General features: G+C 38.2%; 47 protein-coding genes (2 of these 47 cut by a window edge). 32 read left to right on the top strand and 15 right to left on the bottom strand.

Annotated features, from left to right (window positions below; translation table 11 throughout):
- On the top strand, positions 1–247 hold the 3' end of the coding sequence (locus FRZ67_RS07190; RefSeq protein WP_147188890.1) for an FkbM family methyltransferase. 512 nt of this gene lie to the left of the window's left edge; only the last 247 of its 759 coding nucleotides appear in the window; the start codon falls outside the window, past its left edge; it ends in the stop codon at positions 245–247.
- Positions 248–394: 147 nt separating this feature from the next.
- Here FRZ67_RS07190 and FRZ67_RS07185 read toward each other — a convergent pair whose 3' ends face one another.
- The 3 genes from FRZ67_RS07185 to FRZ67_RS07175 form a co-directional block, all read right to left on the bottom strand.
- Complete coding sequence (locus tag FRZ67_RS07185) at positions 395–1,945, bottom strand: Rne/Rng family ribonuclease (protein ID WP_147188889.1); 1,551 nt, start codon at positions 1,943–1,945, stop codon at positions 395–397.
- 326 nt (positions 1,946–2,271) lie between these two features.
- Positions 2,272–3,123 (bottom strand): tetratricopeptide repeat protein, encoded by an 852-nt coding sequence (locus FRZ67_RS07180; protein ID WP_147188888.1) that lies wholly within the window; start codon positions 3,121–3,123, stop codon positions 2,272–2,274.
- Positions 3,124–3,147: 24 nt separating this feature from the next.
- Positions 3,148–3,438, bottom strand: coding sequence for an HU family DNA-binding protein (locus tag FRZ67_RS07175; RefSeq protein WP_147188887.1), 291 nt, complete (start codon positions 3,436–3,438; stop codon positions 3,148–3,150).
- A gap of 462 nt (positions 3,439–3,900) precedes the next feature.
- Here FRZ67_RS07175 and mutY point away from each other — a divergent pair, with 462 nt between their 5' ends.
- The 7 genes from mutY to FRZ67_RS07140 all read left to right on the top strand — a co-directional run bounded on the left by mutY (position 3,901) and on the right by FRZ67_RS07140 (position 11,162).
- The gene (mutY, locus tag FRZ67_RS07170; protein WP_147188886.1) at positions 3,901–4,983 is read left to right on the top strand and encodes an A/G-specific adenine glycosylase; all 1,083 of its coding nucleotides are present in this window, start codon (positions 3,901–3,903) and stop codon (positions 4,981–4,983) included.
- Between the two features lie 87 nt (positions 4,984–5,070).
- Entirely contained in the window at positions 5,071–5,517 is a 447-nt protein-coding gene (locus FRZ67_RS07165) for a single-stranded DNA-binding protein (RefSeq protein ID WP_147188884.1), read from the top strand.
- An 89-nt stretch (positions 5,518–5,606) separates the two neighbouring features.
- Positions 5,607–6,947, top strand: a complete 1,341-nt coding sequence (gene gldE, locus FRZ67_RS07160) for a gliding motility-associated protein GldE (protein ID WP_147188883.1) — start codon at positions 5,607–5,609, stop codon at positions 6,945–6,947.
- 10 nt (positions 6,948–6,957) lie between these two features.
- Entirely contained in the window at positions 6,958–7,575 is a 618-nt protein-coding gene (gene gldD, locus FRZ67_RS07155) for a gliding motility lipoprotein GldD (protein WP_225975539.1), read from the top strand.
- Positions 7,576–7,707: 132 nt separating this feature from the next.
- On the top strand, positions 7,708–8,292 hold the full coding sequence (locus FRZ67_RS07150; RefSeq protein ID WP_147188881.1) for a DUF3109 family protein: 585 nt from the start codon (positions 7,708–7,710) through the stop codon (positions 8,290–8,292).
- 99 nt (positions 8,293–8,391) lie between these two features.
- Positions 8,392–9,771, top strand: a complete 1,380-nt coding sequence (locus FRZ67_RS07145) for a LutB/LldF family L-lactate oxidation iron-sulfur protein (protein WP_147188880.1) — start codon at positions 8,392–8,394, stop codon at positions 9,769–9,771.
- Between the two features lie 86 nt (positions 9,772–9,857).
- A complete protein-coding gene (locus FRZ67_RS07140) occupies positions 9,858–11,162 on the top strand; it encodes a polysaccharide deacetylase family protein (RefSeq protein WP_147188878.1) in 1,305 nt (434 codons plus the stop codon).
- Positions 11,163–11,247: 85 nt separating this feature from the next.
- Here the strand turns inward: FRZ67_RS07140 and FRZ67_RS07135 are convergent, their stop codons facing one another.
- From FRZ67_RS07135 to FRZ67_RS07125, 3 genes are all read right to left on the bottom strand, one after another.
- Positions 11,248–12,141 carry a DMT family transporter gene (locus FRZ67_RS07135; RefSeq protein WP_147188877.1) on the bottom strand — a complete coding sequence of 298 codons (894 nt, stop codon included), beginning with the start codon at positions 12,139–12,141 and terminating at the stop codon, positions 11,248–11,250.
- 18 nt (positions 12,142–12,159) lie between these two features.
- Positions 12,160–13,662: a bifunctional phosphoribosylaminoimidazolecarboxamide formyltransferase/IMP cyclohydrolase gene (gene purH / locus FRZ67_RS07130; RefSeq protein ID WP_147188876.1), complete on the bottom strand. Its 1,503-nt coding sequence runs from the start codon at positions 13,660–13,662 to the stop codon at positions 12,160–12,162.
- Between the two features lie 169 nt (positions 13,663–13,831).
- A complete protein-coding gene (locus tag FRZ67_RS07125; protein WP_147188875.1) occupies positions 13,832–15,913 on the bottom strand; it encodes a ComEC/Rec2 family competence protein in 2,082 nt (693 codons plus the stop codon).
- A gap of 220 nt (positions 15,914–16,133) precedes the next feature.
- Between FRZ67_RS07125 and FRZ67_RS07120 the strand changes: the two genes are divergently transcribed.
- From FRZ67_RS07120 to lipB, 6 genes are all read left to right on the top strand, one after another.
- Complete coding sequence (locus FRZ67_RS07120) at positions 16,134–17,120, top strand: PDZ domain-containing protein (RefSeq protein WP_147188873.1); 987 nt, start codon at positions 16,134–16,136, stop codon at positions 17,118–17,120.
- Positions 17,121–17,302: 182 nt separating this feature from the next.
- Entirely contained in the window at positions 17,303–17,887 is a 585-nt protein-coding gene (locus FRZ67_RS07115) for a bifunctional nuclease family protein (RefSeq protein WP_147188872.1), read from the top strand.
- Between the two features lie 213 nt (positions 17,888–18,100).
- Positions 18,101–18,931: a 4-(cytidine 5'-diphospho)-2-C-methyl-D-erythritol kinase gene (gene ispE / locus FRZ67_RS07110; RefSeq protein WP_147188871.1), complete on the top strand. Its 831-nt coding sequence runs from the start codon at positions 18,101–18,103 to the stop codon at positions 18,929–18,931.
- Between the two features lie 325 nt (positions 18,932–19,256).
- Complete coding sequence (gene gltB / locus FRZ67_RS07105; RefSeq protein WP_225975538.1) at positions 19,257–23,765, top strand: glutamate synthase large subunit; 4,509 nt, start codon at positions 19,257–19,259, stop codon at positions 23,763–23,765.
- Positions 23,766–23,919: 154 nt separating this feature from the next.
- Entirely contained in the window at positions 23,920–25,443 is a 1,524-nt protein-coding gene (locus tag FRZ67_RS07100) for a glutamate synthase subunit beta (protein ID WP_147188868.1), read from the top strand.
- 226 nt (positions 25,444–25,669) lie between these two features.
- Positions 25,670–26,350 carry a lipoyl(octanoyl) transferase LipB gene (lipB, locus tag FRZ67_RS07095; protein ID WP_147188867.1) on the top strand — a complete coding sequence of 227 codons (681 nt, stop codon included), beginning with the start codon at positions 25,670–25,672 and terminating at the stop codon, positions 26,348–26,350.
- A gap of 101 nt (positions 26,351–26,451) precedes the next feature.
- Here lipB and FRZ67_RS07090 read toward each other — a convergent pair whose 3' ends face one another.
- Positions 26,452–27,270 carry a hypothetical protein gene (locus tag FRZ67_RS07090; protein WP_147188865.1) on the bottom strand — a complete coding sequence of 273 codons (819 nt, stop codon included), beginning with the start codon at positions 27,268–27,270 and terminating at the stop codon, positions 26,452–26,454.
- Positions 27,271–27,307: 37 nt separating this feature from the next.
- Positions 27,308–28,210, bottom strand: a complete 903-nt coding sequence (locus FRZ67_RS07085) for a 1-aminocyclopropane-1-carboxylate deaminase/D-cysteine desulfhydrase (RefSeq protein ID WP_225975537.1) — start codon at positions 28,208–28,210, stop codon at positions 27,308–27,310.
- Positions 28,211–28,281: 71 nt separating this feature from the next.
- Between FRZ67_RS07085 and FRZ67_RS07080 the strand changes: the two genes are divergently transcribed.
- Entirely contained in the window at positions 28,282–29,181 is a 900-nt protein-coding gene (locus tag FRZ67_RS07080; RefSeq protein ID WP_147188863.1) for a sugar phosphate nucleotidyltransferase, read from the top strand.
- 230 nt (positions 29,182–29,411) lie between these two features.
- Here the strand turns inward: FRZ67_RS07080 and FRZ67_RS07075 are convergent, their stop codons facing one another.
- The gene (locus tag FRZ67_RS07075; RefSeq protein ID WP_192903903.1) at positions 29,412–30,521 is read right to left on the bottom strand and encodes a S1C family serine protease; all 1,110 of its coding nucleotides are present in this window, start codon (positions 30,519–30,521) and stop codon (positions 29,412–29,414) included.
- On the bottom strand, positions 30,521–31,087 hold the full coding sequence (locus FRZ67_RS07070) for an RNA polymerase sigma factor (protein WP_147188860.1): 567 nt from the start codon (positions 31,085–31,087) through the stop codon (positions 30,521–30,523). The genes FRZ67_RS07075 and FRZ67_RS07070 overlap by 1 nt, the downstream gene beginning before the upstream one ends.
- Before the next feature lie 143 nt (positions 31,088–31,230).
- Here FRZ67_RS07070 and FRZ67_RS07065 point away from each other — a divergent pair, with 143 nt between their 5' ends.
- From FRZ67_RS07065 to FRZ67_RS06990, 15 genes are all read left to right on the top strand, one after another.
- Positions 31,231–31,446: a hypothetical protein gene (locus tag FRZ67_RS07065; protein WP_147188859.1), complete on the top strand. Its 216-nt coding sequence runs from the start codon at positions 31,231–31,233 to the stop codon at positions 31,444–31,446.
- A gap of 589 nt (positions 31,447–32,035) precedes the next feature.
- Positions 32,036–32,923 carry a prephenate dehydratase gene (locus tag FRZ67_RS07060; RefSeq protein WP_147188858.1) on the top strand — a complete coding sequence of 296 codons (888 nt, stop codon included), beginning with the start codon at positions 32,036–32,038 and terminating at the stop codon, positions 32,921–32,923.
- A gap of 12 nt (positions 32,924–32,935) precedes the next feature.
- Entirely contained in the window at positions 32,936–34,090 is a 1,155-nt protein-coding gene (locus FRZ67_RS07055; RefSeq protein WP_147188857.1) for a pyridoxal phosphate-dependent aminotransferase, read from the top strand.
- Between the two features lie 25 nt (positions 34,091–34,115).
- The gene (locus FRZ67_RS07050) at positions 34,116–34,964 is read left to right on the top strand and encodes a prephenate dehydrogenase (RefSeq protein WP_147188856.1); all 849 of its coding nucleotides are present in this window, start codon (positions 34,116–34,118) and stop codon (positions 34,962–34,964) included.
- A gap of 334 nt (positions 34,965–35,298) precedes the next feature.
- Positions 35,299–37,017 carry a DEAD/DEAH box helicase gene (locus tag FRZ67_RS07045; RefSeq protein WP_147188855.1) on the top strand — a complete coding sequence of 573 codons (1,719 nt, stop codon included), beginning with the start codon at positions 35,299–35,301 and terminating at the stop codon, positions 37,015–37,017.
- A gap of 109 nt (positions 37,018–37,126) precedes the next feature.
- On the top strand, positions 37,127–37,597 hold the full coding sequence (locus FRZ67_RS07040; protein ID WP_147188854.1) for a M23 family metallopeptidase: 471 nt from the start codon (positions 37,127–37,129) through the stop codon (positions 37,595–37,597).
- A gap of 101 nt (positions 37,598–37,698) precedes the next feature.
- Entirely contained in the window at positions 37,699–38,790 is a 1,092-nt protein-coding gene (locus tag FRZ67_RS07035) for a chorismate mutase (protein ID WP_225975536.1), read from the top strand.
- Between the two features lie 172 nt (positions 38,791–38,962).
- The gene (gene aroB / locus FRZ67_RS07030) at positions 38,963–39,994 is read left to right on the top strand and encodes a 3-dehydroquinate synthase (RefSeq protein ID WP_147188853.1); all 1,032 of its coding nucleotides are present in this window, start codon (positions 38,963–38,965) and stop codon (positions 39,992–39,994) included.
- A gap of 8 nt (positions 39,995–40,002) precedes the next feature.
- Positions 40,003–41,301: a 3-phosphoshikimate 1-carboxyvinyltransferase gene (gene aroA / locus FRZ67_RS07025; RefSeq protein ID WP_147188852.1), complete on the top strand. Its 1,299-nt coding sequence runs from the start codon at positions 40,003–40,005 to the stop codon at positions 41,299–41,301.
- The gene (locus FRZ67_RS23600; RefSeq protein ID WP_225975535.1) at positions 41,294–42,775 is read left to right on the top strand and encodes a chorismate synthase; all 1,482 of its coding nucleotides are present in this window, start codon (positions 41,294–41,296) and stop codon (positions 42,773–42,775) included. The genes aroA and FRZ67_RS23600 overlap by 8 nt, the downstream gene beginning before the upstream one ends.
- 304 nt (positions 42,776–43,079) lie before the next feature.
- Complete coding sequence (locus FRZ67_RS07010) at positions 43,080–43,511, top strand: hypothetical protein (RefSeq protein ID WP_147188851.1); 432 nt, start codon at positions 43,080–43,082, stop codon at positions 43,509–43,511.
- 119 nt (positions 43,512–43,630) lie between these two features.
- Positions 43,631–43,933, top strand: coding sequence for a DUF952 domain-containing protein (locus FRZ67_RS07005; RefSeq protein ID WP_147188850.1), 303 nt, complete (start codon positions 43,631–43,633; stop codon positions 43,931–43,933).
- Between the two features lie 86 nt (positions 43,934–44,019).
- Positions 44,020–44,526, top strand: coding sequence for a YybH family protein (locus FRZ67_RS07000; RefSeq protein WP_147188849.1), 507 nt, complete (start codon positions 44,020–44,022; stop codon positions 44,524–44,526).
- 144 nt (positions 44,527–44,670) lie between these two features.
- Entirely contained in the window at positions 44,671–44,967 is a 297-nt protein-coding gene (locus FRZ67_RS06995) for a thiamine-binding protein (protein ID WP_147188848.1), read from the top strand.
- Complete coding sequence (locus FRZ67_RS06990) at positions 44,967–45,485, top strand: HEAT-like fold family protein (protein ID WP_147188847.1); 519 nt, start codon at positions 44,967–44,969, stop codon at positions 45,483–45,485. The genes FRZ67_RS06995 and FRZ67_RS06990 overlap by 1 nt, the downstream gene beginning before the upstream one ends.
- A gap of 93 nt (positions 45,486–45,578) precedes the next feature.
- On the opposite strand, the gene FRZ67_RS06985 is transcribed toward FRZ67_RS06990, so the two are convergent.
- The 5 genes from FRZ67_RS06985 to FRZ67_RS06965 form a co-directional block, all read right to left on the bottom strand.
- Positions 45,579–48,335 (bottom strand): pre-peptidase C-terminal domain-containing protein, encoded by a 2,757-nt coding sequence (locus tag FRZ67_RS06985; protein WP_147188846.1) that lies wholly within the window; start codon positions 48,333–48,335, stop codon positions 45,579–45,581.
- Positions 48,336–49,028: 693 nt separating this feature from the next.
- A complete protein-coding gene (locus FRZ67_RS06980; RefSeq protein WP_225975586.1) occupies positions 49,029–49,649 on the bottom strand; it encodes a response regulator in 621 nt (206 codons plus the stop codon).
- 52 nt (positions 49,650–49,701) lie between these two features.
- On the bottom strand, positions 49,702–51,675 hold the full coding sequence (locus FRZ67_RS06975; protein ID WP_147188844.1) for a tetratricopeptide repeat-containing sensor histidine kinase: 1,974 nt from the start codon (positions 51,673–51,675) through the stop codon (positions 49,702–49,704).
- A 229-nt stretch (positions 51,676–51,904) separates the two neighbouring features.
- Positions 51,905–52,888, bottom strand: coding sequence for an NAD-dependent epimerase/dehydratase family protein (locus FRZ67_RS06970; RefSeq protein ID WP_147188843.1), 984 nt, complete (start codon positions 52,886–52,888; stop codon positions 51,905–51,907).
- A gap of 242 nt (positions 52,889–53,130) precedes the next feature.
- Positions 53,131–55,578, bottom strand: a complete 2,448-nt coding sequence (locus FRZ67_RS06965) for a M1 family metallopeptidase (RefSeq protein WP_147188842.1) — start codon at positions 55,576–55,578, stop codon at positions 53,131–53,133.
- Between the two features lie 402 nt (positions 55,579–55,980).
- Here FRZ67_RS06965 and FRZ67_RS06960 point away from each other — a divergent pair, with 402 nt between their 5' ends.
- Complete coding sequence (locus FRZ67_RS06960; protein WP_147188841.1) at positions 55,981–57,306, top strand: proline and serine-rich protein 1 family protein; 1,326 nt, start codon at positions 55,981–55,983, stop codon at positions 57,304–57,306.
- A 5-nt stretch (positions 57,307–57,311) separates the two neighbouring features.
- Positions 57,312–57,671: the 5' end (the start) of a tRNA pseudouridine(38-40) synthase TruA gene (gene truA / locus FRZ67_RS06955; RefSeq protein ID WP_147188840.1), read on the top strand. It continues 399 nt past the right edge of the window; 360 of the gene's 759 nt are visible here — the first part of the coding sequence; the start codon lies at positions 57,312–57,314; its stop codon lies off the right edge, out of view.

The following is a 57,671-nucleotide window of genomic DNA, read 5'->3' as shown; positions in this document are numbered from 1 at the left end:
GCAACATATAGACAGGATTGATGTATTGAAAATAGATATTGAGACAAGTGAAAGAGAATTGTTCCTACAAAACTATGAGGAATGGTTACCAAAGGTCAGACTAATAATTATTGAATTGCATGATTGGATGAAAGATGGCTGTTCTAAACCTTTTTTTGAAGCAATAAATAAATCGTTCAATAAGTACAGCTATGCTATATGCGGTGCAAATACAATTATAGAAAACAAAGATTTAAATTGTCAATAATGGCAATTGTAATTTGTTCCTATGAAAACAGAACGTACAAGAGTGCGACGCAACACGTGATGACATAAAAACATATAGCCGGCAACATATATAAAAACAAAAAGCATCATTGTACATGATGCTTTGTTTTACAAATATGTTTTGTTATCAGAATTTTATTTCTTCATCATTTGCATCAAAGAAATGAAACTCTGTAAAGTAATAATCTGAATTGGGCTTTACTGTAATCTTACACTTGCATTTACGTTTCCATTTACGGGCAATAGAGAACAACCAACCTTTTGTAAGATGCGAATAAAGGATGGGATGCACGAAAATAGTTAGATTGCTGTGTTGGTGCGTAACAAGATAGAGTAATCTTTTTTCTATTTCATCCTCGAGCAATAAGGTGCTGGTTACTTTTCCGGTGCCATTGCAACTTGGGCAGATCTCAGATGTATTGATACTCATTTCGGGCCGCATACGCTGGCGGGTGATCTGCATTAGGCCAAACTTGGAAATGGCAAGCACCGCATGCTTTGCCCTGTCTGTACGCATGAATTCTTCCATGGCTTCCTGAACCTTTCTTTTGTTATCAGGAAGTTTCATATCGATAAAGTCAACAACGATAATGCCGCCAATATCTCGTAAGCGTAATTGCCTTGCTATTTCTTCTGCGGCTTCCATGTTTGTCTCCAATGCATTCTCTTCCTGGTTATTACTTACACTTTTGTAACCACTGTTTACATCAATTACATGAAGCGCTTCTGTATGCTCGATGATAAGGTAAGCGCCGCTGGGCAGGTTAACTGTTTTACCAAAAGAAGATTTTACCTGCTTGGTTACACCATACTGGTCGAATATAGGAATGCCGTTGTGGTAATGAGTAACAATATCTTGTTTATCAGGTGCGATCTTATTAACGTAAGAGAGGGTGTCGTTATAAATATTCTTGTCGTTGATCACAACACGGTTGAAATCTTCGCTCAGCAGATCACGGAGAATGGAAGTTGTTTTATCCTGCTCGCTTAATATTTTAGAAGGGGAAACACTGTTCTTTAAATTACGCTGAATATTTTTCCAGGTTTCTACGAGGTTTAGCAAGTCTTCATGCAGCTCTGCTGTATTCTTGCCTTCTGCTGCTGTGCGCACAATTACGCCAAAGTTCTTTGGTTTAATGTTCTCAACGATCTTTTGTAATCTCTTTCTTTCTTCGCCTGAATGGATCTTTTTGGAAACGGCAACAATATCATTGAAAGGGGTAATAACAACAAACCTGCCCGGTAATGAGATCTCGCAACTAAGGCGCGGGCCTTTTGCAGCAATAGGTTCTTTTAAGATCTGCACCAATATATCGGGCTTGCCGTTAAGTACTTCATTTATTTTGCCCGTTTTTATGATCTCAGGCTCTACCTGGAATTTGGAGAAATCAGGTATCTGATCAGATTTTTCTGTAACACATAGCTGGGTAAATTTGAGCAAGGAACGGGCATACGGACTAAGATCTGTATAATGCAGAAATGCATCTTTCTCAAACCCAACATCTACGAAAGCAGCATTTAAACCGGGTATCAGTTTTTTTACTTTACCAAGATAAAGGTCGCCCACAGCAAAACTTGCATCTGTTTTTTCATGATGCAGTTCTACCAGCTTTTTGTTTTCAAGCAAGGCAATTTCAACACCGGTTGGTGCTGCGTTTATAATTAGTTCTTTATTCACAAATGCAACTTTTTAGGTCAGGTAGATATTAATAATATTAGCCTGACAATTCACAGTACTTCCATCAAAACACCATGCTGCCAGAATTACAAGGAAAGGATAGGTAAAAGTTGCGGTGGAAAAATATGGCAGTTCGTGTAAGCGGTCAATGCCGGCAACAAAATTGCAACCGGCATTGATCTCAATAAAAAAGAGAAATTATTTATTTTTCTTTTTATGACGGTTCTTTCTAAGCCTTTTTTTGCGTTTGTGTGTTGCTATTTTATGACGTTTTCTTTTCTTGCCACAAGGCATAATCCAATAATTTTAAGGTTAAATAATAAATTTTATTTCAATGAATTGATCCTGTTTTCAATTTCCTGTTTTGCAGCAGGAACATCAATATGACCTTCCACCTCTCGATACCATTTAATGGCATTTTCTTTATCACCTTTACGTTCATACGTCTCAGCAAGATTGAAAAGTGCCTGCAGGTTATTCGGTTCTTTTTGCACAACTTTTTCCAGTCGCTCAACAGCTTTGTCATATTGCTGGCTTCTGATATCTCCCAAACCAAGCATCAGTTGAGCATACATATTTGTTGTATCCCTGTCTGCTACTTCACGAATCTTCTGGATGCCTTCCATTGGCATTGCAGATATATTTCCAAAAAGATAGCATGCCCCTAATTCGATCTTTGCAGAATCATTGGCAGGATTGATCTTTAAAACCTGTTCATAAAGAGCTTTTGCGTTTAAGGCAAGCCAGGATGTTTTATCTGGTTCACTTCCGGCCATAATCTGGTTTAACATCAAACGGGCTGCGAAATTGAGGTTTTTTTCCGAATTCTCCAATTTTGCAGCTTCCCCCATGTAATAGGCACCAATATCAGGTCTATGTAAAGTATCCCGCCAATAATGTGCTATCTGGTTATACACCAAAATCTTTTGATCTTTTACATCACCGCGCACTACACTGTTTTCTAATTGTGTAAGTTTTTCAGACTGAGCCGGGGCAAGGCTTTTCCTGGCTATAGCAAGAACATCTGTGGATACGCTGTTGTTGTTAGTAGCAGACTGTCCCTGTTCTGACTGCATTTGTGGAGACGCAGATGCAGGGGGCGTTGTATTACCAAAAAAATACAATAGCACCAGTAATACGAGGCCACCGGAGATAAGAATAAGTTGTTGTTTTTTCACAAATGATTTAATTGAACCGCAAATCTATTGCGGAATCTTCATTTGCTTTACTTCATTCACAAATTCTTTGGAAGGTTTAAATGCCGGGATGTGATGCTCGGGGATATGAACAGCAATATTTTTCTTGATGTTGCGGCCAATCTTTGCCGCTCTTTTTTTGGTAATAAAGCTTCCAAAGCCGCGTATGTAAATGTTCTCGCCTTTGGAAATGTTTTCTTTTATTTCTTTTATAAGTGTTTCCACCGTAACAAGTACATCCACTTTTGGGATGCCTGTTTTTTCAGAAATGTTGTTAATCAGGTCTGATTTTCTCATACAGAGTATGTTTAAGATGTTTAAGCAATCGTAAGGCTAAAATTATAACAAAACATTAGGTTTTGAAAATAAATTGTTTTTTCGTGAAATTGTTTTTGTCTGAATAGCAATGCTTTGTAAAGATATAAATATTTATGTGCCCGGCTTTAAATCGTCAGTCAAATCCTGTTGCGTCGCACACTTTAGCTGTAGCAATGTTATTCAGCACCTGGCAACACCGATTAATATTTTTTGACTTTTTTGTTTTAGTTTTTTTAGAAAAGAAGTATATAAAATGTAAAATAATACTCAAACCAGCTTTCTAATTATCAGCTTAACTTTCATCTTTGCTGCATTAAGTACAGAGGGTACAAGAGTGCGACGCAAGAGACGATGAGTGTAGAATAAAATGCCCGGTTCAATATGACTAAAATAGTCTTTTAATTTGATAATTAACATAATAGCAATTAATTTTTCTGATTTATGCAAGATGCAGGATTTGAAAGGCTTTTGATGCAATGGAATAAGGAACAGAATGACAGGCCTATGCCATGGAAAGGTGAAAAGAATCCTTACAAAGTTTGGTTAAGCGAAATAATTTTACAGCAAACACGTGTGGAACAAGGCTGGGCATATTATGAACGTTTCGTAAAAAAATACCCTGATATAAGACTTTTAGCCAAAGCAAAAGATGAAGAAGTATTTAAATTGTGGGAAGGCTTGGGCTATTATACACGTTGCAAAAATTTATTGCATACTGCCCGTTTTATCAATAAAAATTATAAAGGAAAATTTCCATCCACATACGAAAAGATCGTAGCATTGAAAGGGGTTGGCCCATATACAGCTGCTGCAATTGCTTCTTTTTGTTTTGACCTGCCTTATGCTGTAGTGGATGGCAATGTATTCAGAATACTTTCAAGAGTTTTTGGGATTGCAACACCCATTGATACCACAGAAGGTAAAAAACAATTTAAAGAGCTTGCAGATAAAATGCTCGATAAAAAAAGTCCAGGCCTTTATAATCAGGCTATCATGGATTTTGGAGCAACCGTTTGCAAACCAATGCTGCCATTGTGTGCAGGATGTATGCTTAACAAAATATGTAAAGCATATCAAGCTGCAACAGTAAATAAATTACCGGTAAAAGAAAAGGTACTTAGTAAAAAACAGCGCTGGTTTTCTTACTTTATTTTCGAGGCCGGAGAAAAAACATTTGTACGTAAAAGGACTGAAAAAGATATATGGCAAAATCTTTTTGAGTTCTATTTGATAGAATCTGCATCACACCGGGAATGGGATAAAAAGATGATCGCTGACTTTCTTAAACAGCAGTTGGGAATTGACAGCCATGAAGTAAAACTGATTACAACCGCCGCGTCACAGCAACTAACACATCAGCATATAAAAGGGCATTTTATTGTGGTTAAATTAAATAACATTCCCCCAAAATTGAAAACAAAAGATAGCTTATGGCTATCTGCACAGGAGATGGCACATTTACCATTTCCGGCTTTTATTAACCAGCATCTTGAAACTAAAAATGTACAGCCTGCTCTTTTTTAGCACTTTAACTTATTTGTTTAGCTGGTTTTTTTATAATTTTAGAGTGACAAGGGTTATATTATCACCGGCGAATAAAAAATAAGTTGTATGAGAGGAGTAAACAGAGTAATGTTGATTGGCAACCTTGGTAAAGACCCGGATGTTCAGTACCTCGAGGGAAACATTGCAGTTGCCAAATTTCCATTAGCCACTACAGAAACTTACAAAGACAGGGCTGGAAAACTGATCTCACAAACAGAGTGGCACACAGTAGTATTGTGGCGGGGTCTTGCAGAACTGGCGCAAAAATATTTGCATAAAGGGAGTTTGATTTATGTGGAAGGAAGATTGCGAACCCGCAGTTGGGACGATAGGGAAGGCAATAAAAAATTTGCTACAGAAATTGTAGGTGATAACCTGATAATGCTTGATAAACGTAATGATGGCAGTGGCGGATATCATCCGGCGCCCGGTGTTACTGACGGCGCAGAACCTTTCCCCGGCGGAGATATTCCGCCGATAGCAGACGAACCGGCCGAAGGTCTGCCGTTTTAAACTGCCCTCTTTTAATAATATTTCTTAATATTGGCACGCTGATAATGGCGTGCCATTATAATTTAGCTTTGTAATCAAAATCGAATCGTTTGGAAACTGTTGCAGTGTCCCATTTTCAATATATACATCCAGCTTATCTTGCATCTATTGACCCGCGAAGTACCACGGCGCTTATTATTTTGCTGCTTATCCTGATATTCTTCTCATTCGTGGTATCAGGTGCAGAAGTTGCTTTCTTTTCTCTCACTAATAAAGATATCAACCTGCTCAAAACAAAGCAACAGCCACCTTACAACAGGGTTATAGATCTGCTGGAACAACCTAAAGAACTTTTCGCTTCTTTTATTCTTGCGAACAGTTTTTTCAATATTGGTATCATCATTATCCTTAATATTCTTTTAGATGATATTACCAAAGCTGAATATCAGTGGTTAGAATTTGTAATTAAAGTAGTGGTGGTCGCTGTTATATTGGTATTGTTTTGCGAAATAATGCCGAAGATACTGGCACGTCAGAATAATATCAGGTACGCAAAAGATTTTGGGGTGATCGCAGAAGGTGTTTTTTACATCTTTAAGAGACCTGGTGCATGGTTTATGCGGCATTCAGATGCTGTAGAAAGAAGGTTCTCCCGTAATTCAGGCCGGGCAAAGAGGATGGAAGAAATCTATGATGCTATTGATACTACTACGCCCGGTGATGATGAGAATACAACCAAAGAGAAAGACATCTTAAAAGGTATTGCAAAGTTCAGTAACATTTTTGTAAAGCAGATCATGCGCACAAGGCTTGATGTGAGTGGCATCGATCACAAAGCTTCTTTTAAAGAACTGGTAAAAAGGATAGAAGAATTACATTATAGCAGGCTTCCTGTGTATAAAGATGATCTTGACGAAGTGGTTGGCATTATTAACACAAAAGATATATTGCCTTATCTTGATAATGATGATGATTTTGACTGGCATTTTCTTATGCGTCAGCCTTATTTTGTACACGAAAATAAATTGATAGATGACTTGCTGCAGGAGTTCCAGGCTAAGCGTGTTCATTTTGCAGTGGTGGTAGATGAGTTTGGCGGAACCAGCGGTATCGTTACATTGGAAGATATTTTAGAAGAGGTTATTGGTGAAATTAAAGATGAATTTGATGATGAAGAAAGCGGCTTTAAAAAACTTGACGATTATAACTACATTTTCGATGGCCGCACTTCTGTAAGTGATGTTTGTAAATTTATGCAGCTTCCGATGGATACCTTTAATGGGGTTAAGGGAGAAAGTGATTCACTCGCCGGTCTTGTGCTTGAGATAGCAGGAGAATTTCCAAGAATTAATGCTGTAGTAAATGTTGGAGACTTTGATTTTACAGTACTTGAAATTGCAAGAAACCGTCTGCAAAAAATAAAAATTACTATAAGGCCTAAAACGATCTAAAAATTTATTTGTGACTTATATATCATACAGGCGGAGCAAACATTCATTACGTTATTTCATCTGCAGTTTATCCGTTTTGTTATTATCTGCCTGCAACAGCCCGTATGTTCCAAAGCCAACTGGTTACTTCAATATAGATTTTCCAAAAAAATCTTATCAAACTTTTAATGAGCCCGGCTTTCCTTACACATTTGAATATCCAACTTATGCAAAGATTGTAAGAGACAGCAGCTTCTTTGGAGATGCTCCTGAAAACCCCTGGTGGATCAATGTTGAGTTCCCTCAGTTCAACGGGCGTGTGTACGTAAGCTACAAAAAAATTGGTGCAAACAAGCTCGATAAATTATTGAACGACGCTTATAATCTCACCAACAAACAATCTGTGAAAGCCAGCGCCATCAACGATTCGCTTATATCAACAGAAAACGGTATTCATGGAACATACTTCAAAGTAAGCGGAGATGTAGCTACCGCCAATCAATTTTTTCTTACTGATTCGTCGCAACATTTTCTACGCGGCGCATTATATTTCGACACAACACCGAACCAGGATTCATTAAAACCGGTAAATGATTTTTTGGTGCAGGACCTTATGCATCTTATCAGCACATTTAAGTGGACGAAATAGCTTTTTGTTTATAAGCTTTAGAATAAATAGCATCGCCTGTTGTGTCACTCTCTTCATCGTTCAGTTCTTTCTTCAACATAGCGTATCTTCGCTATTAAAATTTAAACTCCTCTTTAGGGGGATGGGGGCAACATGATAGCAATAGATAATAAACTAATCAGCGACCACATTATAGAAGAACAATTCGTTTGCGATCTCAGCAAATGCAAAGGCGGTTGTTGCGAAGATGGAGATGCAGGTGCACCGCTTGAACTTAATGAACTTGATGAACTCATTAGTAATTACAACATCATAGAACCATATCTTACCGAAGCAGGAAAAACGGCAATAGAAAAACTTGGGAAATATACCTACGATACCACTTATGGCTGGGTTACACCAACTATAAGAGGAGAAATGTGTGCTTATGGTTTTCGAGATGACAAAGGCATTTTAAAATGTAGCATTGAACAGGCTTACAACGATGGAAAACTTAGTTGGAAAAAACCCATCAGTTGCCATCTCTTTCCTATTCGTATAAAGAAAAGCAGGCAGGACCCTGATCTCGAATATGTAAACTACGAGCCTCGTGAAGATCTTTGCAAAGCAGCATGTAACCTTGGCAAGAAATTGAAAGTGCCGGTGTATATTTTCCTGAAAGAATCCATTATACGCAAATACGGTGAAGAATTTTATGAAGCATTAGCAGCAACGGCAGAACATATCGGTAAAGATTAATTCCGGGTGCGGAATGAAGTTCTAAGCGTACAAGAGTGCGACGCAACGAAAGCTTAATTGAATTCTAAAGTTTGGCTCAAAAAAATATTTAATAATTGCATGACCGAAACAGCATCATCTTTTATTGCAAAGAGTACGATCAAAGCAACTGATTTAGATCATCGGCGCAAGATCAATTTCAACATTGGTAAATACAATGCTGTCGTGCCCATTGGCAAGCAACAATTTGCTGATGTTGCTACTGCGCGGGAAAGAGCGAAGAATGCAAAGTGGCGTGCCATTGAAAATTTAGATACGTATCTGGAGGAATTTGAAAATAAAATTTCTGCACGTGGCGCAAAAGTAATCTGGGCCGATACTTCAGAGGAAGCGCTTCAGGAAATAGAAAATATCTGCAAAGCAAAAAATTGCAAAACATTGGTGAAGAGCAAGAGCATGGTTACTGAAGAAATTCATCTTAATCATCATCTTGAATCTTTGGGAATTGAAAGTGTAGAAACTGATCTTGGCGAATACATTCAGCAACTGGATGGCGAGCCACCTTATCACATAGTTACGCCTGCTATGCACAAAAGCAAAGAAGATGTGGCAAAATTATTTGCAGAAAAGTTAGGCACTAATCCATCTTTATCGCCTGAACAATTAACGCTTGTCGCTCGTCAAAAGCTGCGTGAAAAATATGTGCAGGCGGAAGTTGGTGTTACTGGCGCAAACTTTATCATTGCTGATATTGGTGGCATCGCTGTAACAGAAAATGAAGGTAACGCAAGATTGAGTTGCGCATTTCCTAAAACGCATATTGTAATTGTTGGCATTGAAAAAGTAATTCCTTCTATAAATGATCTTGCATTGTTCTGGCCATTGCTTGCAACGTATGGAACTGGGCAACGCGTTACGGTTTATAACACGATAGTTACCGGCCCAAAACAAGCAAATGAAGTGGATGGACCGGAAGAAATGTATGTGATCCTGTTAGATAATGGACGCACAAATTTGCTGGCAAATGCAAAGACACGCGAAGCATTGTATTGCATTCGTTGTGGCGCCTGTTTGAACGCATGCCCTGTTTATAAAAATATTGGTGGTCATGCTTATGAAACAACTTACAGCGGTCCCATAGGGAGCGTTATAACGCCACATCTTAAAGGCATTGATGAATATAAACATCTTAGTTATGCTTCCTCGTTGTGTGGTAATTGCACAGAAGTTTGCGCGGTAAAAATTAATCTTCATGAGTTATTGTTAGAGAACCGTCACGAAGCGGTTGAAGAAGGTGATAGTTCTTTTGCAGAGCGCATTGCGTGGAAAGTATGGAAACAGGCAAGTCTAAATCGCGGTATGATGAATATGGGAAACGGTAACTTAAAAAACTGGGTTGTAAATAAAGTTTTCAAAGGGTGGACTACACATAGAAGTGATCTTAATTTTAGTAAGAAGACTTTTAATGAAATGTGGAAAGAACAGGAAGAGACGAAATAGTTTTTATTTACCGGCTTTTGTTTTTCATAGCATCTTCGTTGTGTCACTCACTTGTACTTTCTTATCTTTATTCATCACGAGACTGAATGAAAATACTTCTTTACTCCACACAAATAAGTACAAGGCTTTCTTACATCATTGATTTTTTCAGCAAACAGATCAATGATGAAATTATTATTACAAATGATGCCGACCTGTTTCAGCAAACCGATGCTATAAAGATAAATTATTCATCTTCTTCTGTAACTCAACGGGAGCTTTGGATTCAACCTCATGCGTTGTTATTTGAAAATAATATTCAACAACAGAAAGCTGAATGTTTTCAATGGAATGATCTGAAATTTTTTTTTAAATCTGGTGGTGATATTCCATTCGATATTTTTTCTGCTTCATTTTATTTGCTGGCACGCTACGAAGAATATCTGCCGCATGAAAAAGATATGTATAGCAGGTATGCGCATCCAAATAGCTTAGCTTTTAAAGAAGATTTTTTGCATTTGCCTTTGATCAATTTATGGATTGAAGAATTTAAAAAAATGCTGAAGCAAAAATTTTCTACATTCAAGATTTATCATTCATCATTCACCTTTCTGCCAACTTATGACATTGATATAGCTTATGCATTCAGAAATCATCCCTTCTTAAAAAATACGCTTGGACTTTCAAAAGATCTTGGAACAGCAAACTTCAAAAGTTATTTTCAGCGTTTTTTTGCAATGATTGGGTTAGGTGGAGATCCCTTTGATACTTATCAATGGCTTGATGAATTGCATGTAAAATATAATCTACAACCATATTACTTTTTCCTGCTTGCAGAAAATAGAAAAGGCTATGATAAAAATCTTTCTCCATACACAAATGCAATGCAGGGTTTAATCAAAACTCATAATGCAAAATATAGTGTTGGCATTCACCCATCATGGCAAAGTGGTGACGATGAAAATATTTTGAAGAAAGAGATTTCTATTTTTAAAAATATCACGGGCAAAGCTGTTACAATGAGCCGTCAACATTATATAAGAATGACCTTGCCTCAAACTTATCGTTTGCTTATTGATAACCAAATCAAAAATGATTTTTCTATGGGATATGGCAGCATTAATGGTTTCAGGGCCTCTGTTGCATCTTCCTTTTGTTGGTATGACTTAGAAAAAGAAGAGCAAACACCTTTATTAGTTCATCCTTTCTGCTTCATGGAAGCCAACTCATATTTTGAACAACACTATACTGCGAAGCAAGCAGCGGCAGAATTACAGCAATATCATGATGTAATAAAATCTGTTGACGGTGATTTGATCACCATCTTTCACAATCACTTTGTAACGGAACAAAAAGAATGGCTTCCCTGGAGAAATATGTATGCAGATTTTTTAAAAAGAAATTTTGGCTGATCATTATTGAGTATTGATTTGAACGTACAAGAGTGCGACGCAAGAAAAGCTTAATGCTTATTCTGTGGTTGGTTTCACAAAAAAATTATGTCTTCTTTACACTGTAGTTTACAATATACACACCAACCAATGTAACGATTGCGCCAAGTAATAAATTTATTGTGAGTGGCTCATCCAGAATTAACGTGCCGAATAACATGGCAACGATTGGATTAATGTAAGCATAGAGCGATGCGATGGCAGTTGGCAAATATTTTATGGAATAAATAAATGCAGCAAACGCGAATATAGAACCCATGATAATAAGGTATGCAATGGCGCCCCATGTTTTCAGCGAAACTTCATTTATAGGAATATTCTGATTGGTAATTTTTGCAAGCGCAAAGATCATAAAAGAACTGAGAAACATTTGCCAACCCATTGCGTAATACGGATTGATATTGTATTTGTTTCTTGTAATAAAAATGGTTCCGATACTCCAGCCGATCATTGCAATAAAACCATAGATGATACCGAGTGCATAACCTTCCGGTTGTTCGTGAAAAGCATTTTCATAAAACACAATTGCAACACCCGCAAAGCCGATAAACAAACCAATAAACGTTAACGGTGTATTTTTAAATTGCTTGAAAAAAACAAGATCGATAAGCACTACACAAATTGGCGCAAGCGCACTAATGAGTGAAGCCAAGCCACTCGGAATATATTTTACACTCCATGTACTGAAACCATTTGCAAGCACAAACATGAAAATGGAAAGAATGAATAACCAACGAAACTGTTGCCATGTTGGTAATTTTTCTCCTCGTGCAAAAAAGAATACAAGTAAAAGGCAGCCCGCAATGAACTGCCTTAAATAAGATACCTGTAGACCCGGCACATCTTCTACGCCAATTCTGCTGGCAACCCATGTGGTGCCCCAGATGATACTGGTAGCAGTTAGTGCGAAATAGGCTTTATTTTTAATTCCTGTATCCAATAAAATGGAATGCTGTCGTTAATGTTTAAAATGTCTCAACCCGGTCATCACCATTGCAAGATTATTTTGTACACAATATTCAATGCTGTCTTTATCGCGTACTGATCCGCCGGGTTGAATGAAAGCTTCAATACCTTCTGCATGTGCTATCTGCACGCAGTCATTGAACGGAAAGAATGCATCGCTTGCAAGTACCGCACCATGCAGATCAAAATTAAATTGTTTTGCTTTGGTAATACTTTGACGCAATGAATCAACACGACTTGTTTGCCCGCAACCTTTGCCAACGAGTTGTTTATCTTTTATCAATGCAATTGCGTTGCTCTTAAGATGTTTGCAAACAATGTTTGCAAAAGCAAGGTTATCTTTCTCAGTTGCAGTTGTTTCTCTGCCACCAACTTCTTTCCATTCTGCATAGTTGCCTTCATCGTTGTCTTGCACCAATGTGCCATTAAGAACCGACTTGAACTGTGTTTTGACTTTTGACTTTTGATCTTTTAATTCGAGCAATATTCTGTTCTTCTTGCTTTTTAAAATAGCTAATGCATCTCCGTCAAATCCCGGTGCGATCAATACTTCAAAGAATATTTCATTGATGGCTTCAGCAGTTGCTTTGTCAATTGTTCCGTTACAAACAAGTACGCCACCAAATGCACTTTCGGGATCGCCTGCTAATGCTGCATCCCAGCTTTCTTTTACGGTTGGTCTTGCAGCAACGCCGCAAACATTGGTGTGTTTTATAATGGCAAAAGTTGTATCTGTAAATTCTTGTATTATCTGAACGGCTGCATCAACATCTACAAGATTATTGTAAGAAAGTTCTTTACCATTTAACTGCGTAAACACTTCTGTAAGATCACCAAAGAAAGATGCTTTTTGATGAGGGTTCTCACCATAACGCATCGATTGTTTATGCGTTAATGGTTTTAAAATGGTTCCGTTGAAATAATTGTTGATTGCAATATCATAATTCATCACTACGTCAAAAGCCTTTGCCGCATAGGATTTACGTTGTTCAATGGAAGTTGCGCCATTTTGATTTTGCAACAATTCAACCAAGCCTGCATAATCATCTTTTGCTGCGATCACAACAAGGTCACGGAAATTTTTTGCTGCGGCACGAATCATAGACGGTCCGCCGATATCTATTTTTTCAATGATCAGTTTTTCTTCAGTTGTATTACGCAATGTTTCTTCGAACGGATAAAGATCAACGATTACCAAATCAATTTCAGGTATTTTATATTCCTGCATTTCTTTTAGATCCTGCTCTACATCGCGTCTGCCAAGAATACCGCCAAACACCGCCGGGTGCAGGGTTTTTACACGACCACCCAATATCGATGGATATGTTGTAAGATTTTCAACAGGTACACAACTAATGCCAAGGTCCTCGATAAATTTTTGCGTACCACCTGTTGAGTAAATAGTAACTCCCAAACGGTTTAATTCTTTTACCAGTGGTTCAAGACCATCTTTGTAAAAAACAGAGATCAATGCTGACTGAATTTTCTTTTGCATGATGCGAAGGTTTATAAGAAGTTTTTGTTGCTGGCTTAAGTATTTTATGGCATCGCCTGTTGTGTCACTCACTGCATCGTTCAAATCAATATTGAACAAAGCGTACAAGAGTGCGACGCAACGAAAGCTAAATCTGTGTTACAAAAGCCGGGCTCAAAAAAATAAATAACTAAAGATCCATTACAAATGCACCATCATCTGGTGTTGAATGGAAGCGCAAATGTAGGCTGTCGCAATCTTTTTTCCATAGCTGTATTTTCCACAGCGGATTGCTGCTGTCGAAAACGATCAGTTTGCAATCAAATGCCTGCTGTAACTGGTTTATGTAGATGCGTGGATTATGTGCGATGATGAGGATATCAACAGGTATTTTAGTTTGATACTTTTGGCGTGGCATGCTTTGGGTAAGAAGCAAAATTTTTTTGCCATCCATATTAGTCACCTGATTTTCTTTCAAAGCATTTGTTGTTGCGGGCTCCGTTCTGTAAAGAACACGTGCAGGTTTAAGATGAAAATTGCGAAGAAAACCATCTTGTAATAAAATGCTATCACCGGTAAATGAATAATGATTTCCCTGGATTACATCTATAGCACATTGCTTAGGAACATTATAGACAATCAGTTTTTCTTGTTGATTTCGTTCGGTGTAATTAAAGCTTAACGATATAAAAAACATACACGCAAAAGCAATTGATGTTATGAATGCTTTCGAAGATTTCAACATGAGCCATATGCAAACACAAATGAATATTCCAAAAAGCATCCATGTTTGAAATACGCTTAACTGAAGATTATTCCATACAGCAATGGGTAGTGTATTGATGTTTTCGATAAAACTGTTCAGCCAGTATATCATATAGTCAACAAGAGTTCCTATTAGGTTGGCTAATGATGTTATAAAAGAAAGAGCAAGTAAGATCACTTCACCACATAAAATAAAACCGGACAATGGAACCGCTATGAAATTTGTAATTAGAAAAAAGTTTGGAAATTGATGAAAATAAAATATTACAATAGGGATAGTAAGTATTTGCGCAGATAATGTTACTGAGGCTAATCCCCAAACTTTATCAAGCAGTTTGTTTTGATAATAAAGCCAGTTATAAATAGGCTTCTGAAAGGTGATAATACTTATAACAGCGGCATACGATAATAAGAAACCAACATCCCATAAAGTGAACGGATCATATACCAACATGCAAAAAGCAGAAGCTGCAAGTGCATTGTACATATTGGATCGTTTGCTCAACAGATCACCAATTACAATAAAAGTAAACATGACTGCCGAGCGCATTATAGAAGGCACGGCACCTGCAATTAATGTAAAAGTCCACAAGACAAAAAGAATAATAATAGCTTTAAATATCCTACTTGTTCTATTTTGTTTAAAGAAAGAAAATATCCAGACCATTGCGGCATATATCATTCCTAAATGCAACCCACTAATTGCAATAATGTGTACAACTCCTGTGTTGCTATAAGCCTGTACCAGGTCTTTATCGAGATCTTCCCTGTAGCCTATTAGTAATGCTTCTGCAACACCTTGTTCTTTTTCATCGGGAATATTTTGTTGTAACGCATTTATGGTTACATCTCTTAAAGTAAACAGCGTTTTATCTAACCAGTTAATATTTTTTGTTGGTAAAACAGCATACTCATTTTCTTTTAAGAATACCTGTGCCGTAATATCATGGAAGAGGCAATAACGTTTATAATCAAATCCACCAGGGTTACCACTATTGGTTATTTCCTGTAATGGTTTTTGAATCACAATTTGCGTTCCATAATCAATTTGAGGATGTATCTCTTCTTTCTTTAAATAAACAAGAATTTTTCCGTTGGTCTGCTGCCATCTTCCATTATTGTAAACTGCATTTACTGTTGCTAAAGCTTTGTACGAATTGGTTTTGACAACAAGGGGTTCTTCTATGGTAACAAGTACAGGACTTGTACTTGTATAATTGTTATTGTACCAGTCCGGTTGATGCCTTATATCTTTTACATACATGATAGTGGCACCAAATGTCATTACCAATATTAATATTGCTAACCCATGTAGCCAGCGCAAAATAAATCTCTGGGAAAGGGAAAGAAACGTATAGAATAAAAGTAAGGCGCAAGCAAAAATGAATACAAATAAAATTGTCTTCAGATAAATCTGCAGGTACCATTCTATAAGGATGCCTGTAATGAGCGAGAACAGTAACCTGGTAAAAGGAAATTTTTTATAGCCTACAAGGTTTGGGGTCATGAACTAAATTTAATAATCTATTTTAAAAGATGCAAGCTGTTTGCAAGCTTTTTTTTGATGCTTTACAATCAGAAAGTACAAGTGTGCGATGCAACAAAAGCTTCACAGATATTCATTTGTCGGCTCATAAGTGATTTAACATTTCCGAAACTTTTCGTATTTGAAAATTATCTCTACATTTGATCTACTAAAAACTTCGTAGGAATATAAAAAAGTAAATATGAAAGCCTTAATCAAACCACTATTATTTTCATTGAGCTTAGGTATTGCGACAGGTATCCTGGCACAGGATGAAAAAGAAAAAACCACAGAAAAAAAAGATGGTGATGTAATTATCAGAAAAAAAGGGGACTCTAAAGAAAAAATGACCATTGTTATTGATGGGGATAAAGTAACCATCAATGGCAAGCCTGTTGAAGATTATAAAAATGATGATATTGAAATATTGCATGATCGCGACATGTTTATGCCACCGATGGCCATGGCAGGAACACTGGCTCCCGGGGCAGGTTTCAATATTATGAATGATGACTTTATGCGTGAGATACGCAGCAACAAAGCATTCCTGGGCGTAATGACGAAAAAAGTAGCTGATGGTGCATTGATAACAGAAATTACCAAAGAAAGTGCTGCAGAAAAAGCAGGATTGAAAGAAGATGATGTGATAACAAAAGTGAATGATGATAAGATTGCAGATGCAGATGACCTTTATAAAGCCATAGGTAAATACAAACCGGAAGATAAGGTATCGATTACCTACAAACGCGGAGGCAAAGAAAATAAAGTGGACGTAAAACTTGGTGAGAATAAACAAGTGAAGGTCTTTTCATGGAATAATGGTGATGGAAATATGAATCATAATTTTAAATTTGACATGGCGCCACGTGTGCAGGGCTTGGGCGATGGTTTTTCAGGCAGATGGGACAGAAAGCCAAGACTTGGCCTGCAAGTGCAGGAAACCGAAGACAGCAAAGGCGTAAAAGTGCTTGATGTGGATGAAGATGAACCAGCCGGTAAAGCAGGTATTGAACAAGATGATATTATTACAACCATAAATGGCAAAGCAATTTCGTCTTTGGAAACATTAAAAGACGCCATGAAAGAAGTGAAGGATGGCGATACCTTGAAATTTGATATTCTAAGAGATGGAAAGTCTCAAACGATCAATGTAAAATTCCCCAAAGAATTAAAGACAACAGACCTGTAATATTATTCTCAATATTATCTCATGTGTATAAGCCGCTGTTACCGAACAGCGGCTTTTTCTTAGATTTCAAAAGATATTTTCCCCACACATTTATGCAGGTTAAAGCTTCCTGTTTTCCAAAATATATTTTAATGACTTAAATCTTTACTTTTGCCAGCATAAGAAACATTCCTGTACGGATTATGAAGAAGATAGAACTGGAAATCGTGGCGCTTTCACATAGTATCACCCAAACACATTCCTATGCAGTTGTGTTGGGCGAGGTTAATGGTTTGCGTCGTCTGCCCATTGTAATCGGTGGCTTTGAAGCACAGGCTATTGCTGTTGCATTAGAAAGAATGCAACCCAGCCGTCCGCTTACACATGACCTGATGAAAAATTTTATGAATGCCTTTAATGTAGAGTTGATGGAAATAGTCATCAATGATCTGCAGGAAGGTATTTTTTATTCCAAGCTTGTATGTGTAAGCGAGCACGACACAGTAGAAATAGACAGTCGCACCAGCGACGCTTTGGCTCTTGCAGTACGCTTTGGTTGTCCTATTTACACCTTTGATCATATTCTTGAAAGCGCCGGCATTCTTATGGAAGACAATAACAAAAAGAAATCTTCTGATATACCCGTAGATGAAGTTTCCGAAGCTTCCCGTGAAGAGCTTGCCAAAATGAGCATTGAAGAATTGAACACACTGTTAAACGATGTGCTGGAGCAGGAAGATTATATACGGGCAATTGCCATTCGCGACGAGATCAATAAAAGAAAGTAAATGAATTTTTTGAGCCCGGCTGTTGAATAAGCATTTAACTTTTGTTGCGTCGCACGCTTGTACATTCAGATTCTGTATTCTTCAAACGATAAATATAAGTTTGGCTAAAGCCAATAAAATAAAATTAACATTGCCACGTGTTTAAAGACGTGGCAATGTTGTATATCTGAATGGCTTAAGCCAAATGTGTATTCAACATAAACAATCGTAAAAGTGGTAAATTTTCCTAACTGTAAGATAAATCTTGGCCTTAATATCATCGGCAAAAGAGCAGACGGCTACCACGATCTTGAAACTGTTTTCTATCCTGTTAATCTCAATGATGCTTTAGAAATAATTCCTGTAGAAAAGTCAACTGCAAAAGATCAAATTGAATTTTCATCTTCCGGGTTAAATATTGATGGCGTTGAAGAAGATAATCTTTGCATACAGGCATACCGGCTTTTAAAGAAGAACTTCCCTGAGTTACCGGCCATTAAAATGCATTTGCACAAAACAATTCCGATGGGTGCAGGGCTTGGAGGCGGAAGTGCTGACGCTGCTTTTACCCTGACCTTATTAAATAATAAATTCAATCTTGGCTTATCAACAAATCAACTGATCAGTTATGCACTGCAGCTTGGCAGTGATTGTCCTTTTTTCATTATCAATAAGCCATGTTTTGCAACAGGAAGGGGAGAAGTGCTCGAAGAAATAAACCTTGATCTTTCAAAATATAAACTTGCAATAGTAAATCCGGGTATTCATATTAATACGGGCCGGGCATTCTCGCAAATAAAACCTGCAATAGCGGCATACTCTGTAAAAGAAATTATTAAAAAACCTGTTGAACAGTGGAAAGATAAATTGGTAAATGATTTTGAAGAGCTTGTCGTTACCACATACGCGCAAATGAAAGACTTAAAGGAAACACTATATAACAGTGGTGCTATTTATGCATCTATGAGTGGAAGCGGAAGCACTTTCTATGGAATATTTGATAAAGAAAAAAAGGTAGATACTTCAGTATTTCCTGCAGATTATTTTATAGAAATTATAGAGTGAGTTTTATCGTCAATTGTTCATTTGTGCATTTGCATATTTGCTGATCAAAGATCCGGCCGTACAAGGGAGTGACACAACGAAAGACGCTCAAAGCTTTAATGCCTGTCCCCAATAAATAACCCCGAAATTTGAATAGGGGTCATCCTAACTATTGTTAGCAGAAATTTTTGCAAAAAAACGGCTATCTTTACATGATTTCGTAATAGTTTTATAGATTGTTTGAAAATTGTCAATTAAAATTGCGATTTCATTCGTAATTTTATAGCGATTGCCTGCCTTGATTTGTTAATAATTAAGTGAACCGTGTATGACTGAACAAAAGCGTATGGCAGGACTTTATGATCCTTCCTTTGAACATGATGCGTGTGGTATTGGTTTCGTTGCTAATATCAAAGGAAACAAAAGCCATAAGAATATTTCTGATGCATTGACTGTATTGGAAAATATGGAACACCGCGGAGCATGCGGTTGTGAAAATAATACTGGTGATGGCGCCGGTATTATGATCCAGACTCCTCACGAATTTTTTTTTGATGAATGCAGTAAATTAGGTGTGCACCTTCCACCATTTGGCAAATATGGTGTGGGCGTAATTTTCTTCCCAAGAGAAATTCGCCTGCGTGAAGAATGCCGTGAAATTTTTAGTCGCTGCGCAGAAAAGCTGGGGCTTGAAATACTTACATACAGGAAAGTCCCTGTTAATCCAACCAATATAGGCCTTACTGCACTTTCCGTAGAACCCGAAATTGAGCAGGTATTCATCATCTGTCCGGATCATATTAGTAACCCCTTAGATTTTGAGCGCAAACTTTATGTATTGCGTAACTATGCTACGCATACTATTAACAGTACTGTTCGCAAAGATGAAATAGGCTTTTATATGGCTTCCTTATCTTATAAAACAGTAATCTATAAAGGCCAGCTTATCAGCAGCCAGGTGAGAGATTATTTTCCTGACCTTTCCAATAAAAGAGTGGTTTCTGCTTTTGGCCTTGTGCATTCTCGTTTTGCAACAAATACATTTCCTTCCTGGAAGCTGGCACAACCATTCCGCTATATAGCGCATAATGGAGAGATCAATACAGTGCAGGGAAATATTAACTGGCTCAAAACGAGTGAGCATGGTTTTGTGTCTCCGTTCTTCACGAAAGAAGAAATGGATATGTTATTGCCAATTGTAACAGGCGGTCAGAGTGATTCAGCCTGTTTGGATAATATGATAGAACTGCTTACGCTTACGGGCCGTTCGTTGCCACATGTAATGATGATGCTAATACCAGAAGCATGGGATGGTAATGATATGATGGACCCGGTGAAGAAAGCATTTTATGAATACCATGCTTCCATGATGGAACCATGGGATGGCCCGGCTTCCATTTCTTTTACAGATGGAAAGATTATTGGTGCTACACTTGATAGAAATGGATTGCGCCCATCACGTTATTGCGTTACATCAGATGACCGTGTTATCATGGCATCAGAAACAGGTGCATTACCAATACATCCTTCGTTGATAAAAGAAAAAGGAAGACTTCAACCAGGCAAAATGTTCGTGGTTGATATGGAACAAGGTCGTATCATAAGCGATGAGGAATTGAAGCAAACAATCTGTTCACAAAAACCTTATGGTGAATGGTTGAATAAATACAAGATCCGGTTAGAAGAATTACCTGAGCCAAGGGTGATGTTCACGCATCTGGAAAGCGACCAGATTTTTAAATATCATAAAGCATTTGGGTATACAACCGAAGACCTGGAAACACTTATAACACCAATGGCATTGGATGGTAAGGAGCCTATCGGTTCTATGGGAACAGATGTGCCTTTGGCCATTTTGAGTGATCAGCCACAACATCTGTCTTCTTATTTTAAACAATTATTTGCGCAGGTTACCAATCCGCCGATAGATCCTATCCGCGAAAGAATGGTAATGTCTCTTGCTGCATTTGTTGGTAATAATGATAACCTGCTTACTGAAGATCCTTTATCATGTCATACAGTTGCATTGAAACATCCTGTTTTGAACAATCATGAACTGGAACAAATAAGAAGTATTGATACAGGCATTTTCCAGGCAAAAACTTTACAGACTTATTTCCGTGCAGATGGTAATACCGGATCTTTAAAAAGGGGACTTGATCGTCTTTGCCGCTATGCAGAAGATGCTGTACACGACGGTTTCGAAGTATTGGTACTTTGCGATCGTGCAGTCGATAGTGATCATGCTGCAATGCCTTCTTTGCTTGCAACAGCCGCTGTTCACCATCACCTTATAAGAAAAGGATTACGTGGCAAAGTTGGGATCATTGTAGAAGCCGGTGATGTATGGGAAGTGCATCATTTTGCATGCTTACTAGCTTTTGGTGCAACAGCAATTAATCCTTACCTCGCTTTATCGACTATCAGAGACCTGAAGCTTTCCGGAAAAATGCAAACAGAACTTGATGTAGAATATCTTAAGAAGAATTATGTGAAAGCCGTTTGTGATGGCTTGCTGAAAGTATTTTCCAAAATGGGTATCTCCACTTTGCAATCATACCAGGGTGCACAAATATTTGAGATCATTGGGCTGAACAGGGAAGTGGTTGATAAATATTTTACAGGTGCAACTTCACGTATTGAAGGTATGGGGCTGGATGAGATCAGTAGCGAAACACTGACCAAACATTATCTTGCTTTCAGCCGCAAAGAAATACCTGTAGAAAGGTTGAATATTGGTGGGCTATATCAATGGAAACGCAAAGGTGAATTCCATTTATTTAATCCACAAACTATTCATCTGTTGCAATATGCTACCCGCATGAATGATTACAATACTTTCAAGAAGTATTCAAAACTGGTAAATGATCAGAGCGAAAAAGCATGCACACTTCGCAGTTTATTTAAATTCAATCCCAACAGACCATCCATTTCAATTGAAGAAGTAGAACCCGCTGAAAATATCTATAAGCGTTTTGCAACGGGCGCTATGAGCTTTGGTTCTATTTCGTGGGAAGCTCATACAACACTGGCAATTGCAATGAACCGTCTTGGTGGGAAGAGTAATACAGGTGAAGGAGGTGAAGATGATATTCGCTATACACCTTTACCAAATGGTGATAGTATGCGTTCCGCTATCAAACAGGTGGCGTCTGCACGTTTTGGTGTTACCAGCTATTATCTTACTGAAGCTGATGAATTGCAAATAAAAATGGCGCAGGGCGCAAAACCAGGCGAAGGTGGTCAGTTGCCTGGCCACAAAGTTGATGACTGGATTGGAAGAACCCGTCACGCTACACCCGGTGTTGGTTTGATTTCTCCGCCACCCCATCATGATATTTATTCTATTGAAGATCTTGCTCAATTAATATTCGATCTAAAGAATGCAAACCGTTCAGCTCGTATCAATGTTAAGCTAGTTTCCAAAGCAGGTGTTGGTACCATTGCTGCTGGTGTTGCAAAAGCAAAAGCTGATGTGATATTGATCTCAGGCCACGATGGTGGTACCGGTGCATCACCGATCAGCTCAATCAAGCATGCAGGTTTACCATGGGAACTTGGTCTTGCTGAAACACATCAAACGCTGGTAAAAAATAAATTGCGCAGTCGTGTTACAGTGCAAACTGATGGCCAGTTAAAGACTGGTCGTGATATTGCCATTGCAGCTTTACTTGGTGCTGAAGAATGGGGCGTTGCGACTGCTGCACTTGTAACAGAGGGTTGCATAATGATGCGCAAGTGCCATTTGAACACATGCCCTGTGGGTGTGGCAACACAAGATCCTGAATTGCGTAAGAGATTTACCGGAGATCCGGAGCATGTAATTAATTTATTCAAATTCCTTGTACAGGAATTCAGGGAGATCATGGCTGAGCTTGGTTTCAGAACGGTAAATGAAATGATCGGCCAGGCAGATGTTTTAGGAATGAGAGAAAATATTCATCACTGGAAATACAGCAAGCTTGACCTTTCTCCAATCCTTTACAAAGAACCCGCAAATGAATATGTGGGCCTTTACAAGCAGGAAGAACAGGATCATGGATTAGCTGGTGTGCTTGACTGGAAATTGCTCGAAACTGCTAAGCCTGCATTAGCATCCAAACAAAAAGTTACGGCGACATTCGATATAAAAAATACCGACAGAACTACCGGAACAATTCTCTGCAACGAGATCACTAAAATATATAAGGCAGAAGGCTTGCCTGAAGATACCATCCGTTACAAATTCAATGGTACTGCGGGTCAGAGCTTTGCTGCATTCAATACCAAAGGTGTAACCTTCGAAGTAGAAGGTGATGCGAATGATTATTTTGGTAAAGGGCTAAGTGGTGCTAAGCTTATCATTTATCCTTCCAAGCAATCATCATTTGTGCCGGAAGAAAACATTGTGATTGGTAACGTAGCCTTCTACGGTGCAACTGCCGGAGAAGCATACATTCGTGGTAAAGCTGGTGAACGTTTCTGTGTGCGCAATTCCGGTGCTCGTGTGGTTGTTGAAGGCGTCGGCGATCATGGCTGCGAATACATGACCGGCGGCCTTGCAGTTATTCTCGGAGATACCGGCCGCAACTTTGCTGCAGGCATGAGCGGCGGCATTGCTTATGTGTATGACGTGCAGGGCAAGTTTGCTTCAATGTGCAACACGGAAATGGTGGAGCTTGATCCACTCGAAGAAAGCGATGCAAAAGAATTACACAGCATGGTGCAGAAGCATTTTGATTACACCGGCAGCACCGTTGCACAATTTGTATTAAAAGATTTCGAGAACCAATTGCAGCATTTTGTAAAAGTGTTCCCTACGGATTACAAGAAAGTATTGTTACAAAAGAAATCTTCTGTGGAGGTCAACAAATAATTCTTTGAGCATCGCCTGTTGCGTCACTCACTTCAACGTTCAGATCAATATTGAACAGAAAGCACAAGAGTGCGACGCAACGATAGCTTAATGGAATTACAAAAGCCGGGTTCAAGAAAATAATAAACTGTAAACTTCAAACTATATACTGAAGATGGGTAAGCCAACAGGTTTTTTAGAATTTACAAGAGAGTTGCCTGCAAAGCGAGCGGTGCAGGAACGTGTGCATGATTACAAAGAATTTATTGAACGTTTTAGCGATCAAATGCTGAACCAGCAGGCAGCACGCTGCATGAACTGCGGCGTTCCATTTTGTCATAGCGGTTGCCCGCTTGGAAATGTGATTCCTGAATTTAATGATGCAGTGTATGATAAGAACTGGAAAGAAGCTTATGATATTCTTACATCAACAAATAACTTTCCTGAATTTACTGGTCGCATTTGTCCTGCACCTTGCGAGAGTGCTTGTGTGCTTGGTATTAATCAGCCGCCGGTAGCGATTGAAGAAATTGAAAGGCATATTATTGAAATAGCTTTCGAACAAAAACTGGTTAAGGCACGCAAACCTAATTTACGTACCGGTAAAAAGGTTGCTGTGGTTGGTTCGGGCCCTGCGGGGTTGGCTGCTGCTGCGCAATTGAATTATGCCGGCCACCTGGTTACAGTTTACGAAAGAGATGATGCGCCGGGTGGTTTGTTGCGTTATGGTATTCCGGATTTTAAATTAGAAAAATGGGTAATCGACAGACGTATTACATTAATGGAAGAAGAAGGTGTAGTGTTTAAATGCAATGCAAATGTGGGTGTAAATGTAAGTGTTAATGATTTACTTCGGGAGTATAATGCAATTGTGTTGGCTGGTGGCTCAACATCTCCAAGAGATTTAAATATTGCCGGCCGTAACTTAAAAGGTATTTATCCTGCAATGGAATTTCTGAAGCAGCAAAATAAACGTGTTGCCGGTAAAGATCCGCTTGCAAATGCCGATATTGAAAGCAACATCATTTCAGAAGAGTTAAAAGCTACCGGAAAAAATGTTGTGGTAATAGGTGGTGGTGATACGGGGAGTGATTGCGTTGGAACTTCCAACCGTCAAGGTGCTATATCTGTAACACAATTTGAATTATTACCAAAGCCTTCTGCTACAAGAACATCATTTATGCCGTGGCCAACTTACCCTATGACTTTGAAAACTTCTTCTTCGCATGAAGAAGGAGCTGAAAGGCACTGGGCTATAGCCACGAAAGCCTTTGTTGGTGATGAAAATGGAAACCTGAAAGCATTAAGGATCGTGGATCTTGAATGGAAGATAACTGAAGATGGCAGGCCTGCAAACTTCGTGGAAAGGGAAGGCAGTGAAAGAGAAATGCCTTGTGAACTGGCTTTATTAGCTATGGGTTTTATACACCCACAACATGAAGGAATGCTGGAAGAAATTGGTGTAGAGCTGGATGAAAAGGGCAATGTAAAAGCTACAGAAAAGGAATACCAATCTAATATTTCTAAAATATTTGCCTGTGGGGATATGCGCCGTGGACAAAGCCTGGTGGTTTGGGCAATCAGCGAAGGTCGTGAATGCGCAAGACAGGTTGATGAGTTTCTAACCGGCCACTCACTGCTGGAAAGTAAAGATGAGGCTGTAACTTTATTACAACAATACCAACCTTTGGTGTTTTAGTTACGTATTGTTTATATAGTTTGTTTGTTTCCCGATCTCACAAAAAAATAAATGCAGCTATCCGGCTGCATTTGTTTTTTGATACCAGCTGCATTTTTTATGGCATCGCCGGTTGCGTCGCAAGCAATTCATCGTTCAGGGCAATGATTAAACAAAGGCACCTCAACATTTCTAAAACGCTATTACATTTTAAAACATTTGGTAAAGGCAGCTAACTTTGCAGCTTATGCCTAAAAAAGTTGTACTGCAGGATATTGGTGAAAGACACTATAAAGAAGTATGGGATTACCAGGAAAACCTTCTTAAGCAAAGTGTGCTGCTAAAGCAACAGCAAATAATACCCGATAATTATCTCTTGTTTACCGAGCACTTTCCTGTTTATACTTTAGGAAAAAATGGAAAAGCCGAAAATATTTTGATCAATGAAACCGACCGGAAAGAGAAAGGTGTTGAATATTTTCATATAAACAGGGGAGGAGATATAACTTTTCATGGCAAAGGGCAATTGGTTGGTTATCCGGTTTTTGATCTTGATCAATTTAAAACTGATCTTGGCTGGTATTTAAGAAGTCTTGAAGAAATTATTATACTTACCATGGCAGAATATGGACTACATGGTGAGAGAAGTGCTGGCGAAACAGGTGTTTGGATTGAACCACAGACAAAAGGAAAAGAAAGAAAAATATGTGCAATGGGCATACGTTGCAGCAGGTGGGTTACCATGCACGGTTTTGCGTTTAATGTAAATACAGATCTTTCTTATTTTGATCACATTATTCCATGTGGAATACATGATAAAAAAGTTACTTCGCTGGAAAAAGAATTGGGCTACGCTGTTTCAATGGAAGAAGTAAAAGAAAAAGTAAGAAAGAATTTTGAGAAAGTATTTGATGCAGAGTTTGTTTAACTGTATTTCTGCTGAATATATGAATGGAAGTACACGAGTGCGACGCAACGAAGTCTAATCTTATTCTTCAGCCGGGCTCAAAAAAATTCTTACCAACTAAATCAAAAATCTCTTTGCAATAATATTTTGTTCTTCTCCTTTAGTTTATTGTCTTCATACAATTCGAATTTGAACCATCCTGCATGTATGAAATTTGTTTTATCAATAACAAGTTCCGTGTCAGCAATGTGGTTAATGGTAAACAGCTTTTCATTCTCCATGGTTAAGAAAACAATCTTATAATTTTTATGCATTGCTTCTGGTAATTTAACTGTAACAAAGCCATCTTTGTTTGTTACCACATAGATCGAGGGGTGAAAATAATTTTCCGGGTTAAATGGTTTTATCAATACCTGGTCTCCTGATAAAACAAACAATGTATCTTTTGTGTTCCTGTTTACAGAGTCTTTAAATTTCCAGTAATCTGCATAACCCATCTGCGCAACTACAGAATCTTTTGCCCTGATTGTAATAATACGGATGGGATCTATTTTCTGCTCGGCTACTTTAGTTTCAGTTCCGGGCTCATTATAAATGGCTAGTATAGGACGTTCTGCTTTTGTAAAATAATAAGCGTTGCCATAGAGAATATAAAATACCCTGAAATATAGTTTGGCTGTGGGATAAGGTAATGTATACACAAATCCATTCTGTGGCAGTTGCGGAGATTCGGTTGAAAAGATAGTTTTGAAATTTTTCACACTGTCGTAGGATGATTGGACCATCAGTTGTATACAATTATCGCCAAAAGAATTCACCCATGAAATGCGAACTTTACTACTGCCCAGATCTTCAGCAGAAAAATCGGGCAAGGGATTCTGGGCATGTCCGGTTACAAAGAAAGTGATAGTTATAAGTAGTGATAAGGAGATCCGATTCATTGTTTTGCTGAATTGGTTGCAAATATAGCGGCGTTGATTAAAACAGAAGTGTATTGTCAGGCAAAGACCTGTTGCCCTGTAAGCCACCGCTGTGAATCATTAAAACGTTACTGCCCTTGGGTATAGTATTTTCTAAGATCATTTGCTTAGTCGCATAAAAAGCTTTTGCCGTATACACAATATCAGTGGGTAATTGCTGATGTTGCCATGTTTCGTTCATGAATTGCAATAGTTGGGAAGGGTGTTTTGCATAACCACCGAAATGATATTCATGCATAATTTTATACTTATTGTTTTGGTTTTTGTCGTCAAGCAGGTTCTTTACTTTTTCATGTAGAGCAAAATTTCCTTTCATGGTACTTATGCCAATAATAGTTTGATGCGATTGTGCAGATTGTATAATGCCGGCCATCATTGTTCCGGTTCCCACAGCACAAATAATATGTGAATAGTTTTGGCTGTTTTTTGCGAATGCTAATATTTCAGCCGCCCCTTTTACCCCTTCTGTACCATAACCACCTTCTTCTATCCAGTAAGTATCCTCAAAATGTTGTTTTATAATTTCGGTATCTCTATAGGCTGCACGGTTTACAAAATGCAACTTCATTCCATAATGTTTCGCATCCAGTAAAGTATCAGATAAAACAGACGGCTCTTCGCCTCTTATAATGCCAATGCTGTTTATGCCTGAGGTTTTACAGGCATAGGCAACTGCAACAATATGATTGGAATAAGCACCTCCAAAAGTGCCTATTGACGCTGATTTGTTTGCTAAGGCAGTTGCCAAATAATATTTCAGTTTAAACCATTTATTGCCGCTTATTACAGGATGTATTAAGTCAAGTCTTAATACATTAAGCTTTGTATTATTACTGTGCAGCCAATTAACCTCAATCGGTTGAGTAATAATTTTTTCTAAATGAATACTAACTTCCATCATGAATAATTTACTTTATAATTATTCGTTTCTAAGCTGAAACATTTAGTTTCGCAAAATTCTAAATTATTAATATGCAACCAACTTTAGTTATTCTAGCTGCGGGAATGGCAAGCCGCTATGGCAGTATGAAACAAATCCAGGGATTTGGCCCTTCCGGCGAGACTATTATGGAGTATTCTATTTATGACGCCATAGCAGCGGGATTTACAAAAGTTGTTTTTATTATACGCAAAGACTTTGCCGACGATTTTAAAGCTATTTTTGAACCTAAGCTAAAAGGAAAAATACAAACGGCTTATGTTTACCAGCAGCTCGATTCATTTACAGGTAATCATGTGATACCGGCAGACCGCGTAAAACCATGGGGTACTGCGCATGCTGTATTATGCTGCAAAGATGAAGTGAAAGAACCATTTGCAGTTATTAATGCCGATGATTTTTATGGTAAAGACTCATTTGTAAAAGCATATGATTTTATTACAAGCAAATGCACTGATAAACATTTTGCTGTTATAGGTTATGAGTTGGTAAACACGCTCAGCGATCATGGCAGTGTAAGCCGTGGTGTTATTTCTATAAACAGTAAAAATGAAATGCAGGGTATTGATGAACGCCTTACCATTTACAAAAAGGAAGATAAGATCGTTTATGAAGAGAATGGCGAACTAACTGAATTGGCTCCGGAAACCAAGGTTAGTATGAACATCTTTTGCTATACTCCTGAATATATCAAAATGTGTGAAGAAGAGTTTGATAAGTTTCTTAAAGCAAACCTGCAAAATCTTAAAGCAGAATTTCTTATACCACGTATGGCAGATCATTATATAAAATCGGGCCGTGGCATTATAGAAATTGTTCCTACCAGCGCCAAATGGTTTGGCGTTACCTACAAAGAAGACGCGCCAATTGTACAGGCAAGTATCGATGCACTTGTTGCGTCCGGTGAGTATCCTTCTAATCTTTGGGCTTAGTTTTTTTGGTAACCTGCATTTGTATTTCATAGCATCAACTGTTGTGTCACTCGCTTGTGCGTTTGGAAAAGCTGTCGACAGTCGACTGTCTAATGTTGACAGGAATTCAACAGTACAAGAGTGCGACGCAACAAAAGCTTAATTGAAATACAAGAACTATGGTTCATAAAATAAAAAGACCCCGCTAACCAGGCGGGGCCATTGTGTATGTTCACCTAAACCAACTGTGACTATTTTTGTGTGTATGCCTTTACAAGATAAACGCAATCTGCTACTTCTTTGATTTGTTCTACTCTTGTTTTATTTTTTATAGACGAATTAACCGGCATTTTTATTCGCTGAACAGCTGTATCAGATTCTCTTAATTCATCAACCAACTTATAAATACCTTGTGCTTTTACAGCAAAGACTACACCTTCTGCAGCTTTTTCTCTCGTACTAAGAATACCGATGATCTCTCCATTTTTATTAAACACAGGCCCACCGGAGTTTCCAGGATTTGCACTCAAAGATATCTGGCAGCTTGAAGTATCACCATTAAACCCTGTGATTGAACTCAGATAACCCATATTATATACGATCTGTTCTCTTGGATAACCAAGCGTGAACAATTCTTCTCCAAGATCTATGTTTGACTTCTTTATACTGTAAGGAAGTGAAGAAACTGGTTTGTAATCTTCGTCCTGAATTTTTAGAATGGCTATATCGCTTGCGTCATCAATGTTGATGATCTTTGCATTAAACTCTTTTCCTTTACTGTTTACAACAACCGCACCTGAACCTTTTAGTACGTGTGCATTTGTTACAAGATAACCTTTGCCATCAATTAAAAATGCCGAGCCACTGGTTATTGTTTCTGCATCTTTTGGAATCTTTGAATCAACTTCATTTAATTGTTTACCTAAAGCTTGTTGATTTTGCTTAACCTGATTTAGATCATGACTCAACTGTTGCAGTTGGTTGTTATTTGCTACCGGCGTAAAATAGGAAACCAATCCACTAATTACCAACGCAGTAATACCGGCAATGGAAGCTGCAATGGCAGTAACACGTTTATACCTGTCCCACAACTGAATAACCTTACCCCTGGTTGAGATTTCTCCGCCTTCATATACCACACCTTTTTCAACAAGGTTATTGTGTGCATTATGCAAAGATTCTCTCAGGCTTTTGTGTTCAGAGAAATGCTCCATTTGTTGTAAAAACAGTTTATGTTCTACTACCATCTGGTCAATCTCAGGGGTATTCTTGCGTAGTTGCTCGAAGTAAGTCTTTTCTTCGGGCAGCATATTACCGTTCAGGTAACGCTCAATGGTCTCAAGTAAAAGTATATCTTCCATCACTCTCCTATATTATATTGGGCAAAGAATAATTTTTTCAAACGCATCAGGCATTTATATTTTTGATTCTTTGCATTGTCAGCGTTAGTGTATCCAAATTCTGTGGCAATTTCTGTCATGCCCTTCTTTCGGATATAATATGCATCAAGTAAACTTTTACAGGGTTCGCCCAAACTACCCATTGCCCTTTCCATTATGGCAAACTCTGCATTTCTCTTTTCGTGAACTTCCAGATCATCCTCTACCGGAACAGTTTCTTCAAGGCTTTCGCCGGTTGAAACATATCTTCCCATTTGTTGAAGACGTTTAAGCCATAATCTCCTGCATACGGAATAAACATAGGTTTTTATTTGGCAGGTTAAGACAAATGATTCGCTTTTTGCTTTTTCATACAGCGTTATCATAGCTTCCTGAAAAATATCCCTTGCGTCATCGTAAGTGCCATTGTTATTGAGGATGAAAGCCTGAATCATGTTATAATTTTCTTTATAAATAGATTCAATTGCTTTCGAATCGTTGTTAACTAATCCGCGTAATAAGATTTGTTCGTTGATCTCAGCTTTCACCTTTATCCGGTTTTAATACCTTTTGGGGCGTAAAAGTAACCCAAAACAGGACCAAAAAAATTTTTAAAAAATAGAGTTATACGGGGGTTACCTTTTTGTGAATTCTGTATTAATCTCAAAATTCACTCACAAAAAAATTCAAAATGAAAAAAGTATTATTCGTTTTAGCACTTGGCGCATTTGCTGCCTGCGGTTCTGGTGATTCAGCTACAACTGCTACTGATTCTGCTGCCGCTGTAGTTGATTCTACTACATCAGCTGCTACTTCAGCTATTGATTCTACAGCTTCTGCTGCTGATTCTACAGTAAAAGCTATGGGCGATTCTGCTAAAGCTACTGTTGATTCTTTGAAGAAATAATTATCAAAAACTACTGTGCGTTAGGGTTTGTGTGTCAAGCTTGCTGACAGAGAGTAGTTAAAGATTTTTCATATGGCAAGCAATCGTTAGAGGCCGTCCTGTTTCCACAGGAGGGCTTTTTTTGTTTTTATGTTCCGGTCTGTTGAATAAGTATTAAGCTTTTGTTGCGTCGCACCCTTGTACTTTAAAACAGCTATGAGCTGATAGTTGCAAGCTCTTATGTATAGCTCTGGGCTCATAGCTCAAGGCTCGAAGTTTGTTCATCAAATTTCCGAATGCACAAGTGAGTGACACAACAGGCGGTGAGCTATATACAAAAAGCTGATAAACAAGTTATATAATATTTTAAACGAACACTCGTTTATTATAATTGAAAAAAATTTGTGCGCAAAAACAATCTGTATATATTTGACCCAATGATAGCAGCGGGTAAATACAACTTCTTTTATTTTTTTTATTTCTACTTTACCAAAGCAGACGGGGTTGTATTTGCCAGATACTAAACATGAATTAAACAATCAGCATACAATCCCGGTCAAAAAGGCCGGGATTTTTTTTAACCTAAAAGCACGCTACTGATAAATATTATATGGAAACAGAACATGAAAAAAAACATTTAAACGGCACTGCAATTGCAAAAGCCAAAAGTAAAATTTCTATCCAGGGTTTTGAAGGCAGCTTTCACCAGGAGGCAGCACGTAGATTTTTTGGAGATGATGTTGAAGTAATATGTTGCCCAACTTTTAGCGAGGTTTTGAAAATAGCATCGGATAAGGCATTGAGCTCTGGAGGTATCATGGCTATTGAAAATTCCATTGCAGGCAGTATTCTTGGTAACTATAATCTTTTGCGTAAAAGCGGGTTGTATATTATTGGAGAAGTTTACCTGCAGATTCGACAAAACTTATTGGTGAATCCTGGTGTTAGTTTGAATGATATTCGTGAAGTTCATTCTCATCCAATGGCCATACAACAATGTCTCAGGTTCCTTGATAAATATAATTGGAAACTTGTAGAATCAGAAGATACAGCCTTAAGCGCAAAACAGGTTCATCAGCATAAAAGCAAACATATTGCAGCTATTGCAAGTACTCTTGCTGCCGATCTTTATCATCTTAACGTTATAGCTCCTGATATACATACAGTAAAACATAATTATACAAGGTTTCTGGTATTGCAACCGGATGTTCCTGAAGTTCCGGTTGAGGGTGCGAATAAAGCAACTGTAACATTTTTTACAGATAACTCAAGAGGTAGTCTTGCAAAAGTGCTTGGTAAAATAGCAGACGGTGGCATTGATCTTTCCAAACTGCAAAGCTTTCCAATTCCTGAAACTAACTGGCATTATATGTTTGGTGTAGACATGGAGTTTGATACGCTTGACCAGTTCAATAAAGTAATAAATGACATTCGGCCATTAACCGGGGATGTTACCGTATATGGCATTTATAAGAAAGGTGAAACAATAATATTCTAACGATTATATTTTATGATAGCAACAGCAAAAAGACTGGAAGGCATAGGTGAATATTATTTCTCACAGAAATTAAGGGAAATAGATGAACTGAACAAACAAGGCAAGAATATTATAAACCTTGGCATAGGAAGCCCTGACCTGCCGCCGCATCCTGATGTTATCAAGGTATTGAACGAAGAAAGTGTAAAACCAAATGTGCATGCGTATCAGAATTACAAAGGCTCGCCAGTCTTAAGAAAGGCTTTTGCTGATTGGTATCAAACATGGTATCATGTTACATTGAATCCAGATACAGAAATATTACCATTGATCGGCAGCAAAGAAGGCATCATGCATATCTGCATGACTTATTTAAATGAAGGAGACGAAGTGCTTTTACCAAATCCGGGTTATCCAACATATAGAAGTGCGGTAAAACTCGCTGGTGGTGTTTGTGTTGATTATGATCTTAAAGAAGAAAATAATTATTACCCAGATTTTGCCGCATTAGAACAAAAAGATCTTTCAAAAGTAAAATTGATGTGGGTTAACTACCCACACATGCCAACCGGTCAATTGGCTTCTGTTGAAATGTATCAACAACTGATTGCTTTTGCAAAAAAGCATAGCATATTGATTTGTCACGACAACCCGTACAGTTTTATTTTGAATGATAACCCAATGAGTTTATTAAGTCTTGATGGTGCAAAAGATGTGGTGCTTGAATTAAACTCATTAAGCAAATCGCAAAACATGGCGGGCTGGCGTGTGGGTGTTCTTTGCGCAGCAAAAGAAAGAATTGATGAAGTATTGCGTTTTAAAAGCAATATGGATAGCGGAATGTTCTTGCCTGTACAACTCGCTGCTGCAAAAGCTTTGAGCCTTGGCAAAGATTGGTACGATAGTGTAAATAAAGTGTACAGAGAACGCAGAGCAAAAGTTTATGAATTACTTGATGCTCTAAACTGTATCTATTCAAAAGACCAGGTAGGACTGTTTATGTGGGCAAGAATACCGGATATTTACAAAGATGGTTATGCATTAAGCGATGATGTTTTGTACAACAGCAATGTGTTCATAACACCCGGTGGAATATTTGGAAGCGCCGGTGAAAAATACATACGCATCAGTTTATGCGGCAGCATAGAAAAATTTGAAGAAGCAATTAAAAGAGTAAAAAATAAATAACTAAGAATTATAAAGATTTGTTGAGATGTTTAACAGTGTTACGATAGTTGGTGTTGGTTTGATCAGTGGTTCATTCGCACTGGCGTTAAAAGAAAAAGGTTACACCAAACATGTTATCGGCGTAAGCAGAACAAAAGAAAGTGAACAAAAAGCAATCGAGTTAGGCATTATAGATGAAGCATTGCCGCTTGAAGAAGCAGTAAAAAAAAGTGACCTTATTTATGTAGCTATTCCTGTTGATGTAACGATTCCTGTTATGCAACAGATCATGAAAATAGTTACGGATAAACAGATTGTTGTTGATGCAGGCTCAACAAAATTAGTTTTATGCAAAGCCCTTGCAAACTACCCCATGCGCAGTCGCTTTGTTGCCACGCATCCTATGTGGGGTACGGAATACAGCGGACCGGAAGCTGCTGTGAAAGATGGCTTCGCAGGACGTGCATGTGTTATATGCGAGAAAGAAAAAAGCGATCCCAAAGCAGTTGAGATCGTTGAAAATATTTACAAAGATCTTGGTATGCATATCGTTTACATGGATGCAGAACCGCATGATGTGCATGCTGCTTATGTAAGTCATATTGCACACATCACTTCATTCGCTTTGGCGAATACAGTATTGGAAAAAGAGAAAGAAGAAGATGCCATCTTCGAACTTGCCGGTGGTGGTTTTGAGAGCACGGTGCGTTTGGCAAAAAGTAGTCCGGCAATGTGGGCGCCCATCTTTATGCAAAACCGCGAAAATGTATTGGACGTTTTGAATGAACACATTACGCAGTTGCGCAAATTCAAAGCATGTTTGGAAAAAGAGAACATGGAATATTTATACGAATTAATGGAGAATGCAAATAAGATTCAAAGAATCATTAAGTAATGTGAAATGATTTTTATGAACCAGGCATTTGAATAAGCATTAAATTTTTGTTGCGTCGCACACTTGTACTTTAAAATAGCTATGAGCTGATAGCTGCGAGCTTTGAGCGCTTATGTTTTGCTCGAAGCTCTTAGCTCAAGGCTCGCAGCTTGCCCCTCAAAGTTCCGAACGCACAAGTGAGTGACACAACAGGCGATGCCCAAAGAACTAACAGTTGATAACAAAAAATAAACATAAAAGCCGCATCAAATAACGATTAAATAGGCATAATCAGTGAAATCAAAGCCAAATCGTGGCTATCATTGGTTACCTTTGCGGCAAATTTTGAAACGTAATGATAACATTTGAAGAATTGGGGTTAGAGGAGCGATTGGTAAAGGCTACCAGTGAATTAGGCTTCGTTAATCCTACTACAATCCAGGAGAAAGCGATACCTGTTTTACTAAGCGGCACAAAAGATTTTATAGGGCTGGCACAAACAGGTACGGGAAAAACAGCGGCATTTGGCTTGCCGTTGCTACAGGTAATAAATGAAAACGATAAATATCCGCAGGCATTGGTGGTTTGCCCCACACGTGAACTGTGTATGCAGATCGTAAGTGAAATTGAGCTCTTTAAAAAGCATATACGTGCTATAAATGTAATAGCCGTGTACGGCGGTACCTCTATTGGTCAGCAGATAAGAGACCTGAAGCGCGGTATACAGATCGTTGTGGCAACACCCGGAAGATTGATTGATCTTATCGAACGCAAAGCTATTAATCTTGAGCAGATAAAATATGTGGTGCTGGATGAAGCTGATGAAATGCTGAACATGGGTTTCCAGGATGATATAGAACTCATTCTTAAGAATACACCACAACGTGAAAGCACATGGCTATTCAGTGCGACAATGCCACCGGAAATTCGCAGGGTTAGCAAGAAGTATATGAAAGATCCTGTGGAAGTAACAGTTGGTAAAGCAAATACGGCGAACAAAAATATTGATCACCAATATTACGTTGTAGCAGCTCATCATCGTTATGAAGCATTGAAGCGTTTGATAGATGTGAACCCGGGTATCTATGGTATCATCTTTACACGCACCAAAGTTGATGCGCAGAATATTGCAGAAAAGCTTACCCGTGAAGGTTATGATATTGATGCGCTGCATGGAGATCTTACACAGCAACAGCGTGACGCAGTGATGGGACAGTTTCGTGATAAGACTTTACAGTTGCTGATTGCAACAGATGTGGCTGCACGTGGTATTGATGTGGTGGGTATAACACACGTAATTAATTACGAGCTGCCTGATGACATGGAAGTGTATACACATCGCAGTGGCAGAACAGGCCGTGCAGGCAATGTAGGTATTTGTATGAGCATTGTACACAGTCGTGAGATAGGAAGATTGAAACAAATAGAACGCATGGTTCAATCACCATTTCATAAACTGGAAGTACCAACGGGTAAAGATGTTTGTCGCAAACAGTTCTTTTCTTTCATGGATAAATTATTACAGACAGATATCAGTCACGGCGATTATGAAACATATTTACCTATGCTTACAGAAAAGTTTGCTGACGTAAGTAAAGAAGAGGTGTTGCAAAGAGTGGCTGCTACTGAGTTTGACAGGTTCCTGAAATATTATGAGAATGCAGAAGACCTGAATATAAGAGAACAACGCAGAGATCCGAGAGAAAGAATATCACGTGATGGGTTCAATCGGGATGACAGAGGTAACAGGCGCGGCGGTGATGATCGTTTTAACAGGGCTGATCGTGGTGCAGGTCGTGGTGAAAGAAGAGAGTTTAACAGCAACAGTAATGGCAATACAACAAGACTCTTTGTGAACCTTGGTACAAAAGATGGTTTTTATAAAGCAAGTTTTTTACAATTCATTCTTGATATGAGTGAGCTTACCAAGGAAGTACTCGGCAGAATTGATATGAAAGAAATGAATAGCTGGATAGAAATAGAAAGTGGTGCTGCCAAACAAATGATCCGCGCAATTGATGGTAAGAATTATAAAGGCAGAAGGATAAGAATGAATGATGCGAACAGCCGGTAATAAGCCCCCATCCCCTAAAGGGGTGTAAGAAATTTTTTGAGCCGGGCTTATGAATAAGTATTAAGCATTGTTGCGTCGCACACTTGTACTGAAATGCTAAACTCGACATATGAAAAGTCTTGTTCTTTTTATTAGTTCTTTGATGATTTCGATTGGTTCTTTTTGTCAGAATGATTCTGATATGATAACACTTGGAAAAGTAAAAGAATTGCCAATGAAAAATGCGAAAGCCTTCAAGACTAAACATCCAGATGGTGCAATTGTAGATTATTTTCCGGGTTTGTATTTTATATCAAAAAGTGATAGTGTATTTTCAATTCATGATGGAAAAATTAATGCGATTCTTGAATTAGAAGAAAATCACGTTTCAGTTGTGACAGTGGAGAGTGATAGTATTTATTATAGTTACCATGATTTGAATATCTCCGATTTAAAAAAAGGTGATCCTATAAAGAAAGGTTCTTTAATAGGATTAGCAAAGAAAGAAGATGAAAAATTCAGATTACTATTTGTGATTGCTTATAACACAGGAAGATGGTTTAACGAAGAGGAAATCTGGCAGTTAATAAAAGACGAATAAACTTCCGAACGCACAAGTGAGTGACACAACAGACGATGAACATAGCGATACAGATTGCCATATAAAAATTTATATATAACAACAACATAAAGTCCCTTGATATGCAAGCAACGAATGCAACAACCATGAAAGAATTGGTGCAGGAGAAATGGAACAAACGTCCATTGATCATTTCCGGTCCGTGTAGTGCAGAGACCGAAGAGCAGGTTTTGGAAACTGCTGTACGTTTACATAAGACCGGTAAAGTAGATATTATGCGTGCCGGTATCTGGAAGCCACGTACACGCCCCGGAAGCTTTGAAGGTATTGGTACCAAAGGTTTACCGTGGATGCAGCAGGCTCGTAAAATCACGGGTATGCCGGTAGCAGTTGAAGTAGCTACAGCAAAGCAGGTGCAGGATGCGTTGCACTTTGATGTAGATGTATTGTGGATCGGTGCACGTACAACAGTAAACCCTTTCAGCGTGCAGGAAATTGCAGATGCACTGCGTGGTGTGGATGTTCCGGTGTTGATCAAGAACCCGATCAACCCTGATCTTGAATTATGGATCGGCGCGGTGGAGCGTGTGGCAAAAGCAGGCATTAAACAAATTGGTTTGATACATCGCGGTTTCTCTTCTTATGGCAATACAGAATATCGCAATGCACCAATGTGGCATTTGGCGATTGAAATGAAACGCCGCAATCCTGATATGATGATGATCAATGATCCTTCACATATTTGTGGTCGCAGAGATATTCTCCAGGAAGTTGCACAGAAAGCAATTGACCTTGACTTTGATGGTTTGATCATTGAATCGCACATCGATCCAGATAAAGCATGGAGCGATGCAAAGCAACAGGTAACACCTGAGCGTCTCGCTGAAATGCTTGACAGCATTAAGTGGCGTAAAGAAGATGTGGCAAATGAAGAATATCATGCTGCATTGGAAAAATTGCGTCAGCAAATCAATCACCTTGATGATGAGTTGATGCAGATCCTCGGTGAGCGTATGAAGACCGCAGAAAAAATTGGTCAGTATAAAAAAGATAACAACATCACCATCCTTCAAACAAATCGTTGGAACGAAATTTTGCAACGTGCATTTGATCGTGGAGATAAGATTGGTTTAAGCCGTGAATTCATCACAAAATATTTTGATGCAGTTCACATGGAAAGTATCAATCATCAGAATAAGATATTGAATAGTTAATGTGAGAACGTGCTGATGTGAAAATGTGCAAATGCCCGGCGCGTAGAATATTTTTATGAGCCGGGCATTTGAATAAACATTAAGCATCGTTGCGTCGCACACTTGTACGTTCTGATCGTTAGTCAGCAAACAAAAACTTACATCACTTTGCGCCTTTGCGCCTTTGCGTGAAATGACAAAAAAAAACATTGCTTTCTCAACAGCAACTACTTCGTTTTACTTTGACGCTTCTTTTGATCACCTGGAAAAGCTGGTATCAAGGGACAATACCTTCATCATAACCGATGAAAATATTTTCAGCAAAAATCAAAGGAAATTTAGAGGCTGGAGCACGATTGTAGTCAAGCCCGGTGAAGAACATAAAACACAACATTCGGTTGATAATATTATTGGTCAGTTAGTGCAGGCTGGTGCAAACCGAAAGTCTTGTATTGTGGGTGTTGGCGGTGGTATTATTACAGATATGGCTGGTTATGTTGCAGGGATTTATATGCGTGGAGTGCAGTTTGGTTTTGTTCCAACTTCAATTCTCGCAATGGTAGATGCATCTATTGGTGGTAAGAATGGTGTGGACGTTGGCGTTTATAAAAACATGGTGGGCTTAATTCGTCAGCCTTCATTTTTATTATACGATTATTCATTACTTAAATCATTGCCGAAAGAAGAATGGGTAAATGGTTTTGCAGAGATCATTAAACACGCCTGCATTAAAGATGCGGCTATGTTTAAATTGCTCGAGCAACACAAGCTTACTGATTTTCAGAAAGACAAAGTATTGTTGAATAAACTGATTCAACGCAATGCTTTACTTAAAAGCAAAGTCGTGCAACAGGATGAGTTTGAACAAGGTGATAGAAAGCTGCTCAACTTCGGTCACACACTTGGGCATGCAATTGAGAATACCTATAAATTGCCACATGGCCATGCAGTAACTATTGGAATGGTGATTGCAGCTTATATCAGCAGGGATATGCTGGGGCTTAAAGATGCTGATAAGATCGCTTTCTTAATTATAAAATATGGTTTAACAGCTTTCTTTAGATTTAATGCAGATAAGGCTTTGGAGATGATGAAGTCTGATAAGAAAGCAACAAAGAAAGATATTCAATATGTACTGTTGGAAAAGATAGGTAAAGGAATAGTTAAGCCATTGACTATAGAACAGATTGCACCGGTTGTGCAACAATTAGCTACTACAAATTAATTATTATCATGCAGGTAACGATACAACCATCATCTATATCAGGAACCATTGTAGCACCCGCTTCAAAAAGTTCTATGCAGCGTGCATGCGCTGCAGCTTTGGTAAGAAAAGGAGAAAGCATTATTCGTAATCCAGGAATCTCTAATGATGATAGAGCTGCGCTAAAAGTAATACAGGCATTAGGTGCAACAGTAGAGCAATTAGAGGATGGCAGCATAAAAATTACAAGTGATGGTGTAAATGCTGTTACCAGTGAAGTAAACAACGGAGAAAGTGGTTTAGGCATCAGAATGTTTGCACCCATCGTTGCACTCAATGCAAAAGAAATGACGATTAATGGTGAAGGCAGTTTGCTTACCCGCCCAATGGATTTCTTTGATGAGATCTTTCCACAACTTGGCGTTCAAATAACGTCGAACAATGGTAAACTGCCATTAAAAGTACACGGTCCTTTACAGCCAAAGAATATTACTATTGATGGCTCATTAAGTTCACAATTTCTTACAGGATTATTGTTGGCATACTCTGCACTAGATGCAAAGGATGTAACTATTACTGTGAATAATCTCAAGAGCAAACCTTATGTTGATCTTACGCTTTCTGTTATGGAACAATTTCAATTAAAGGTGCCACGGAACAATGATCATAAAGAATTCTTTTTTGAAATAGAACCTGTCAACTATCAATCAACTTATATTGATTATACAGTAGAAAGTGATTGGAGTGGCGGCGCATTCTTATTGGTCGCTGGTGCTATTGCAGGTAATATTACAGTAAGGGGTTTAGACATTGCTTCCACTCAAGCTGATAAAGCGGTAATGCAAGCATTAATGGATTGTGGTTGCAACTTATCTGTGCAGGATAATCAGATTGAAATTGGCCCTGGCAAATTAAAAGCTTTTCATTTTGATGCAACAGATTGTCCTGATCTTTTTCCTCCGCTTGCTGCGCTGGCTGCCTATTGCGAAGGCACAACAGTTATTGAAGGGGTTCATCGCTTAGCGCATAAAGAAAGTGATCGCGGATTAACTATACAACAGGAGCTTGGCAAGATGGGTCTTGAAGTTGTATTACAGGATAACCTCATGCTCATCAAAGGTGGCAATGGTTTACATGGCGCACATGTGCATTCACGTCATGACCATCGCATTGCTATGATGTGTGCTGTTGCTGGTTTAAAAGCAGAAGGTGAAACAATCATTGAAGAAGCGCAGGCTGTTTCAAAATCTTATCCTAATTTTTACGAACATATACAAAGTCTTGGTGGCGTTGTATCTTTAAATAATAAGGAAGCCATTCATGAATAGTTTCGGCCGCATATTTCGTGTACATATTTTTGGTGAATCGCATGGCGAGTCAGTTGGTATTGTTATCGATGGTGTTCCTGCAGGTTTGCCTATAATAGAAGATGACCTCTTACCTGATCTTGAACGCAGGAAAGGTGGTAAACAAAAAGGTACCACACCACGTCAGGAAGCTGACTATCCTTTTTTCAAAAGTGGGATATTTAACGGTAAAGCTACTGGTGCGCCAATCACCATCTTCTTCGAAAATAATAATACACGCAGCGGCGATTATGAAAAACAACGCAGCTTTCCACGTCCCGGTCATGCAGATTTTGTAGCACATGAAAAATATGGTGGCAACGAAGACTTCCGTGGTGGCGGGCATTTCAGTGCAAGACTTACAACAGGGCTTGTTGCTGCTGGAGCTATTGCAAAGAAAATGTTACAACACCTCACCCCTAACCCCTCTCCAAAGGAGAGGGGAATAAGACCCCAACCCGGTTATATGACTGCTTCGCCCGAACAATGGAATTATCTTATTGCTTACGCCAGAGAAAACAGAAAAAATCAAACGAAAGCTGAAGATATAATGTGGCAGCAACTACGCAACAGAAATATAGAAGATCAAAAATTCAGAAGACAACATCCGATTGCAGGATATATTCCTGATTTTGTATGCCTTGATAAAAAAATAATAGTAGAAATTGACGGGGAATATCATAATACAGAAGAGCAAATAAAATTTGATTCCATGCGTATGCAATGGCTCAATGAATTTGGTTATTCAATGGTAAAGATTACAAATGATGAAGTACAGAATAGCTTGCAAGAAGTTATTAATCGCATCAAACAAGCCATACAAGAGCGCAAGACAGTTGAACCCGTAACGTCTGAAGCCCTCTCCTTTGAAGAGGGTTTGGGTGAGGTTTTTCAAGGTATTTCTATACATGCTGAAGTAACAGAAATAGGCGGTGAAAAAGATTTAGAAAAAGGTTTGCAGAATGCTATTGATGCAAAAGATTCTGTCGGCGGTCTTGTTGAATGCCGGGTTAATGGTTTGCCTATAGGTCTTGGAGAACCTTTTTTCGATTCTGTTGAATCAAACATTGCGCATATTGCTTTTGCTATTCCTGCTGTAAAAGGGATTGAGTTTGGAAGTGGTTTCGCTGCAGCAAAAATGTTTGGATCACAGCACAACGATGCCATTGAAAATATGGAAGGCAAAACAACCACCAATCATGCAGGTGGTATTGTTGGCGGTATCACTAACAGTAATGAACTCGTATTTCGCATTGCCATAAAACCAACGGCCTCTACACCAAAACAACAAAACAGTCTTAACTGGGAGACAGGTAAAATGGAAGATTTCTCTATCAAAGGCCGCCACGACCTTTGTGTGGCATTGCGTGCACCCGTTATCCTGGAAGCCGCTACGGCTGTGGCTTTGGCAGACCTGATGTTATTAGAACAACGTATTCCACGCATCTGGAAATAAGAGAATTTTTAGTGACCCATCTGCATTACTGCTATGATGCTTTTCTTGCGTCGCACTCTTGTACTTTCTGTATTTTATTGAGCTGCCTTCTTTATAAAAGGAAAATATTATTTCGTTGTTTTCTTTCCCCCGACTAAAAAGCAGTGAAAGTGTTTATCCTTGTTCATTTTCAAACATTTTGTCCGTATTTGAACTTTTCTTAAAAGAAATTTTCTTTTAATCAATTGATTTTTAAAGAGCTAATTGTGGCATTACTATTGAAAATGGTATCGTAAAAAATACACATCATTTTTAAAATCAAATCATGAAAAAGATCATCTTAATGCTTTTTGTTGTATGCGCATTTACGAAACAAAGCCAGGCACAATGCGAAAAGAAAATACTGTGGACCTCCGGTAAGCAGGCGTTTACCAACAGCAAAGACGAAGTACAAAACGAAACACAGGATAAGATAACGGTAGAAGTGACTAAAACCGCAATTACCTTTAATCATAACGATGACCCTAACGATATAATGACGGGGCCAATTACAGAGGCTACCTGTAATTGGGCAGATGCGTTTAAAAACGGCAAAACAGTAATAAAAGCTGAATTAACAGAAGGGCATGACGACAAGCATGATGCAGTTGTAACAATTGAGGGAAAAGACGGTAAGGTAATTATTACACTTGAACTGAATGATAAACCTGATATGAAAATAAAAGCTTTCGTAGATAAATATGAAGAGAAAAACTAGAAGTTGTTTTATCTGTAAAAGCTTCGGTAATGCCGGAGCTTTTTTATTAGCTTACTTTACCTGTTTTCAGCTTATGATTTTATTGTCAGCTTAAATTTAATTTCACAGATTTGTTTCTTATGAACAATATCATTTACCACATCACTACAAAAAAGGAATGGCAAACAGCTTTGGCAAACGGGATTTATCAAGCCACATCATTGCATACAGAAGGCTTTATTCATTGCAGCACAGCACAACAGGTTGCAGGTGTATTACAAAGATATTTTGTAGGTAAAACGGATCTTGTAAAACTTACCATTGATACTTTAAAACTGCATTCACAATTTCAGTACGATTTTTCTTCATCTGTTAACGAAGCGTTTCCCCATGTCTATGGAGCAATAAACCTAGATGCAGTGATACATGTAGGTTTGCTATGAATTTTTAATCACATACTGTTATTAAATTCCTGAAAAAGGTATTTTATCCTCCATAACTTAAGCCTACCTTGTACAAAATTCCTAATATGAAATCGTTTCTTTCTTTATTAGTAATAATAACTTTTTTGGCTACCGGTTGCAATACAGCTTCCGAAAACAAGCCTGCAGAAGCTATAGTTGCATCTGCTTTCAATCTTGATTCAGTAAAAGCAGCTATTGTTTCCAGTAACCAACTGTTTGCAGATGCTTTCGTAAAAGGAGACTCTACATTATTGATCGATCGTTACGCTCCCGACGCCTGCCTTCTCCCGGCTGATATGCATACATTATGTGGGCACCAGGCAATTGCTACTTTTTACAGAGGCGCTTACGATATGGGTGTAAGAAATGTAAAATTAAATACCACGCAGCTTTACGGGGAAGGTGAGTATGTTACGGAAGAAGGTACTTATGAAATATTCGCTGCTGAAAACAAATCAATGGACAAAGGAAAATTCCTGGTGCTCTGGAAAAAGACAGATGCAGGATGGAAAATGTTCAGAGATATTTTTAACAGTGACAACCCGCCACCAACGACGCCTCCTGCAAAATAATTTTATAAATATTTTTTTTAGAAAAGGGATCAACCGTTGGTCCCTTTTTTATTGCTCTTTTGTTGCAATGAAAACAGAATGTACAAGTGAGTGACACAACAGAAGGTGCCATGTAATACATTTGCTGGTAACAAAAAATAAATCATGCATAATTATATTATCAACGCGTCTATACAAATTGTGCCTATTGTGCAGGATAAACACCCTTATGAATGGGTAGATGAAGCAATTGCGATTATTCAGGAATCAGGAGTGAAACATGAAGTTGGACCTTTCGCTACTGTGCTGGAAGGAACTTATGATGAAGTGATGAAAGTGATCAATGATGTAAATGAATATTTATACAGTAGGGGTTGCAACGAATGGATCAGTAATGTGCAGGTACAAATTCGCAGCGGTGGCAATATAACAGGAGATGAAAAAACTGAAAAGTTTAAGTGATGAATATTAAAGAAGCATTGCTGGATGATGAAGCTTACAATAAGAAGCGCATGTTGGAAGTATCTGAATATGCATGTGCATCAGCAAAAAATTTTACAGCATTAATGCAATGTTTTCTTGCCAATGATTACAGGCTTGCACAGCGGGCTGCATGGAGTGTGAGCTGGGCTGCAAGAAAGAAACCTGAAATGATAAAGCCCTATATTAAATCACTAGTGGCGCAATTAAACAGGACAGATGTGCATAATGCTGTGATAAGAAACAGTGTGCGTGTGTTGGTAGCAATCGATATTCCTGAATCGTTTCATGGAGATGTTATGACTGCGTGTTTTAAATTTATTGAAAGCCCTACTACAACTGTTGCTATTAAAGCATTCTCTCTTACAACACTTTATAATCTTTCTAAAATATATCCTGCAATAAAAGGTGAATTACAGCTCATCATCGAAGATCGTATGCCACATGAAACTGCAGCCTTTAAAAGCAGGGGAAAGAAAATTTTAAACGCAATGAAATAAATGTGATTAATATTTAAGGCAATAAAATCTGAACAAGTAATATAAAAAAGCCCTTCACCAAAGTGAAGGGCCTTAGTGTTAAATCCAGACCTGTTACTTGGAAACAACGACCTTCTTTGCAATTGTATTACCATTAGAGTCTGTTACCTGCAGCATATAAATGCCACCTGTTAATTTTCCTGCATCAACGATTGTTCCTGATAACGCTGATGCGTTGGTATTGGGTTTATTCCATACGATATTTCCATTCATGTCTTTTAATGTTGCAGACAGTTGTGCATTTGTTTTTGCATTGAACTGTATGCGGAACGACGATCTTGCAGGATTCGGATAAACGAGCAAAGTTGAATTATCTGTTAATGTTGTTTTGCCAATAACATTATCTGCTGATTGTGTGGCTGCTGCAAAGCTTGCTGCAGTAGTGAATGTTGCAACAACAGAATAAGGACTGAGGGCGATGAAACCATTGGCACTGTCGCCTGACGCAACACGGAACTGATAAAGCGTTGCAGGTGTAAGTCCGCTAATGTTTGTGGACGTACCGTACAGGTATTTCGTTGTCCATGTAGCGGAACTTTGTGGCTTATACTGTAGTTTATATCCGAGAACGCAACCTGTATAACCATCCCATCCAACTTTTGCCGATGTACTCTTAATGTTTGCTGATACAAGATTTGCCGGTATTGGTTCCAGTATTGCTGCAGTACTGGTGCTATAGGCATTACCGGTTGCACCATCCCCGTATGCTCTTGCAGTGAAGTAGCCTGTTGGTAAACCACTAATAGTAAATGCACTTGTGGTATTTATGTTGGTTGTGCTGTATAGAACTCCAAACCTATACAACTGTACTTTGTAAGGAGCACTGCTGCCGCCGCATTGCAGCCTTATACTGTTAAGCGAATCGCACGAATTTACCGGTGTTGCATTTAGTAATGTAACAGAAGCAACATTTGTTTGGGTAAACACTGGGTTTAGGCTGTACGCGGTAAACTCATTGGAATAATAAGTAAATACTCGTACATAGTAATACCCTTGTGTAAGACTTGATAAATTGATCACGTTTGGTGTGCTACAGAAGTAATTATTATAGATAGGCGCAGCCGTTGTATCCTTATATAACTGAACCCACGTGCATTTTGTTGAATTATCAATTTTATGACCTTCCTGATTAAAATTAAGCGTTAAGGCACCGGTACCTGTATAATTTATCTTCCATCTGTCTTCAGCATCTTTTAAACCATTATAATAGAAATTAACATGACCTGTTGTAGTACCGTTAGCAGGCAATGTTTTAGCCTGTGCATAATAATTATTTGGCTCATTATCATTGGCATCGGTGTAAGTAGTAAGTGTATTGCTTAATGTATAAGGTGCAAACTCGGTAGTGTAATAGGTATTTATTCTTATGTAATAAGTTCCGGCAGAAAGACCGTCTGACTTGATAGTTGTGCTGCTGGTTGTATATGCAGCGTTTAGCTGTGTGGTACCATCATTGTCGTAAAGATAGGCCCATACATTTTGTCCATTATGGGATTGAATGGTTAAGCTTATCATGCCATCTTCTGTAGTTGTCAGCTTATACCAATCCTGTCCGTCTTTCTGCAGGTTATAATAATAATTGACATGCCCTGTTTTACTACCGTTTAAGGGTAATGTAACTGCCTGTGCTTTTGTATCATTTGGTTCAACATCGTTTGTCTGCGCCGGGCTAAACAAACTATCGGCTAGTGTATAGGGTGCCCATTCTGTATTGTAATAAGTATTTACTCTTACATAGTAAGTACCGGCTGAGAGACCATCCTTGTTTACAACAACTGCAGAGCCGGATGTATAGCCACTTGCCAGAACAGTAGAACCATCATTGTCATATAAATAAGCCCATACGTTTTGCCCGTTAGCGGATGTCATTGTTAAACGAAGTCTTCCGTCTGCATTAGTAGTTACTTTGTACCAATCAAATGTATCTTTTACATTGTTGTAATAATAATTGTTGTGTCCTGTAACGGAGCCGTTAAGCGGCAGGGTTAATGACAGTGCCTTTGTGTTATTTGGTTCCACATCATTTGGTTGTGTGGGTACAAATAAACTATCGGCCAATGTATATGGCGCCCAATCTGTATTATAATACGTGTTCACTCTTATATAATAAGTACCGGCAGCAAGCCCATCCTTGTTTACGACAACTGCTGAGCCTGCGGTATAACCACTTCCTAATAGGGTAGTGCCATCGTTATCATACAAATACGCCCATACATTCTGACCGTTTGCAGATGTCATAGTTAAACGAAGCCTGCCATCTGCATTTGTTGTTACTTTATACCAGTCGAATGTATCTCTTATATTATTGTAATAATAATCGATATGACCCGTTTTGCTTGCGTTTAAGTTTAAAACCTTTGCCTGAGCTTTTGTATTATTTGGTTCCGCATCATTTGCCTGGGTTGGCACTGTTAAGGTGTTAGAAATACTATAAGCAGGCAATTGCCCGCTATAATAAGGATAAACTCTTAAGTAATAAGTTCCGGCAGCAAGCCCGTCTTTTGAAATTGTAGCGGTCCCTGAAGTGTAGCCAGAATTTAGTACAATGGTGCCGTTGTTATCATAGATCTGACACCACATATTCAAACCATTTGAGATAGCAATCGTTACATCTAATTTGCCATCCGCAGTAGTAGTTACACTCCACCAGTCTTCATCGCCGGTTGCACCTATTGTGCCCGTATTACTTCCGTTTAAAGTGAGTGTGTTTGCCTGAGCCTTTGTATTATTGGGCTCGCTTTCGTTGGCTTTTGCTGTGCTCCACATAAGGGCACAAAAAGCCATGGTCATTAGTAGAAATTTCTGTTTCATCGGTACAGGTTTTGATTTTAAAAAAATGATAATGGTCGTTCGGGATCATATGCAATACAATTGCTTCTGTTTGCGTCAATAAACTTTCATGCGAATAAATAATTTAAGATAGCAGTGCATTTTATAGTTGACAGTAAGTTATGTAAGCTCTATGTTATTACTGTTAAGTGTATCTTTTTGCATGACATTAGCAGATGCCATTCTCTCTTTTGAACCCGGCTATACATTTCTCTTCAGTGTTCCTTGCGTCGCACTTTTGTACTCCTTTAATCCTATTCAACTGCACAGATGGCCAAGCCCCTGATACCAGCTTAATTATAATGCAATGAACCTTTGATAACTATTTTTAATAACTGATTGGATGCAATAGTGATATGAAAAAACAATGTTCAAATGTACACTGCTGTTAAAGAAAAGTCAATACCCAACTTTGGGTAATTTTTTATAGTAATGGCTAAAACGCTTTACTGGTAAAGGTTGCAGGGAATGTTGAGGATAAGTGAAGGCAATTGTTTGCGGTGCAGTATTTGCCGGAAAAGAAAAATACATTTAAAGAAAACCCTTTTGCATGATAATGAAACCTCAGCTCAATTATGTTTTGCAGTACAAGGGAGTGACACAAGGAACGGTGATTAAAGTACCAACGACGGTACAAAAAAATTACTTTCACTAAGTATGCTTATCAGGATGGGGTTAATTAATAAGCTTATGTTCTTTTACGAATTGCATTAATGATGCTTCGCCTTTTGTATTGGTTTTTCGATAGATATTTTTTCGGTGTGTTTCCACAGTCCGTTCGCTGATATATAGTTCATCAGCAATTTTTTTGTTGCTATAATGTTTAATGATACATTCAATTATCTGCAACTCTCTTGCAGTAAGATTGAGAAATTCATTATCGGTCCTTATTTTTTTAAAGATCTCATATTGCTGTAAAACGGGCCTGGAAAAATAAGTGCCGCCAGAAACAATGGTTTCAATAGCAGTTAATAATTCTTTTTGCCCGGAAGCTTTGGGAATATAACCATCGATTTTTGCATCTTCAATCATTCTTGCAATTGTTGCACCTTCTTCACTCATAGATAAAGCGAGGATTTTTATATGCGGCATTTTTCTTTTTACGGTAAGCGAAAGATCATAACCGTTCATTCCATGCGGTATAGTTATATCTGTAAGCAGCACATCAATCTTTACCTGGCCAAGTAGCACAAGCATATCTTCTGCTGTATTGGCTTCTGCTGCTATATTGAATTTTGTATTATCCTGCAGTAATAATTTTAAACCATCGATCACGATTTGGTGATCATCGAGAATGGCGAGTTGGATAATATGGTTGTTACTGCTGATATAGATAAATTTATTGCTGTTATAACGGTATGTAAAAAGCTATCATTGTTCCTTTACCCGGATTGCTGTTAATATCTAATGTTCCGTTAAGGTACTCTATTCTTGAGCGAATATTTTTTATGCCATTGTTTTTAGCTAAGCCCGCATCATTTGTGTTAAAGCCAACACCATTGTCTTCAATGGTTACATCGATCTCATTATTTTCATTGATCATGGCCACATCCAACCTAGTGGCGCCGGCATGTTTTAAAACATTCTGCACACATTCCTGTATAATACGGTAGATCATCAATGTAGTATTTTCTTTAATGTTCGTAAAATTACCTTCAGCACTAAAATTAATTTTTAATTCCGGGGCCTCAATTTTATTAAGCAGATCTTTTACTGCATTAGTAAAACCTGAATGCGAAAATGCCTGCGGCATCATACTATGGCTAAGATTTCTTACTTCAGTGGTGGATTCTTCCAGGAGTGCGGTAATGTTATTGTAAATTTTTTTGCGTGATTCATCAAGACCATTTAAGTGATTTCCTAATACTTCAAGATTAAGTTTTGCAACAACCATTTTTTGAGCTACGCTGTCATGCAGATCACCGGCTATGCGTTTTCGTTCATCCTCTTCTGCCTGCATTACTGCCTGTATGGTTTTTTTCTTCTGCTCCATTTCCATTGTTTGCAGTTTTATGCGTTGATTCTTTTTGCGGTTTTGAAAATAGAAATACCCGAATAATAAAGTTGCCGCAAGCAAACCAGCAGTGCCATAAATAAAATAATTCTTTTTAGTAAGATCATATTTCTGCTGAATAATGGTGTTTTCTTTTTTCTGCACTTCATATTTTGCCTGCATTTCTGCAAGTGCTTCTGCAGAGTTTGTTTTGTAAATAGAATCCTTTAGTGAAATGATCTGTTCTAATACTTCAGCATATTTGCCGGTATCGCCCTGGGCCTTGTAGTTCTCTGCGAGTGTATTGAATAGAAAAAAGAGCTTTGTATCAAGCTTATATTGCCGGGCTATTGCAATGCCTTCATTACAAATAGCAATTCCTTTATCAGGTTGTTTATTATCCGCATAATACAAGCCCAACTGGGCCATATCAGAAACAATATAAAATGGATCACCGATTAGTTTTCTGATAGCGACCACTTCTTTCAAAGGAGCTTCAGCCAGTTGACTCTTACCAGATGTTGTATATAACTGGGCCTGGATAGCAAGAGAATTAGACAGGGCAAAAAGGTTTTCATTTTTCCTTGAATAGTTTATGGCTTTACTTATATAGTAAAGGCTGGAGTCTGTTTTTCCAAGCCCTCTATAGTTTAGTGCAAGATTGGCAAATAAAATCCCATATTTTTCCAGAAGCATGGTGTCGCTGGTAGTTCTTAATGCTTTCAGATGCCAGCTTAAAGCTTCATTGGTTTGCCCTATTTCCAGGTAGGCCCAGCCAATAAGCGTTTTACCTTTTATCTGCAATAGTATGTTCCTGGCTTTTTCCGCTTTATCAATTACCTGGTAACCCATATCAATTGCTTCCTTGTATTGATTCTTTCGCATATAACATCGGCCTTTTTGATTTAGCACATTAGCCTGCAACACCTGATCTTCTGATTTACCTGATAAAATTTGAAGACATTGGTTGGCCACATCCAGGGAAGAATCAATGAGACCTTTATTTGTAAGAGCAAATGCTTCGTAATACATTGCCCACACTTCATCACGCAAATCGTTTTGTTCCTGTGCAATTGTTCGGGCCCTTTCTGCATAAGCCATTAGTGTGTCGGAATGCAGTGAATAACCCTGATCACACAGATCAAGAATTGCCTGAATTTTTTCTTTTGGAGACTGTGCTTTTTGGATAACTTGTTTTAGGTCATCAATAACCTTTGTTTGTGAAAAACCGGTATGGCTTTGAAAAAGCATTCCTGCCAGAAATAAAAGGACTATAAAATGTTTTTGAATAAGCAAGATGGTGTTTGGTTGATGTGTTTTCAATTTCATTGGGAACGTTGGTACGCTAAATTAGGTAAAGCATTAATCCTACTGGAAATAGGGAGAATAAAAAAAGATGAAAATTATGAGCCTGGCATTAGAATATACATTAAAAACCTGTTGCGTCGCACTCTTGTACAATTCAATGTACTGCAGCAAAGCAATTGAAATTTATATACACATCAAAATAAAAAAAACTGCCATTTAGAATGGCAGTTTTTAAAAAAAATATAAGCACTTATACATTTACTGCAGGCCGCTGGTAAATGCTTGACTGTTCCTTGATCCATGCATAAGTTTTTTCCATTCCTTTTCTTAGCGGCATAGAAGGCTGCCAGCCTAATTTTTCTTTTATCATTTTGTTGTCTGACTTTCTGCCTCTTACACCCGTCGGTCCTTTAATATTTTTGATACTTATGTTCTTGCCGGAAATATCAATTACCATTTTTGCAAAGTCATTAATAGAGATCATTTCTTCTGAGCCAATATTAACCGGCCCGGTAAAATCAGATTCCATTAATCTTCTTACTGCTTCAATACATTCATCTATATAAAGAAAAGAGCGTGTTTGTTTGCCATCTCCCCACACTTCAATATAGCTGTTGTTGTCTGCTTCGCAAACTTTGCGGCACATGGCTGCTGGCGCTTTTTCTTTGCCGCCTTTCCATGTTCCCTGTGGCCCAAATATGTTATGGAAACGTGCTATTCTTACCTGCATATTATAATTCCTGCTGTAAGAAAGATATAAACGTTCACTGAATAATTTTTCCCAGCCATATTCACTGTCCGGCGCTGCGGGATAGGCAGAGTCTTCTGTGCAATTTGGATTATCAGGGTCTAACTGGTTATACTCAGGATATATGCATGCTGATGAAGAGTAGAATATTTTTTTTGCACCGGCCAGGTAAGCGCCATGTAATACATTAAGATTGCACAGTGCAGAATTATGCATTACCGCAGCATCATTATCACCCGTAAAAATATAGCCGGCACCACCCATATCTGCTGCAAGCTGGTAAATTTCATGCATGCCTGCTGTTGCTTTTTCTGCTACTGCAGCATTGCAGAGATCGCCAATAATAAATTCGTCTGCCTGCATGTTGCCATATTCATTTTCTTTGAGATCAACTCCGCGCACCCAGTATCCTTCGTTTTTTAAACGGTTTACTATGTGCCCGCCTATAAAACCACCAGCTCCACAAACAACTGCTGTTTTAGTCATAAACTGCATTTTGATCAAAAGTATAATTTAAAAAATAATTGTGTGCGTAAGAATTGTAGCCCGGTTTTATTGCTGCTATATTTACTCATGTACAAGTGTGCGACGCAAGGAACGATGCTATGAGTAACTTTAGCCCGGATAATAAAATTCTTCTTTGCTAAAAGCATTTATAAAAGTGTAAATAAAAATGTCTCCCCATTTTAACGGGAAGACATTGAAATTTATTTAAAGCCGGTGACAATTTATTTTAAAGCATTACTGATGTAGTTTCCAATTTCGGGCCCCTTTGCAGCAGCTACATTTTGAAGGGCATTTTTTATAGCAGGATCTATAAATGCCCGGTACGCTTCTGGTATTTCATTTCTAAAAGCGACTACTTTATCGATACCTGATTTTATTTTTGCAGTGTCGGAAAGCTTTGTAAGATAATCGCAGAATGCAAGCGTTGCCGAAACTTTTGTTTCACTCAGGGGCAGATTAACATAGCGGTCTTCAAGAAAATCGAAATCAGCTTCTGTGCCGTTTTGCATGATAACAGCAGCAATAGCGTCATCAAGTTTTCCTTTTGCATCAGGCGCCATTTTCTTTGCAAGCGCCAGCGCATTTGCGCCATCAAGATTATTTAAGCCCATAAGTGCAGCGCCTGCTATACTGTAAGATGAATCATTAATATACTGCGCAAACAGTGGTTTGTATTTTGCATTCCCGGTAGTAGCCAGTACTTCCAGAGCTTTTGCTTTTGTTTTTCTGTCGCTGTCTGTTTTAGCCATCATCTCAATGGTTTCAATAGTACTTTCATTTGAAAGTAATGCAGAATCTTCACCAATAAGATCAAGCGTGTAAGAACGTAGCCCTGCAAATTTATCTTTTAAGCCAAGTGTAATTTCCTGCATGTTATTCTTTGCAAAATATTCAAGTGCTTCCCTTCTGTCGAGATAAAGTGGTGCGTATTTTATTTGTGCTAAATAATTATCTGCTGTTTTATTATCTGTCTTTTGGCAGAGAATAATTTTGTTGGCGTCTACATTTATAAGATCAGGACGTGTTGTATAGCTGAAAGAAAACGTATCGGTTTTATTATTCATCCATACATTATAGCTTTTTTTATCAGCACCGTTATATATATCAATAGCAATAGGTAGTTTAAATATCTTATCGCCTTTCTGCAATTGTTGCATTATAACCATCGCCTGGCCTGCTGCGTCATCGTAACTGTAATCAATTTTTAAAATAGGATGGCCACTACTGTAATACCACTGATTCCAGAACCAGTTAAGATCCTGGCCAGTAACAGATTCAAATGCAAGACGTAGTTGCTGCGCTTCACCTGTCTTAAATTTATTGTCAGTAAGATATTTATTAAGCGATTTGAAAAATGCATCTTCTCCAACATAGCTGCGCAGCATATTTAATACACGTCCTCCTTTTTGATAACTTACATCATCAAACATATCTTCTTTATCCCTGTAGTAGAACCTAACGAGATCTTTGTTTTCGCTCCCACTTAAAAGGTAGTCCTGCATGGCAGAAAAATTGTGTTCATCACCCGCATCTTTGCCATATTTATATTCCTCCCAAAGTGTTTCACTAAAATCTGCAAAACTTTCATTTACGGTGATGTTGCTCCAACTTTCAGTGGTAACAAGATCTCCGAACCACTGGTGAAATAATTCATGCGACACAACGTCTTCCCATGAGTTGCCATCTAATAATTGTCTTGCATCCTGATAAGCGCTTTCCTGATGTAATGTAGCAGTAGTATTTTCCATGGCACCGCTTACATAATCTCTGCCTACTATCTGCGAATATTTTGCCCAGGGAAATTCTATACCCAGTTTTTCTGAATAGAATTTGATCATCTCGGGTGTATTGCCAAATATTTTTCGTGCAACAGGCGCATATTCTTTCTCTACATAGTAGCTTACTTCTTTGCCTTTGTAACTGTCTTTAATAACTGCGTAATCACCCACGCCCATAAAGAAAAGATAAGGAGCATGGGGCAGATCCATTTTCCATGTATCGGTTCTTGTGCCATCTGTATTTTTCCTTTGGCTTATTAATAAGCCATTGGAAAGTGTAACATATTTTGCAGGCACCGTCATGCTTATTTCTTCAGTGCTTTTTTGATTGGGTTTATCAATGGTTGGCATCCATACACTGTTGCTTTCTGTTTCCCCCTGCGTCCATATTTGTGTGGGTTTATTTTTCTCTTCACCTTTTGGATTAATAAAATATAATCCCTTTGCATCATTAATTGCTAAGCTGCCTTCAACTTTTACTTCATTGGGTTTAGATATATAATCAATATAGATAGTATAATTTTCACCGCCTTTATACGTCTTATTAAGTGTGATCTTTAAAATCTTATTATCATATGCATACTTAAGTGGTAATTTTTTTGTACCGGTGATAATCGCAACTTCATTTATTTTCATTCCCTGTGCATCCAGCGATAAAGAATCTGTAGGATAAAAATGTGGTTTTAGTGTTAACCATTCTTTTCCATACATCCACGCATTGGCATAATCAAAACGCACATCCAGTTTTGTATTAACGAGATCATTAATCTTTGAAGCTTCAGCCCTGTATATTTTTTTCCAGGAGTTATCTTTACTAGCTTTTACAACCACATCCTGTGCATTGAGTAACTGTACAGCAAATAGTCCAATCAAAAAACAGCATTTCTTCATTATTATAATTTTTGGAACTGCAAAAGTATTCTTCTGTCGTATAGACAGCGTAAAGAAATATATAAATGGTTTTAACAACATGCAGTTTTGCAAAAATGTTCACGGCATCTTTTCATTTATTTTTTGTTTGTGTGCTTTTGTTTTTTGTAGCATCAGCGGTTGTGTCACTCACTTCAAGTTTCGGAACTATGAGCAGCAAGCTATGAGCAGTTTGCAATGCATTTTAACTCGAAATTCGGCGCTAAAAGCTCAAAGCTGTTTTTCAGTACAAGAGTGCGACGCAACGGAAGCTTAATAGCTTATCTGTAGCCTGGTTCAAAAAACATAAAAATGGTTTCAAACTATCGTGCCTGATAAACGGCTTTGTTTTTGCATTAGTTTTGTCTAAAACAAATCAGGGCGATGAATAAGGTTTTCAAAATTGTATTAATAGGTGCGTGTTTGTGTTGTTTAGCTAGTATAAATGTACATGCACAGCAGAATCATTTTGTATATATACAGGCAGATGATAAACTTCCTTTTGATGTTACTGTAAATGGGGCCACTTATAACTCGTCTTCGATAGGGTATGTAATTATTCCAAAACTCAACAAAGGCAATTATCAATTCAATATTTCATTTCCGGATAAAAAATTTCCGGAACAACAGTTTACTTGTTCCGTAGACAAAGCTGATGCAGGCTTTGCCTTGAAAAATTATGGTGAAAAGGGCTGGGGGCTTTATAACCTGCAAAGTCTTGAAATTACAATGGCGGCAGGTGCTGCAGCATTAGTAACGGAACAAATAACGCCTGTAGAAGACCCTGGGGCTTTTGGTAATATGCTTTCTGAAGTAGCAAATGATTCTACATTGAATCAAAAGAACGAGCCTATAAAACCTGAAAAGGAAAAGCCAATAGCTGTGATTGATACTTTATCTGCGATTAAACAAGACAGTGATGTTGCAGAGACCAAAAATAATGATGATAAAAATAAAAATAAAGTTGTTGTTCAGGGTGAAGCATTGACAAATGCAGCGGGTACGTCCGTTGCTGAAAAGCTAGCTCTGCTTAAAATCACAGAGTCATTTACAGACACAGGAAGGGATATGGTTTTTGTAGATAAATCAAATGGTTTAAATGATACGATAAGAATTTTTCTGCCTGTTATAGCAGATTCTTTAAATGATGATAAAGAAGCGGTAAAGGCTGTAAAGACTGAAGAACAACAAATAGCAGAAGAAAAAAAGAACCCTGATACAATCCTTGTTGCTAAAGAAGAAACTTTTGTAAAAAAGGAAGATACTGTAGCATCTGATAAATCAGGAGAAGTTAATAATCCCTTTTTCAAAAAAGATGACACAAAGCCAGCAGTTAATAATGAAACTGAAATGCCAACTGCAAGTGAAAATATCACTAATGGTACTGAAACTAAGAAACAACAGCTAACCATTAAGCCTGAGTGCAAAACGATTCTCACGGAAAACGATATGGATAAATTAAAAAAGAAGATGGTTAGTGCGGATAATGACGAGAAGATGATAGGCGTAGCCAAAAAAAATATCCAGGATAAGTGTATAACTACAGATCAGGTGAAAAGCCTTGGAGCATTATTTCTCTCAGATGATAGCCGATATAATTTTTTTAATGTTGTTTATCCATCGGTATATGATCCTGCATCTTTTTCTTCGTTGGAAAGTCAGTTGATAGATCCGGCTTACAAAAAACGTTTTCTGACCCTGCTTAAATAACTATTATGCGGCGATACTTTCTTGAAGTAACGTATAAGGGTACAAGGTATAGTGGTTTTCAGGTACAAACTAATGCAATTACAATACAGTCAGAAGTAGAAAAGGCTTTGACTACTTTATTCCGTCAGCCGTTTAGCCTTACGGGATCTTCGCGTACAGATGCAGGCGTACATGCATTTCAGAACTTCTTTCATTTTGATACCGATATTTTCATCCGACAGGAGCAGCTGTATAACCTCAATGCCATTCTTCCATCGGATATTGCCGTAAAAGGAATTTATCCTGTTGAAAATCAGAGTCACTGCCGTTTTGATGCTGTTTCAAGAGAGTATAAATATTTCGTTTATAAAGAAAAGAATCCCTTT

The organism is Panacibacter ginsenosidivorans, assembly GCF_007971225.1.
Classification (GTDB): Bacteria; Bacteroidota; Bacteroidia; order Chitinophagales; family Chitinophagaceae; genus Panacibacter; species Panacibacter ginsenosidivorans.
The sequence above is the reverse complement of the archived record's forward strand: the minus strand, read 5'-3'. Positions and strand labels throughout refer to the sequence as shown.

Bases quoted from the DNA above. Each gene is read 5' to 3' on its own strand.
- FRZ67_RS07175 (WP_147188887.1), bottom strand. From the start codon at position 3,438: ATGAGAAAATCAGACCTGATTAACAACATTTCTGAAAAAACAGGCATC.
- mutY (WP_147188886.1), top strand. From the start codon at position 3,901: ATGCAAGATGCAGGATTTGAAAGGCTTTTGATGCAATGGAATAAGGAA.
- FRZ67_RS07165 (WP_147188884.1), top strand. From the start codon at position 5,071: ATGAGAGGAGTAAACAGAGTAATGTTGATTGGCAACCTTGGTAAAGAC.
- FRZ67_RS07150 (WP_147188881.1), top strand. From the start codon at position 7,708: ATGATAGCAATAGATAATAAACTAATCAGCGACCACATTATAGAAGAA.
- FRZ67_RS07145 (WP_147188880.1), top strand. From the start codon at position 8,392: ATGACCGAAACAGCATCATCTTTTATTGCAAAGAGTACGATCAAAGCA.
- FRZ67_RS07140 (WP_147188878.1), top strand. From the start codon at position 9,858: ATGAAAATACTTCTTTACTCCACACAAATAAGTACAAGGCTTTCTTAC.
- purH (WP_147188876.1), bottom strand. From the start codon at position 13,662: ATGCAAAAGAAAATTCAGTCAGCATTGATCTCTGTTTTTTACAAAGAT.
- FRZ67_RS07125 (WP_147188875.1), bottom strand. From the start codon at position 15,913: ATGACCCCAAACCTTGTAGGCTATAAAAAATTTCCTTTTACCAGGTTA.
- FRZ67_RS07120 (WP_147188873.1), top strand. From the start codon at position 16,134: ATGAAAGCCTTAATCAAACCACTATTATTTTCATTGAGCTTAGGTATT.
- FRZ67_RS07115 (WP_147188872.1), top strand. From the start codon at position 17,303: ATGAAGAAGATAGAACTGGAAATCGTGGCGCTTTCACATAGTATCACC.
- gltB (WP_225975538.1), top strand. From the start codon at position 19,257: ATGGCAGGACTTTATGATCCTTCCTTTGAACATGATGCGTGTGGTATT.
- FRZ67_RS07100 (WP_147188868.1), top strand. From the start codon at position 23,920: ATGGGTAAGCCAACAGGTTTTTTAGAATTTACAAGAGAGTTGCCTGCA.
- lipB (WP_147188867.1), top strand. From the start codon at position 25,670: ATGCCTAAAAAAGTTGTACTGCAGGATATTGGTGAAAGACACTATAAA.
- FRZ67_RS07090 (WP_147188865.1), bottom strand. From the start codon at position 27,270: ATGAATCGGATCTCCTTATCACTACTTATAACTATCACTTTCTTTGTA.
- FRZ67_RS07085 (WP_225975537.1), bottom strand. From the start codon at position 28,210: ATGATGGAAGTTAGTATTCATTTAGAAAAAATTATTACTCAACCGATT.
- FRZ67_RS07080 (WP_147188863.1), top strand. From the start codon at position 28,282: ATGCAACCAACTTTAGTTATTCTAGCTGCGGGAATGGCAAGCCGCTAT.
- FRZ67_RS07075 (WP_192903903.1), bottom strand. From the start codon at position 30,521: ATGGAAGATATACTTTTACTTGAGACCATTGAGCGTTACCTGAACGGT.
- FRZ67_RS07065 (WP_147188859.1), top strand. From the start codon at position 31,231: ATGAAAAAAGTATTATTCGTTTTAGCACTTGGCGCATTTGCTGCCTGC.
- FRZ67_RS07060 (WP_147188858.1), top strand. From the start codon at position 32,036: ATGGAAACAGAACATGAAAAAAAACATTTAAACGGCACTGCAATTGCA.
- FRZ67_RS07055 (WP_147188857.1), top strand. From the start codon at position 32,936: ATGATAGCAACAGCAAAAAGACTGGAAGGCATAGGTGAATATTATTTC.
- FRZ67_RS07050 (WP_147188856.1), top strand. From the start codon at position 34,116: ATGTTTAACAGTGTTACGATAGTTGGTGTTGGTTTGATCAGTGGTTCA.
- FRZ67_RS07045 (WP_147188855.1), top strand. From the start codon at position 35,299: ATGATAACATTTGAAGAATTGGGGTTAGAGGAGCGATTGGTAAAGGCT.
- FRZ67_RS07040 (WP_147188854.1), top strand. From the start codon at position 37,127: ATGAAAAGTCTTGTTCTTTTTATTAGTTCTTTGATGATTTCGATTGGT.
- FRZ67_RS07035 (WP_225975536.1), top strand. From the start codon at position 37,699: ATGCAAGCAACGAATGCAACAACCATGAAAGAATTGGTGCAGGAGAAA.
- aroB (WP_147188853.1), top strand. From the start codon at position 38,963: ATGACAAAAAAAAACATTGCTTTCTCAACAGCAACTACTTCGTTTTAC.
- aroA (WP_147188852.1), top strand. From the start codon at position 40,003: ATGCAGGTAACGATACAACCATCATCTATATCAGGAACCATTGTAGCA.
- FRZ67_RS23600 (WP_225975535.1), top strand. From the start codon at position 41,294: ATGAATAGTTTCGGCCGCATATTTCGTGTACATATTTTTGGTGAATCG.
- FRZ67_RS07010 (WP_147188851.1), top strand. From the start codon at position 43,080: ATGAAAAAGATCATCTTAATGCTTTTTGTTGTATGCGCATTTACGAAA.
- FRZ67_RS07005 (WP_147188850.1), top strand. From the start codon at position 43,631: ATGAACAATATCATTTACCACATCACTACAAAAAAGGAATGGCAAACA.
- FRZ67_RS07000 (WP_147188849.1), top strand. From the start codon at position 44,020: ATGAAATCGTTTCTTTCTTTATTAGTAATAATAACTTTTTTGGCTACC.
- FRZ67_RS06995 (WP_147188848.1), top strand. From the start codon at position 44,671: ATGCATAATTATATTATCAACGCGTCTATACAAATTGTGCCTATTGTG.
- FRZ67_RS06990 (WP_147188847.1), top strand. From the start codon at position 44,967: ATGAATATTAAAGAAGCATTGCTGGATGATGAAGCTTACAATAAGAAG.
- FRZ67_RS06985 (WP_147188846.1), bottom strand. From the start codon at position 48,335: ATGAAACAGAAATTTCTACTAATGACCATGGCTTTTTGTGCCCTTATG.
- FRZ67_RS06975 (WP_147188844.1), bottom strand. From the start codon at position 51,675: ATGAAATTGAAAACACATCAACCAAACACCATCTTGCTTATTCAAAAA.
- FRZ67_RS06970 (WP_147188843.1), bottom strand. From the start codon at position 52,888: ATGACTAAAACAGCAGTTGTTTGTGGAGCTGGTGGTTTTATAGGCGGG.
- FRZ67_RS06965 (WP_147188842.1), bottom strand. From the start codon at position 55,578: ATGAAGAAATGCTGTTTTTTGATTGGACTATTTGCTGTACAGTTACTC.
- FRZ67_RS06960 (WP_147188841.1), top strand. From the start codon at position 55,981: ATGAATAAGGTTTTCAAAATTGTATTAATAGGTGCGTGTTTGTGTTGT.